We start from the raw sequence: 57,671 nt of genomic DNA on the forward strand, positions 1-57,671 counted from the left end.
CCCTCGGTTCAGCGGTCCGTGTCCGAGGCCGCGTCCCGGTCGGCCGCGGCGGCGGCAGACTCGGCCGCGTCGACCTTCTGCTGCATCTGCGAGTAGCCCGACGGCGTGGCGGCGGGCGCCTTCGGCGTTGCCCCGTCGTGACCGGAGCAGCCGGCAGTTAGGGCGGCCAGGAGGGCGATCAATACCGCAGAGGCCTTTGCGCGCGTCAACTCGCTGCCCTGCCGCCGTTGTTGTCCTGGCACCACGTCCTGACGTCGGCGAGGTCCTTCTGCCGCTGCTTGAGCGTCGGCACCAGCGCCTTACGGGTCTTCAGCCGGTCCTCCAGAAACGTGGCGATCTCGGTGTGGCCCGCCTTCTTGGCGTTGTCCACGCGTCGCTCCAGCCGCGCCACCGAACCCCGGGTACCGGCCCCGGTGTCCAGCCGCTTCAGCGCCCGCTCGATCCGCCGGTCGATCTTCGGCACCCGCTTGCACAGCGCTTTCGCCCCGTCGCCGGTCGGTGCCGGTGCGGTGGAGCTGTCGGCCGCGGCCGCGCCGGTGCCGGTCGCGAGGAGTGCGGCCGTGGCCAGTCCTGCCAGCAGGGTGCGGCGCCTTCGCCGGATGTCCATCACATGCCTCCGTTCCCGGACGGACCGTTCGGGCCGCCCGTCCCGCGGCAGGCTAGGAGCGCTCTTTGGGGAAACTCTGTGACCGGTATGTCCCGGCTGTTCCGATCAACCAGTCACGGCGGTCGGGCAGTTCACCCGCCGCGGCCGGCAGCCGCACCTCGAAGCGCGCCCCCGTTCCACCCGGTGCGTCGCTGACGGTGACGCTGCCCCGGTGCAGCGCGGTCTGCTGGGCCACCAGCGTGAGGCCGAGCCCGGAACCGGCGCTGGCCGGGCCGCGCCGGAACCGTTCGAAGATCCGCTCCCGGTCCGGCTCCGGCACCCCGGGACCGCCGTCGTCCACCGTGAGCACGATCCACTCCCCCGCACGCCGCATTCCGACCGTCACGCTCACCCGCCCTTGCGCGTCGGCTCCGTGTGCCACGGCGTTGGCCAGCAGGTTGTCCAGCAGCAGCCGCAGTCCGGGTTCCCAGCCGCGCACGGTGATGCCCGCCGGTGCGTCCAGCTCGAGCCGCGCGCCGGGCGCCCGGCGGCCGGCGTCGGCGACGGCCGCCTCCGCGATCTCCGTCAGGTCGGCGGTGCGGAACGCCTCCGCCTCCACCAGATCCCCGCGCCCGAGGTCACGCAACATCACCAGCAGGCCCAGCAGGCGGCCGTGCTCACGGCGTAGGTCCGCGACGACTTCCGTGCGGTCCGCCTCGGGCAGCTCGGGGTGGTCGGCCAGGATGTCCAGGTTGGTGCCCATGCTCATCAGCGGAGTGCGCAGTTCGTGGGCGGCGGCCGACGAGAAGGAGCGGGCCGTGTCCAGCGCCTCGCCGGTACGGGCGGCCTGCTCGTCGTAGCGGGCCAGCACGGTACGCACGGTGGCGGCCAGCTCGTCGACCTCGGCGACTCCGGACCGCTCCAGTGGCGGCCGGGCACGGTCGGTACGCGGGTCCAGTCCCGCGGTGCTGCGGGTCAGCCTCCGTAGCGGCGCGGCGGCACTCGCGGACACGCCCCAGGCCAGCAGGCCGGACAGGGGTGCCGCGAGCAGAGTGGTGACCAGCACCCGGCGCCGGACCAGCCGCTGCTGGGCCCGGTCGGCGGTGTCCGGTGCGAACACCCACAGCGTGCCGGAGGCGAGCGGCGTACGTACCCGGCGGGCCAGCACCCGCCAGCTGTCGCCGTCGGCGCGCACGGTGACCGGTGTGCCGGTGCGCGCGGGCAGCCGTACGCCGGGCGCGGGCTGCGGTCCGCCGTTGAAGGTGGCGTCCGGTCCCACCACCCGCACGCCCACGTCGAGCGCCGCGCTGTAGAGGGCACGTTCACGGGTGTCCGCCGCCCTGGGCCGGTCGGCCGCCCCGGCCCGCAGCAGCGCCTTGGCGTCGGGCACCACGGCCGCCGCCCGCTCCCGTAGATGATCGTCCTCGGCGCGGTGCAGATCGCGGGCGACGAGCTGGAGCAGCAGCCACCCGGAGGCCAGCACCAGCAACGGCACCGTGCAGCCCACCGCGAGTCCGATCCGGGCCGACAGCCTCACGACTCCTCCCGCAGCACGAAGCCGACCCCGCGCACGGTCTGGATCAGCCGCGGTGCGCCGTCGGCCTCCAGCTTGCGCCGCAGATAGCTGACGAAGGTGTCGACGGCATCGCTGCGCACGTCGAAGTCGTAACCCCACACCCGCTCCAGCAGTTGGTCACGGGTGAGGACGAGCCCGGTGTTGCGGGCCAGCACCTCCAGCAGCTCGAATTCGCGCCGTGTGAGGTCCAGCGGCCGTCCGCCCCGGCGTACGGTGCGGGCGGCGGGGTCGATCAGCAGGTCCGCCACCCGCAACACCTGTTCCGGGACGGCGGGCGGCCGTCGGCGCAGCAGCGCACGCAGCCGCAGCACCAGTTCCTGCAGGGCGAACGGCTTGACCAGGTAGTCGTCACCCCCGGCCTGCAGCCCGGCTATCCGGTCGGCGGTCTCGTCGAGCGCGGAGAGCATGAGCACCGGCAGATCCCGGCCGTCGGCGCGCAGCCGCGCGCACACCTCGATGCCGCTCATGCCCGGCATCGACACATCGAGGACCAGCACGTCGGGCGGACCGTCCGCGACGGCGGCGAGCGCGCCGAGCCCGTCGGGTGCGGTGCGCACGGCAAAGCCGCTCAGCCTCAGCCCGCGCTCCAGCGACCGCCGGATGGCCGCGTCGTCGTCCACGACCAGGACAGTCCCCGGGGGTGTCGCCCCGCCCATGCGCGCCTCCCTCGCCCGCAGTCAGCGCCCGCCCGGCGAGGCTTCTCCCGTTCGCCGACAGCGCGGGGTCAGCGTACGGCGCTTCTTCTGTACGTCGGCAGCCTCGGCCTACCCACAGCTGACGAAGAGCGTTTCGCGAACCGATCCCGATCGATTCACGCCGACCAGGTGGGTGGGCGAGAGCAGATCACCGACGGGGTGCGGCGGAGTCCCTGATTGCGAGAGCACCCATCGCCTGCCCACTCGCGCGGTGAGGCAGTCGAGACGGACGTCCCAGCAGCCGCCTCGCCGCGTGAGGGAGATCGCGGACAGGGGCGGCACAGCGAGATACCAGAAGGCTCGCGCCGGTATGGCCAGGGCATGGATGAGGGCGGCCCGGACGACGGCTGCTTCGGTGACGGCCACAGCACGGTCCGTGCCCGGCGCCACGCCGCTCAGCCAGTTCGCTGTACGGCGACAGAGCTGTTGCACGGACTCACCGCCGTGTGGTGCGGCATCCGGGTCCGTGAACCAGGCGGTCAAACCGTGCGGGTCGGTTGCGGCGATGTCGTCGACGGTACGGCCGCCCCACTTGCCGAGGTCGACGTCGCGCAGTGCCGGCTCGGACGCTGCCGTCAGGCCGAGGGCGTCGGCGGTCTGCAAGCAGCGCAGCGAGGGCCCTCGCAGGGCCGGCCCGTGGGGAGGGAGTGCTGCTCGGGCCGCGCCTGCCTCACGCAGGCCGCGCTCATCCAGGGGAGCGTCACCGAGAAGTGCATCCAGGGTGGCGTCACCGCCGGGCGCACACAGAAACGTCAGGCGGATCGTCATAGGACGGACCTCCTCATTGGCCCGGCACGGTCGGTCCAGGACGATCAGAGCGTGTCCCAGGACCGACCACTCATGAGCTCCAGGGTCGGGGGAAAGGGGCCCGGCGCAACATCCGGCGGGTGTCCGGAACCGACCCGCCAACCGGCTGGCACTCCCCCGCCAACCGGCCGGACTCGGCCGGCACACGCCACCGGATTTGCCTGGATCACCGGTTCGGCTTCACCGCACAGTAACCGTGCGTCGCACACTTATCACCTCAGGGTGACGTGCATACCGCCTCGGGTCAGGGCATCGAGGGTCTCGGTGAACAGGTCGTAGGGCCGGCCGTCGGGCGTCAGGATTCGGGAGAGGTGCTTGCGCGCGGTCGCGGCGTGGCGCCAGAGCAGGGCCCCGGGGGCTGTGTAGCCGAAGGTGCCACGCAGGCAGTCGTCGACAGCGGCCGGACAGCCGCCGAAGTAGCCGCCCGGGCCGTTCACCGCCTCACCGAGTGCCAGGTAGAGGGCGGGGACATCGGTGATGTGCCGGCCGTCGAGCTCGTAGCGGTGGCCGGACGGCCGGTCGCGGTGCGCGCGCCGGCAGGCCGTGTCCCGGACGAGGTCGAGCCAGGCGCCGCGCCGCCGGGTGTCGAGCCAGGCCCAGGTGCCGGTGGCGTCCGGCGGCCCGGAGAACCACCGTTCCCACAGGGGCCGTACATATTCCGGGACAGGCGTGAAGAGCTTTCCGTCCAGCTCGAGGTCGATCAGGTCCGTTCCCGGATCCGTCCCGTAGTCCGAGGGACGCCAGGCGCTGACTCTGGTCCACAGCAGCGTTTCGGTGAGCGGCTCACCCCGGTCGTCCCGTATCTCCAGGGCTGCCTGCTCCAGGTCCAATGCCCGCCGGGTGCCCTTCGACAGTGCCTGCCGCAGCCGTTCATCCGGTGCGAGCCCCCGCAGGACGAGCGGGGGCGCGTCCCGCTCGGGCGGCAGGACGCGGGCGAACTCCCGGCACGAGCCCAGCCACCGGTACTCGTCGTGCACCCGGACCACGCCCCGGTGGCCCTCGGGCGGGCCTTCGTAGTCGTCCAGGCCGGTCAGGACGAGGCCGTCCGTGCCGGGGTGACGCCCGAGGCTCTCCGCGTCTTCGAGGAGCCAGGGCTCGGATTCGCCGTCCTCCGGCACCAGCCACACCCGGCTGCCGACCCAGCCACGCACCTCGGCATCTTCCGGTTCCGGAACCCAGCCGAACAGTTCGTACGTCCCCCGCCGCGGGGACCCGAACAGTCCGTGCGCTTCGGCGCACACGCCCCAGACGTGTCCGTTCTCGGTGTCCGTCAGTGTGTATCGCGCCCGTCCGCGATGGTCCCGGTCCTCATGCACGGTGGGAATCATGCCTGGAGCGGGAATCGACGGCGAAGCTCTTTTCTCGCAGTACTCGCAGTGCTCGCGGTGCAGGCCGGCGAGCCGGTCGCGGCCCGGGCGGTGCGGGCGGCGACCGGCGGCGGCTCAGAACTGTTCGACGAAGTAGGGCTCGACGGTCATCCAGCCGTTGCCGGCAGCCCCGTTGAGACGGCCGGAGGAGTTCTTGGACAGGGTGTACCACGACTCCACATAGTCGGGGTCGTCGGTGAACCAGGAGTCGGGCATCGCCGCCAGTACGGCGTTCACCAGCGGGATGTAGGTGCCCTGGTCGGTGATGGTGAGCAGGGCCGTGGTGAGGGCCTGGGCGAGCGACTTGTAGTTGGTGCCGTCGTCGTCCTCCATCATGACGACGTCCGCCAGGTTGTACTTGTAGTTCGACCAGTTGACCAGGATCTGGTTCGGGTAATACACGTTGCCGTCGTAGTCCAGGTACGGCATGTCGACCGAGTCGACGCGCGCCTTGCCGTCCTGCCCGAAGCCGGTCACGAGCGAGAACATCTCAGCCGCACCCTTGAACCAGGGCTCCTGATCGTCGTTCACCTCGACCGCGGTGACCTTGGTGGCCCACCAGCCCGCCGCTGCGGCCGCGTTCGCGCGCCCGGCCTGCGGCGCGCTGAGGCCGTTGTCGGCGAGTGCCTTCGAGAGCACCCGCAGCCCGGCCCGGTGCGCCTTGGCGGCGTCGATGTCCACGACGTACAGGGGGAATTCGGGTACGTGTGTCGCGTCCACGGAATGACGACGGCCCAGGCTGTCGTAGGCCGTGATCACCCTGGCGTGGTCGTCGGAGCCGGCGACGGCGACCCAGGGGGTGACGTCAGCGCTCAGACGTGCGCGCATGGAGGGCGCACCCAGGCGTATGCGGAGCAGCGAACCGATCGACGTGGGAAGCCCCTTGAGGCCGGCGACATGCCGGTTCGCGCCGGACACCGACGACTGCAGCCGCGCTCCAACGGGGCTGCAGGCCTGGTCGGTCAGCGCCTGCAGATCCACCTCATCCGTGCTCAGGGCGGCCGCACGCACCTGTGCGCGCCATGCGGAGTGCGACAGCGAGGACGCGAGCGAACGTGCGATCGCCTCCTCGGCGCCACGGACCGAGGACTGCGGGGCGGATGCGGGTCGGGGCCCGCGCTCTGCCGTTGCGGAGGCGACCGCGGGTTGGGCGGTTCCCATGACGACGGCGGACAACATCACGCCGATCAGTGCGTTGCGTCTCCTGCGTGCTCTGCGCATCGTGATCTCCCTTCACCGGGGATGCAATGTTTTGCACATGACAACTCAGATCAGCGGCGGATCAGTGGGTGAGTGGCTCAGCCACAGCGGCATCAGTGAAGCAGTCGCACGAACGGCCCGTCAATCCTCCATCCACAGACTGCAGTTGGGCGTCCAACGGGGGCGGACACGCGGCTTCGGACCGGCTCCACGACGAAGATCATGACGACGCTGGGGTCAGTCGAACGCGACGACCAGGCGCACGCCGTCATCACCGAAGCGGCCTGCCAGAGCCTTCATCACGGCGAAGACATGTGGCCAGTGGGTTTCAGGTCCCAGGACAGCGCCGACGGTCAGCGGTTCGTACGTGCACATCACTTCGTCGGTGGTCCACTCCACGCGTTCCGTCGCGCTGCGCAAGTCCGCGGGCGGCACGCCCACCACGGACAGAGTCTCCGACGGCCAGGAATCGGACACGAGCTGCTGATGCAGTGTCGATGGCAGCGATGTCGGGCGCCAGGTCAGCCGGCCGATGAACCGATCGGGCGCGGTCGCGAGATCCATCGAATCGAGCTCCGCCCAGCTGACCCAACTCGCGCCGTACAGGGTGCCCGCGGCAACCCAGGACCCCAGCTTCGCACGCATGCCGCCCGACAGATCGACGGGAAGGCCGCGGTCCGGTGCGAGCGGTTGGAAGCCCGCGTAGTTGCGCACTCCACGATGCGGCACCGTAACGCATCGGATCCCTTCCAGGACGCGGGGTCCGCGCCGTTTCACGTACCGTCACCGTTGGGTAACAACAGGGCGCAACGAATCACAGGCGAGTCCGGGGTTGGGCCAGTCTGGGTCGACGGGCCCGGACCGGTCGCGGTCGAGTAGAGATTGAGACGGCGTAACGGCTCCGCAAAATCAATATCGGGGGGCTTATGAACAGCGGATGGTGGGGCAAGGCGCTTCGTGGACTATTATCTCTCTTCACCGTAGCCTTTGCCACGGGCGCCTATTACTATGGAACGTTGGCAGGAAACTCCAAATCCAATTCCGATCAATCGTTCTACATCGGCGTCGGTGTCACTTTTACCGCAGGTGCCGCTATTCTGCAGCTCATTTCCGAACGATCCAGGAGGATTGCGGTCCGGGTGGCCGAAGATGCCACAGCTCAGCTCACCCGAGCACTTCAAACCGGCCTGAATCCCGTATCCAGGCACATGGGTGAATTGATCGACGCAGGCGTGCGGGCGCACGATGCCGACAAGAACCGTGCGAAGGGTCAGATACTGACCTCCACCCTGGAGGCCGCGGTCATGGGTATCGGTGCCGACTCGCGATGCGTCTACTACGAGCTGGATGCCGCATCAAATAAACTCAAGATGCTGGACTACCGGGGTCGCCCCAATCCGCCGCGGAGCAAATTTGATTACGACCCGAGCAAGCCGGGGAATGTCGCCCTGATCGACCTCGTAAAGGTCGGCGGTGAGTGTCCACCCACGAACGTCAAGGATGACCCCGACATCAAGCCCACGCCTGGAAGTGGGTATCAAACGCTCGCTGCGGTTTCGGTCAAGGTGGCTGGCACGCCCAAAGGGGTTCTCATCGTCGATGCTCCGAAAGCCGGCAGTCTGGATGCCTCCCACCAGAACCTCCTGCGGGTTCTGGCGAACCTATTGGGGGCCTCAATTGAGCACCCTTAGCATTCGCCTATTCAATAGCTGGAGGGGTTAGATGCAAGGCAGGTTCAGGCGTGGAGAACCGCGTCCAGACGACGAACTGGAACTGCTTGAGGTTCTGCTTTCCAATCCGGAGTACGCCGATGAGATCTTGTCGCGCTACAGCGGTGAAGCGCGCCGTGATCTTTGGGAGCGCTCGGCCGCGTTGCAGGCGCGTCGCGTCGTGGCGCAGCGAATGGCCGTGGCCTCGCAAGGCGGTCCGGGAGACAAGACGGCCCTTCTCGCCGCATCAATCACCGCGGCTGTGGTGGCTGCATTTGTCGGGGCACGGCAGGGAGTGTGGGCTCTGGTACCCGGAGCGATCGTTCTGATTGCCGTTGGGGCACTTATCGAGACGTTTCGGCGTGAGGCCCGGGAGCGCCTCCGTAGTTCTGGACGGTAGCCTCCGGCTGGAGGTGCGCAAAGGTTCCGCAACACGGCTGACCGTCCGGACCGCCGGCCCCGGCACGCCATTGTGCGAAGAGCGCCTATCGGCCGAGGGACTTGGATCCCTTGAGGTAGGTCAGCCGCGCTCGGTCGCGCTCAGTCGTCAGGTCGAGGGCTGCCACGGGGTGGTCGGTCCACACAGGTGAACCGCCGATCCACGGTACGAGCACGGTGACCGGACGAAGCAGGCCGTGGACGTCCGCGACACCCGCCGGCGGGAGGCCTCTTGCATCCTTCTTCTCGGCGAGCCGTAGAAGCATGGGCAAAGTATCGTCCGGATCGCCCTCGGCCGGGTAAAGCACCAAGTAGGCATCTCCCGCCTCCGGTTCACGCAGAAGCAGCCAGCGCATCGGGCGTACGTGCTCGCTGACGGCCACCCGGGCGACAGCCCGGGCGAGCCGCGCCTTCCATACGAACGCCACCAGGCCGCAGACCGAGCCCGCGAGGAAGAGGTACCCACGGTCGGTGGTCCCACCAAAGAAGTGCAGTACGCCGCCGAACCCGAAAAGCGCCACGACGACGGTCCAGGCAGCTATGAGGGGAAGGCCGAAGGCAGTGAGCAAGCTGCGGTTGCGCCACCAGACCAACCGTGACCGGCCGCCGGTCACGGATGCGGGCGACCGCGGATCTACAGCCTCGGCCGCGGAGCACACCGCAGCCTCGCGGAGATTCTCATAGGCGAGCTCCGCGGCAGGGAGGGGCACCTGCCGGGAACGTCGGGCGGCGGTCCTGCGACGCCGTTCCCTCCTCGACTCGGGCTCCAGGCGACGTATCGCACCGACCCACGCCGTGACGCCGATCAGCAGACCGCCGAAGAACATCATGAGCCAGGCGAAGGCACCGGCCTCCGTGTCGTCCTGAAACCCCTCGAAATAGCCCACCGCCACACCTGGGGCCGCCATGAGGAGGCCCACGAACCCGACGCGCAGCAACCACTTCTCGGGCGCGGCGCCCGGACCTACAGGAGGAAGGTCCCAGCGATCGGCCATGCCCCTCCTCAGCTCGTGCGTTGCCGATCAGACACACGAGTGCGCGGAACGGTTGTACTGCCTCAGTTCACCGCCTTCTTCACCAGCTCGCCGATCCTCGCCTCGTCCGCGGCGGTCAGCTCCTTCAGGGCGTAGGAGGCCGGCCACATGGCGCCTTCGTCGAGGTTCGCCTTGTCGCTGAAGCCGAACGTCGCGTACCTCGCGTTGAACTTCTCAGCGCTCTGGAAGAAGCAGACGACCTTGCCCTCCTTGGCGTACGCGGGCATCCCGTACCAGAGCTTCGGCGCGAGTTCCGGCGCGCTCGCCTTGACGACGGCGTGGATCCGTTCGGCCATGGCCCGGTCCGAATCCTGCATCTCTGCGATCTTCGCGAGCACCGCGGCCTCCTCCTCGGCCGCCTTGTCCGCACGCGATCCGCGGCGCGCGGATGCCTTCAGCTCCTTGGCCCGCTCCTTCATCGCCGCCCGTTCCTCGTCCGTGAATCGCTCTGACGACCTGTCGGCAGCGACGGCGGTGCTCTTCTTCTGTACGTCCTTCACAGCGGTTTCCTCACGTTGAGCGGATTGAATGGGTACATCTTCATGCCGGAGGGGTGCCGCGGCCGCGGCCCAGGTCATCCCCACGCGCCGGCGATCTGACGGGTCGTGGCGTTGAGCCGGTTGAACAGGTTGGTGACGCCGATCATCAGGACGATCGCGGCCAGCTGCTTCTCGTCGAAGTAGGTGGCGGCCGTGTCCCAGACCTCGTCGCTCACCGGGTCGGGACGGTCGGCAAGCCGGGTCGCGGCCTCGGCCAGCGCGAGGGCCGCCCGCTCCTCCTCGGTGAAGTACGGGGCCTCCCGCCAAGCGGCGACCGTGGCCAGCCGCTCATCGCTCACTCCGGCCTTGCGGGCCGCCCTGGCGCCGCCGTCGACGCAGGCGCTGCAGCCGTTGATCTGGCTGACACGCAGATGGACCAGCTCCAGCGTCTGCCCGTCCACTCCACCGGAGTGCGCGGCCTTGAGGATCTCCTGGATGGGCTGCATCGCACCGGACAGTACGACGGCGGGGTTCTCCATACGGGACTGCATCTCGGTCTGCTCCTCTTCCGGGTCGGCGCCCCGTTGCCCCGGGGCGTGATTCCATGACAGCCGAGTCCGTCTGTCACGACCACGGCGGTGGGACACCGTGGGACAGCTGAAACGGCCTTGACCAGCGGCGAGTCGGCTGGCAAGACTTCTGCCGCAACGGGACGGAAAGGCGGGGGACAAGGGTGGACGCGCAGGAAGGGACGGCGAAGGCCGATCCGCAGGACGAGTTGGCGGCCCGGCTGCGCCTGCTCCAGGAACTGTCCGGGCTCGGCGTACGGGCTCTGGCGCGGGACGCCGGCCTCAGCTCCTCGTCCCTGTCGCGCTACCTCAACGGGCAGACCGTGCCGCCCTGGCCCGCGGTCGTCGCCCTCTGCCGCCTCGTGAAGCGCGACCCCCGCCCGCTGCGTCCGCTGTGGGAACGGACCTCGAACCCCTTGCCGGCGCCTCCGAAGAGCAGCCGCCAGGTCCGGACGGTGCCCCGCAACGATCTGCCGCGCGACGTACCGGACTTCACCGGACGCGAGGAGCGGCTCGCCGCCGTGTTCGCCGCGATCGAGAGCCATCGGGCGGTCTCCGTCGACGGCATGGCGGGCGTCGGCAAGACCTGTCTGGCGGTGCACGCAGCACACCGGCTTGCCGCCGACTTCCCGGACGCCCAGCTCTATGTGGATCTGCACGGGTTCACCGAGGGCCGGCCCCCGCTCGATCCCGACTCCGCGCTGCGGATGCTGCTCGGCGCACTCGACGTCCCGTCAGAGAGAGTCCCGCAGGAGGGCATCGAGCAACTGGCCGCCTGCTGGCGGTCGGAACTGGCCCGTCGGCGGGTCGTCGTGGTTCTCGACAACGCCGCGGACGCCGACCAGGTCCGCCCGCTGCTGCCCGGCGCCGGCGACTCCGTCGCCGTCATCACCAGCCGAAACCGGCTCCTCGGCCTGGACGAGGTGCCCCCGGTCTCACTCGACGTGCTGACCCCGCAGGAGAGCGCGCAGCTGCTGGTTCGCGCCAGCGGCGATCCGGGCGGCCCCGAGGGCAGGCTGGCCCGCGATCCGGAGTCCGCCGCCGAGGTCCTGCGGCTGTGCGGGCATCTGCCGCTGGCCCTACGGCTGGCCGCGGCACGGCTGCGGCACCGGCCGGGCTGGACCGTGGGCATCCTCGTCGAGCGGATGGCCGAGGGCGCGAGCGAGTTCGACACCGCGCTCGCCATGTCGGTACGGCAGCTGAACCGGTCCCAGGCTCGTCTCTTCCGGATGCTGGGCCTGATCCCCGGCGAGTCCTTCGACGAGTACGTGGCTGCGGCACTGGCGGACGTGCCGCTGCGCAGCGCCCGGGCCATGCTGGAGGACCTGCTCGACGCACACCTCGTCCAGCAGCCGACGGCGGGCCGCTATCGGCTGCACGACCTGGTGCACCAGCACGCGCGCCGGGCCGCTGCCGAACAGGACTCGGCGGCCGAGCGGGAACGGGCGTTGGGCCGCGTGCTCGACTACTACGTGCACGCGGCGGCCGCCGCCGATGCCGCGATGCCGTTCCTGTCGCCCGGTCGCACGGTCTCCGCGGGCCAACCTCCCGCCGAGTTGCCGCACTTCACGGACAAGAACGCGGCCTTCGCCTGGCTCGTGACGGAGTACGGCAACCTGATGGCCGCGTTCGAGACGGCAGCCGCCGTCGGGGCCGACGTGCACGTGTGTGAGCTGCCGCGCTTCTTGCGGACGTACTTCGCGCGACGCTGCGGCACGACCCATCTCAACGTGCTCTTCGAGCGGTCGCTTGCCGCCGCCGAGCGCCTGGGCGATCCGCTGCAACTGGCCGAGGCACACAGCGATCTGGGGTTCGCGCGGTACAACGCGGGCCGCATGGCGGAGGCCGCGTCGGCGTACGAGGCGGCCGGACTCCGGGTGGCCCAGACGGGGAACGAGCGGGCGGAGGCCGAACTGGCCGTACGACGCGGCTATCTGAACTGGGACGCGGGGCACGTCGAGGAGCCGCTCGAACTCTTCCGGCTGGCGGCCAAGCTGTACGAGAAGGCCGGTTGCCCGACCGAGGCCGCCCACGCGGCCGCCTCGGAGGCCTGGGCGATGCTGCAGCTGGGACACCGTGAGGAGGCGGCTCGGCGGGCCGGCAAGGTGCTGGGCATCCCCCACACCGACCCCGCGTGGCCGCCCGCTCTGACGGCCCGGATCACGCTCGGCGTCGCCATCGCCCGCGAGAATCCCGACGAGGCGGCGGAGCACCTGCACCGGGCGCTGGCGCTGTCCCGCGACGACGGGCATCTGCACAACCAGGCGTGGTGCCTCAACTGCCTGGGTGTCGCGCTGCGGCAGATGGGCCGGTACGAGGAGGCTCTCGCCAGCCATCGCGAGGCGTTCGCGCTGCTGGACGAGTTGTTCGAGGAACACTGGAAGATCCATTTCCTCAACGGCTACGGCGAGACCTGCCGACTGGCGGGCCTGCCCGAAGAGGCACTACGGCTGCACCGACAGGCACTGGAGCTGGCCCCCGAGCTGGGAAACCGGTACGCGGAAGCGCTGGCCCACGAAGGCATCGCGATCGTGCTCGACGAGACGGATCCGGCTGGGGCCGCCGAGCACCGTGCCGCGGGGCAGGCCGTCTTGGAGCAGCTCGACACTGAAACATCCGCGAAGTGAACGGTATCTCCGGCTCAGAGGGCAGGAGGCTCGGCCGTCCTGCTGCCGCAGACTGGTCAGTTCTGCTTCTGACAGCAAGGCCGCCGCTCCAGTTGAAGGCGGCCGGGAAGCTCGCGCAGCAGCGTGTTGCGTGCGTCCGGCCCCTCCAGGAACAGGATGGTGCAGATTTCGTCCCCGCCGCCGAGGACGTCCACCCAGACCGTGTCGGGGCGGCGGGCCAGGGCGGCGGCGATGACGCTGATCCGATTGAGCCGCTCCATGTCCTACATCTGTGCCTCAGCGGCGGTCAATGGTGAGCTCGAAGTCCCGATGAGTCTTGGCGCCTGGAGTCAGTGGCAGGCGGATTCGCCCGTCCGCGACCATGCGCCGTACCTCAGTACGACTGAGACCGAGCCCGAGCATCAGCAGTCGTTCGACGCGGACCGGCGCGGGCAGCTCGAAGCTGATCAGAACCTTGAGCGGTGTCGGGTCGTGGAGTGCGGAGAAGGGCGTGTCGGTCTCCAGTTCCCACGTACCGGTCCAGTCGAGGCGGTATCCGTTCTTCGCGGCGAGCGACGCGCTCATCGCGAGCTCCCGCACCGCGGCCGGGTCGTTGGTCTCGTACCCCACCCGGCGGGCGGGTTCCAGCGACGACACGTGGACGCGTTCGTGGACGGGCACCTTCGAGGTTCGGGCGCACACCGCGCAGTGCAGGAGCAGCCAGACGTCGAGGAGCTTGCCGTTCGCGTTGACGCGGATCTTGCCCGACGGATGGTGACGCGTCCCCGAGCAGTTCAGGCAGGGTCGCACGACCATGGGCAGGGCGGACTGACGCACGGCCCACAGGGCCTTGCGGTCGATATTCATGGATGTGGTTGATTTCTGGCTCAGCAGGAGCTCTCGCGGGCCAAGCCGCGGCTCCCGGGCGGGATCTGGTGGTTGCACACGAGGGCGCGGTACCGCCTCGGGGGCCGAGTCGTCAGGCTCCGAGGTCGATCGCGCTACAGGTTGACTGTGGGTACGTGGCAGTCGTTACAGATCCATGCGGGCGATCATGGGCGAGGATGCCGCCCGCAGGCAACTCCTTTTCTGCCGGCCCGCCGCCGGGCCCTGGCAGCGCCTCACCATCCATCACTGTCACAGTCCCGTTGCCCTGGGTGTGAGGGCGGCGCAATTGAATCTCCCACGCGGCCTTACAGGTCGGAAACCGGCTGCTACGGCGGTCGGACTAGCTTCGTGAACATGAAGGTGTGCACGCCGTTACAGTCGGCGCTCGGCAGGCTTGGCGCCGCTGGCAAGGGCGCTTTGGGCAAGGGCAGTTCAGGGCGCCGCCGGACTGCCGGAACGTCTCAGGGCCGGCGGCCGATGCCTGGCTGGCGGAGTATCCGGGGTCGTGTGGCAGTGGTCATCACGGTCCCGATCTGTCTGCTGCTGGCGGTGGCCGGGCTCGCCGTGCAGGGTCGCGCCGAGGCCCTCGGCGATGCCCGGGCGACCCGTTCCGAGGTCGGCCTCAGCCTGCGCATCCAGGCCCTTGTACATCAGCTGCAACGCGAACGCGGCCTGAGCAACGGTCTGCTGGGAGGGGAGAGGGAGTTTCGCCCCGCGCTCGCCGCCACCCGTAAGCGCGTTGACACGGCGCTTCGTGGAATGCACAGCGACGGCGCCGTCGAGGCAGTCGTCCAGCGGCACTTGCAGCGCCTCGACGGCATCCGGGCAGCCGTCGACAGGGGCAGTCCGGAGACGAACACCAAGAAGACGGACACCGCGGAGACGGACCCCGCGGACCGGGCCGCGACCCTGGCCTTCTACACCGACGCCGTCGACGCCCTCAACTCCGTCGACCCGGTGGCAGAGACCGCCACCGGTTCCGATCGTCAACTGCGCGACGCACTGGCGGCGATGCGGGAACTCGCCGCTGCCAAGGAGTCGGTCGCTCTCGAACGCGGCTTCCTCAACGGCGTGTTCGCCGCTCGTGGCTTTCACGGCCGCGAGTACCTCACCTTCACCGAGATACGGGCCACCCGCGTCGCCGCCCTCGCCCGCTTCCGGCAGTACGCCACCGCACCACAGCGCGCGGCTCTGAACAAGGCCTTCGCCACCGCGGAGGCCCAACGCGCCACCGCCTACGAGAGCCGGGCAGAAGGCGCCGCCGACAGCTCGACACTGCGCGCGGACGCCGGCGCCTGGTGGGATGCGATGACCGTACTCGTCGACGATCTGTACGCCGTCCAGCAGTCGATCGGGGACGACGCAAGTCACCGGGCCGAACGGCTCAGTCACAACGCCGAGATCGGTCTCGCCGTCTGCCTCCTCGCGGGCGCGTTCATCGCCGCCCTGCTCGCGGGCCTGGCCGCATTCGCCTCTCGTTCCCTCACGCGCCCACTCGGCGCCCTCGCCGAGGCCGCCCACGACGTGGCGCGGCACCGGCTGCCCGCGACCGTCGCCCGCATCCAGCGAGCCCCGCAGGACCATGGTGAGTTGCTCCCGACAGCCGACGCGCCGGACGAGACCGACGCACGGTTGCTGGGCGGGGCGGCGGAGATCGCCGAGGTCGCAACATCCCTGCACCAGGTGGAACACACCGCCCTCCAACTGGCCGCCCAGCAGGCCGGCCTGCGCCGCAACACCACCGAATCGCTCGCCAATCTCGGCCGCCGCAACCAGAACCTCGTACGTCGTCAGCTCAGCCTCATCACCCGGCTGGAGCGGCAGGAACTGGACCCGGACGCGCTCGCCGAACTCTTCGAGCTCGATCACCTCGCCACCCGTATGCGGCGCAACGCCGAAAGCCTCCTGGTCCTGGCCGGGCAGAATCCGCCGCGGCCCACGGCCGCGCCCGCCGACGGCCTGGAAGTCGTCCAGTCCGCCGTCGCCGAGGTGGAGCACTACCGGCGGGTCCTGATCGCGCCCGTGGAGCCGGTGCGGGTGCGCGGGCACGCCGTCGCCGATGTCGCCCACCTCCTTGCCGAACTCATCGAGAACGGGCTGACCTTCTCGCCGCCGAACGAACCGGTCGAGGTGCACGGCTGGTACGACACCGAGGACGACACCTACTGCTTCGCCGTCGTCGACCACGGCATCGGGATGTCCGAAGCCGACAAGGAACGTGCCAACGCCCGCCTCGGCGACGCCGGCGAGGAAGCCCTCCTCACCACACCCACCCGGTTCCTCGGCCACCTCGTCGTCGGCCGACTCGCCCACCGCCTCGGTGAAGGCGTCCAGGTCCACCTCTTCGACACCACCGGGGGCGGCCTGTCCGCCCTCCTTGCCCTTCCCCGGCGCCTGCTCGCCCCCGCGGAGGGCTCCTCCACCACATCACCCCCCGCCAGGCCCGCTGTCTCCTCCCTGCTCAACGGCTTTCGAGCAGGCGTCGCCCGTGCCGAGGCCCGAAGTACACAAGGAGCGTCATCGTGACCACCGCCGTCCAGAATTTCGGGTGGCTCATCTCGGAATTCGTACGCACCGCCGACGGCGTCACGGCAGCCGTCGCCGTCTCCTCCGACGGGCTGCTCATGGCCGCCTCGGAGAGCCTCGGCCGAGACAGCGCCGATCACCTGGCCGCCGTTGTCTCCGGCATCACCAGCCTCGCCCAGAACGCGGCGACGGCACACGGCTTCCACGGTATGAAACTCGTCATGATCGAAATGCTCGGAGGCTTCCTCATGGTCGGTCGCATCCGCGACGGCAGCTGCCTCGGCGTCCTCGCCGCGGAGGGGTGTGACGTCGGCCTGGTCGGCTACGAGATGGCCGTCCTCGCCGGCCGCGTCGGCGAACTGCTCACCCCGCAGTTGGTACGCGAACTCAACGCCGCTCCCCTGGCCCCGGGACACCTGCAGCACGCACCGCACGTGTGACCGGCAACTGTCGGACGGGTAACTGACCGGTAACCGCACGCGGCGGTGAATTTGTTACGACAACATCTTGACGTGTCACATCATTCACCGCTTGGCTAACGGCCACTCGGGACGCGACGTTGCTCCCTGGTCCGGAAGGCACCCCCTGACGTGAATACTCGTACCATCCGCGGGACCGCTGTTCGCCGTACTGCCACAGCCCTGACCGCTTTCTCTTCCGCACTTTCACTTTCCGCGTGCGGAGCCATCGGTGGGAGCGGCGGGGGCGGCGGCTCCGCAGCCCCGGCGCGCGATGACATCACCGTGGGGCTGCTCCTGCCCGACCGGGACACGGCACGCTTCGAGAAGTTCGACTACCCCATCATCAAGAAGGAAGTCGCATCGCTCACGCACGACAAGGGGAAGGTCCTCTACGCCAACGCCGGGGCGAGCGTGGCCAAGCAGAGTCAGCAGTTCCAGCACATGGTGGATGAGAAGGTCGACGTCATCCTGGTGGATGCCGTGGATGCCAAGCGCATCGCACCGGACGTGCAGAAGTCGAAGAACGCAGGCATACCCGTCATCGCGTACGACCGTCTGGCGCAGGGTCCGATCGACGCGTATGTCTCCCATGACAACGAACTCGTCGGCCAGGTACAGGGCCGCGCGATCACCGAGGCACTCGCCTCGAAGGGGGCGAACAGCAAGGTCGTCATGATGAACGGCGATCCCGCCGACCCGAACACCGCGCAGTTCGAGAAGGGCGCGCTCGGCGAACTCCAGGGCAAGGTCGACATCGTCGAGCGGTACGACACCGACAAGTGGTCGCCCGCGGTCGCCAAGGCGCACATGAAGCAGGCGATCAAGTCGGTGGGCCTGGACCACATCGCCGCCGTCTACTCGGCGAACGACGGCATGGCCGCCGCCGTCATCGACGCGTTGAAGGAATCGGGCGCGACCAACATCCCGCCGGTGACCGGGCAGGACGCGAACCTGGACGCGGTGCAGCGGATCGTCGCCGGTGAGCAGTACATGACCGTGTACAAGCCGTTCCTGGACGAGGCCAACTATGCCGCGGAGATGGCGGTGAACAAGGTCCAGGGCCGTGACATCGCCTTCGACGCGCTGACTCGCGACACGGTCGACAGCCCGACGAAGAAGCACATCCCCGCGATGCTCGTGCCGGTGGTCTCCCTCACGAAGGACAAGATCAAGGAGACGGTGATCGCGGACAACGTCTACACCGTCCGGCAGATCTGCACGGCCCCCTACGCGGCGGATTGCGCGGCCATCGGGTTGAAGTAGCCGCGAAGGGTGACTCAGTGACGTCCCGTCAGTTCAGTCGCGTTCACGATTCGGTCGGCCAGCGCCGACACGGCCGTGAGGAGGGCTTCCGGGGGCTGCGCGAGGTCCATGCTGTGGGCGGTGACCGTTATTCCGGCGCGGCGGATGACATGGGCCGTCGCCGTCTTCCGGGGTGTCGTCGCAGCCTCTGCCGTCGCCGCGTAGACGAGGTGGCCGTGCGGGAGGCCCAGGGCGGTGCAGTAGCCGAGCAGTTGGTAGAGGTGTTCGGTGGGCGGTGCGGGGCGGTGGCGGAAGGCGTACTTGGCGTCGACGACGGAGACGGTGCGGCCCGCTCGGTACAGCACCAGGTCCGGGCGGAGGCGGACGTGACCGGCCAGGTCCAGACGGTGGTGCTGTTCCTGTGCGGCGCACCGCACCCCGTGACGGGCGAGGGCGCCGCCCAGCGCCGAGGTGACGAACTGCTCGAAGACGGTCGGCATGTCGAGTACGAAACCGTCGGCCGTGACGGCTTCGCCGCCCTCGGGCTGGACGGAACGGCCCGACAGCAGCAGCTCCGCCAGGCGGAGGGCCGGTGTGTAGCGGGCGTTGAGTCGGTTCGGTGTCCAGCGGGGCAGCGGTTCGCCGGGGCGCAGTGCGTGCACGCCGTGCAGGTGGTCGGCGAGGTGGCGCAACGCGACACCGGTGCGGGTGGGCACGCCGGGCAGCCGGGCGGCTAGGTGCAGGGCCGCGAGCAGGATCCGGTTCTCGTCGATGTCCGGGGTGTGGTCGTCGTAGCGAACGGCGACCGGCAGGGGCAGGCCCACGCGCCGTAGTTGGTCCTCGGTGCGGATACGGCCCCGGATCAGGGGCAGTTCCTCCTCGACCGTCCGGTAGCCGTGCAGGACCCCGGCCTCCAGGGTGCGGCGGGTGACGCGGGCGAGCAGGTCCGCCACGGCGGGCAGCAGGTCGTCGGCGCCGGCGGCCGTGACCGTCTCCGGGAGCCAGGGGTCGGCAGTCGTGTGGGAGAGCAGGAACAGCACGTTCCTGACCGGGAGTTTGGGGCGCAGCAGAAGCTGGATCGCTCCGCCGGAGGGGGTGCGCAGTCGCACCAGGCCCGCCTTCTGATTGCCGGTCACACGCCATCGGCCGCCGGTTGCCGGACTGAGTCGTACCAGTCCCGGCACCGTCAGCAGGCCGGCGATCTGGTCGCCCGTCAGCTCCCGCAGGGTGCCGGGCCCGGTCTCATCGACGGCGAGGTGCAGAGCGTCGGAGCCGGGTCTCACGCCTCCTCCACCGCGGCACGCAGGGAGGCGAGCCCGTATTCCTCCTCGACGTCGATGCCGGTTCCGTACAACTGGTCCTCTAGCAGGGGCAGGATCTGGGTGCGCCACACGAGTTCGAGGCCCTCCGGACGGGCCGCGGCCGGTTTCATCAGGTACGACGGCCCGATGGCGCGGTCGGCGTCGCCGAGGCGGGCGTTGAGGGCGTCCAGTAGCCGGGCCGGGGTGTCCGGCAGGCCGCGGGTGCGCAGCCAGCGCTCCAGGAGTCCGTCGACCGGTGGCTTCCCGGGCGACAGGCGGCGGAAGGCGAATCGGCGGCGCATCGCCGCGTCGACGAGCGCGATCGACCGGTCGGCGGTGTTCATCGTGCCGATGACGAACAGGTTGCCGGGCAGATGGAAGGGGTCGTGCGGGCTGTACTGGGTGGTGACCGGCTCCTCGCGATACTCCAGCAGGAAGTACAGCTCGCCGAAGACCTTGGCCAGGTTGGCCCGGTTGATCTCGTCGATGATCAGGACGTACGGGTTCGCCGGGTCCTTCCTGGCCCGCTCGGCCAGCAGTTTCAGCGGGCCCGGCAGGACGTCGAAGACCACCGAGCCGTCCTCGCCCCGGACCGGGCGGAAGCCCTCGAAGAAGTCCTCGTAGGTGTAGGAAGGATGGAACTGCACGAGCTCCACCCGGTCAGGTCCGGCCAGGTGCCGGGCCAGGGCCCGGGCCAGATAGGTCTTGCCGGTGCCGGGCGGGCCGTGGAAGACGAGCTGGCGCTGCTCCTGGAGTTGCTCGGCGGTCTCCCTCAACCACTCCTGCGGCATCAGCAGCTGCGCGGCCAACTCCTCGGTGACGGGCGGCAGTTCCAGCGGCTTGGTGACGTCGGCCTCCAACAGGGGCTCGGCGACGACATCTTCGAGGCCCGCTCGTTCCGCGAGTTCGGCGGTCACGCTGCTGATGTCGTACACCGTCGGCGGCCGCGTCAGCCGGGCCTGCACCGCCTCGGGCAGCTCCGAGCGGGACAGGGGACGACCGGTGGTGGCCCACTGGACGGGGCGGCGGCGGGCGTTGTGCAGGCCCTGCGAGGCGTCGTACCACGGCGGACCCTGGATCGTGCCGACGTGCACCTCGTCGGGGGTGACGGTGACGACGAGGTCGCCGGGCTGCATGACGGTGAGGAAGACATGGAGCTGGTACACCGACTGGCCGCGCGCCTGGACACTGGCGTCGGGCATCGCCTCCGCGACGGCCCGCTGGATCTCGGGCTTGCCGGCGCCCGCGGGGATCTCGGGTACTTCCAGCCAGGAGACCGCGCAGTATCCCTGTTCGAGCCAGTCGGGGACGAAGTTGTGGCCGTCCACGTTGGATCCGCGCACCAGCCAGCCCCGCTGTCCGTGCTCGACGGTGCCGCGCCGCCATCTGCCCACCCACGGTTCTTCGTAGAAGTGGACCTCCTCCCCAGTGCCGGCCTGCAGAATCCGGGAGAGTTGCAGGAGGTCCCGGTCGTCGTCGCCGGACAGCTCCGGGAGTTCGTCCGCGAACGCCTTGAGGATCGCCTGCTTGTGCATGACGCTGGCGATGGGCTGGAAGTCGTCGGGGAAGAGAAGGTGCAGTAGTACGTGGATCTGCGCGCGCCCCTTCTTGTGCCCCTCCGCCTCCTGCACGGCGAAGCACTCTGCGCGGAACCGCCACGGGTCGCTGAGCACGCTCTCGCGCTCCTGGCTCGGCATCCCCGCGAGCCGTTCCACGAGCAGGACCAGGATCTGGAACTGGGCCCACCGGTAGTTCAGGAACCCCTGGCCCCCATGTATGAAGCCCTTCAGCCCCGGCTCCAGGTCGGCCGGGATCGTCAGGGGTCGTTCGGCCCAGGAGAGCACCTCGCCCAGGATCTCCCGTTTCTTGGGTATCCCGATCTGCTCGGGCACCAGCGGTGCCATGTTCACGAACAGCAGCTCGGCGGCGAGCGCGATGGTCTCGTCCGGCGCGGCGTCCAACTGGCGGCGCAGCTTGACCAAAAACGTGTCCGACGACTCGTCCGGGCGGTCGACGAAGCGGGCGCGGAGGTCGGAGGCCGTCCGCTCGGTCCACGCCTCCAGCTCCCGTGCGAACGCGGACTTCCCGCTGAGCAGCCCGTCCCGGAAGACACGCTGCACCGCGGCCGCGACGTCGGCGCCGGCGGACCCTTCTGCCACCATTTCCACCCCCAGTGCTCGAAGTGCTCACATTAGACGCTCGCGGTCCCGCCGGAGAACGGGACCGCGAGGCGCCGGGTGGTGTGCGGACACCCGGGTGTCGGGGGGATGTCAGGCCGGTGGGAGGGTCCACCTCTGCGCGGCGGTCCCGTTGCAGGTGTAGATCTGCAGTCGTGTGCCCTCCGTGGTCGAGGAGTTGGGATCGTCGAGGCAGAGGCCGGAATTGGGGTTCGTCAGGGAGCCGTCGGTGCCGATCGTCCACTTCTGGGCGCCGGTGCCGTTGCAGGTGTAGAGCTGGACGAGCGTGCCGTTGGTCGTCCCGCTGTTGGACACGTCGAGGCACTTGCCGAGGGTGCGCAGGGTGCCGTCGGCCGCGATCGTCCAGTCCTGGGCGTAGGTGCCGTTGCAGGTCCACAGACGGATCGCGGTGTGGTCGCCGGTGCCGGAGTTGGCGTCGTCGATGCACTGCGCGGAGTTCACGCCGGACTTGACGGGACCCACCCGTGGTTTCGGCGGGGCGGCCGTGTCGCCGGGGTAGGAGGGCGGGGCCGCCGACGGGGCCGAGGCCCAGGCGGTGTTCGGGCCGGTGCCGAGCGTGTAGTTGAGCGTTCCGCCGGAGGTGATCGCGCTCGGGGGTGCGTAGGCGTTGTTCCACGCGGACCCGTTGAACGTCGCGGACTGCACATACGGTGCGTTGTCCGCGGCGCCGTCGCCGTTGATCGTCAGGGTCTTGCCGGAGGGCAGGGTGATCACGGCCTGGGGGAACAGGGGCGAGCCGAGTGCGAGGTCCGACGTTCCGGGCGTCATGGGGAACATGCCCAGCGCGGACCAGACGTACCAGGCACTCATCGCGCCGAGGTCGTCGTTGCCGTCGGCGAGTCCGGCGGGGGTGTTCGACCAGATCTGGTCCTGGATCGAGCGCACCGTCGCCTGGGTCTTGTACGGCTGGCCGATGTAGTCGTACTCCCAGGGCAGTTCGATGCTCGGCTCGTTGCCGACCCATGCGTAGCCGTTGGCGCCGGTGTAGCTGCGCAGCACGGTGTCGAGGTAGTCACCCATCGCCTTGTTGCCGCCCTTGGCGGTGGCGAGTCCGCCGACATTGAAGGGCACCATGCCCGAGTAGATCCACGAGTCGGCCTCGACCATGTCCGTGCCGCTGGTGGGGTCGAAGCCGCCCGTCCAGGAGCCGTTGGCGTTGCGGGGCTGGACGAAGCCGGACGCCGGGTTCAGCACATTGCGCCAGTCCTGCGCGCGATGGGCGTACGTCTGCCGGCTCCGGGTGTCGCCGAGGGCGCCGGCGAAGGCGGAGAGGGCGAAGTCCGCGGTGTTGTACTCCAGGGTGGTGGCCACCGGGCCGTAGAAGTTGCAGCAGCCGTAACTGCCGTCGTGCGGTTCGTAACCCGGGTTGTCCAGGTAGTTGAGACCCGGTCGGTCGTTGTTCGCGGTGCTCGCCTGTTTCAGCAGGCCGGCGAGTGCCTTCGCGGTGTCGAAGTTCCGCGCGCCGAAGGCGTGGTAGTCGGCGATGATCGCCGCCGCCGGGTCGCCGACCATGACGTAGGACTCCCCGTTGTTCTCCGACCACTTGGGGAAGATGCCGGTCTGGGCGTAGTCGTCGGTCATCGACTGGGCGGTGTCGGAGGCGACCTGAGGACTCACCAGTGCTTCGAGCTGGGCCTGGGAGCGGTAGATGTCCCAGCCGGAGTAGTTGGCGTACGCGGCGTCGTGTCCGGCGTCGACCTGGTGCGTCCTGCCGTCGAAGCCGTAGTACTGGCCGTTGGTGTCGCTGATGACGTTCGGGTGGAGCAGTGAGTGGTAGAGCGCCGTGTAGAAGATCTTCTGCTGGTCCGCGGTGCCGCCGCCGATCTGCACCTTGCCCAGTGCCGTGTCCCAGGCCTTGTGCGCCGCGGAGCGGACACTGTCGAAGTTCCAGCCGGTGTTCTCGGCGTTTCGATTGGCGGCCGCGTTCGCCACCGAGACGTAGGAGACGCCGACCTTCGCCTGGACGACCTGGTTCGCGCTCGTGTTGAACGTGACATGCGCGTTGGAGGCGGCGGCGCCCGGGGTCGCGTCGTGGGGCACCGCGTCGTGGGCGCGGGGTTTCGGCATGGAGCCGTGCAGGCGCGGCTTGTTGGGCGTCTCCGGGGCGTTCTTGTCGGCCCGCTCGGCGGAGGGCCCGGACGGTTTCGTCCGGGGGGCGAGCGTGCTGCCGCTGGAGGTGAACGGCTGGTCGAAGACCATGTCGAAGTAGACGGTGTAGGTGTTTCCCGCGCCGCAGAATCTCCCGCTGGTGACCTGGCCGCTGACCTCGGTGTCGGAGACGACGTCGAACTGTGTCGAGGTGCCGCCGTTCTGACTGCTGGTCAGCTTGAAGATCAGGTTGGCCTGGGAGGTCGCGGGGAAGGTGAAACGCGCCATGCCGCTGCGTGTGGTGGAGGTGAGTTCGGTGGTCACCTTGTTGTCGAGGGCCACCTTGTAGAAGCCGGGTGTGGCGGACTCGTCGGCGTGCGAGAAGGAGTCCGTGGCCGCGTTGTTGACGGTGCCCACCGTGGGCAGTACCGGTATGTCACCCGCGGCACCGCATCCCGGTCCCGCGATGTGGGTGAGGCTGAATCCGGTGATCGAGGAGTCCTTGTACTCGTACCCGCCGCCCGGTGGCCGTGACGGAGTGTCAGGACTCCACTGGACCATGCCGAAGGGCACGTCCGCGCCCGGGAAGTCGTTGGCGTCGTTCGTCGTTCCGATGAAGGGGTTGACCAGGTCCGCCGGGGACGACACGAGCTTCGGCGAGCTCGCCGGCGCCGCCCGGGCGACGGGGGCGGGCAGCGCGTACGCGCCGAGGAGTGCCGCGCCGGCGGCGGCGCCCAGGACCGTGCGGATCGGGCGGCCGCGGCACGGCCGTCTGCGCGCACCAGGCCGGCGGCCACCGGCCGGAGTCGATAACATCGCGATCTGCCTCCTGAGGGGATGCGTTCGGGAGCACACCGAGCCGGACGGACGACGAAAGACCCAGCGGGGGCGACCAGTTGGGGTGGTGGAGAGGGAAGCGGCGGAGTCCGGTAGGTGACAACGTTGTCTCCTGACAACGTTGTCTCACTCCTGACCGGCCGACTCGGAGCACTGTCGCAACGTAGCCACTGGACGTGCACACGTCAATAGTGACGACGCATCAGATCCTCGGCGCACAGGCCGTCGGGGTTGGGTTCAGCCACGTTGCAGCCAGCCGTCAACATGCCCTACATAAAAGGGAGTTGCACTCTACGACTCGTGGTCCCGCCCAAGCCGCCGCCGCTGAGTGGTCACCACATGGGCCGGGTCCTCGGCGGACGCGATGCCTGCCGCGAAGATGCCGAACCGGTTGCACAGTCCGGCTGCCAGGTACGACCCTCCGGCCAGGAGCCGGGCCGTTCGGCGACCGGCGAGAAGCGACAACCCGGCTCCGGCCGCGGTCAGTGCCTTGCTCAGGGTCAGCAGCCGACCCGGCCGGTCCATCAGGTAGGGCTCACCGGCCGGTCCGAGCCGTCGCTCGATGCGGCGCATCGCGGCGAGTTCCATGCCCACGCCGAAGAGGCTCATCCGGATCGGCGGCCTGTGGTCCGCGCCGGGGGCGCAGAGCAGTGCGGCACCCGCGGCGCTGGTCAGCGCGCTGCCCGCGAACACATACGGCAGTTCCGGATACGCCTCGTGCCACGCCGGCACCGCGGTGTCGGAGAGCAGCACCGCGGTGTACGTGCACATCGCAGGCCCCAGCACCCCGGCACCGAGTGCGGCGAGCCGGCCGAGCCTCGGCAGCCGTCCGGTCGCCAGCGAGGCGGCCGAAGCGGTGGCGAGCGTGGAGAACGGCGCGAGGATCCAGGAGCCCACCGACAGTGGCGAGGTGGGCTTGAGGACGCGCAGCATATGGGTGAACCGTTCGGGTCGGCCGAGGTCATGGACCAGTGCCGTGACACTGGCCACCGACGCGGCGGCGGCGACCCACCGGCCTGTTCCGGCCAGTTCCCGGCGGCCGGTCAGTTCGGCCACCGCAGCCATGGTCGCCGAGGCACCGGCCGTTCCTCCGAGGAACAGATAGGCCGGCACGTCCGGCACCTTCCACGTGGGACGCTTGAGGATCGGCCGGCCGTAGTACGACCGGAACTCCGCGCGCGGAACCATAAGGCGCTCCCGCTCACCGCTCCCCGTCACGGCTTCCTCCTCTCCACGGTCCCCCGCCCCAGGAAGGACAGCGCCACGCTCACGGCCACGCCCACGGCGGCCGTGGCCGCGTGCCGCCACATCGACGGCAGGTCGCGGGTGGTGACCACCGGGTCCGGCGGGAGCCCGTACACCTCGGGCTCGTCCAGCAGCAGGAAGAACGCGCCGTCACCGCCGACGCCGTCGTTCGGATCCCGGCCGTACAACCGTGCCTGGTCCACGCCGCGCTCGTGCAGCTCGGCCACGCGCCGGTCGGCCCGCTCGCGCAGTTCCTCCAGCGGGCCGAACTGGATGGAGTCGGTCGGGCACGCCTGGGCGCAGGCCGGTTCCCGGCCCGCTCCCAACCGGTCGTAGCACAGCGTGCACTTGAAGGCCCGGCCGTCGCCGGGACGGATGTCGATCACGCCGTACGGGCAGGCCGGCACGCAGTAGCCGCAGCCGTTACAGATGTCCGCCTGCACCACCACGGTCCCGAACTCCGTGCGGAACAACGACCCGGTCGGGCAGACGTCCAGGCAGGCGGCGTGGGTGCAGTGCTTGCACACATCGCTGGACATCAGCCAGCGCACCTGGCCGTCGCCGGTTTCCGCGTCGGGAACGGGCGGGCCGACGGTCGGCATGCCCAGATCGACCGGGGGCCGCTCCGGCGTCACCTTCTGCTCGATGAACGCCACGTGCCGCCAGTTGTTGGCGTCCAGCGCGCCCGTGTTGTCGAACGACTGCCCCAGCAGGTCGAGTTCCTCGGTCTCCGCCGGGACCAGGTTCCACTCCTTGCACGCCACCTGGCAGGCCTTGCAGCCGATGCAGACGGAGGTGTCCGTGAAGAACCCCATCCGGGGCGGGTGGGTGTCCGGGTAACCGGCGTCCGCGGCGGGGTCGGCGAGCGGGCCGGACAGCCTGTTGCGGTCCGCGGTCATGGCTGCCCCTCTCCTGGGCCCGGCGGGGTGTCGTCGCCCGGCGGGGTGTCGTCGCGGAGGCCGGCGCGCAGCCGGTAGGCCGCCACGTGGGCGACCAGCGCCGGGCCCCGTGGACGCCTGCCCGGCCGGATGTCGCAGGTCGCCGCCTTGGACTCCTGGATGCGTACGTTCGGGTCGAGCACCACGGACAACAGGTCGTTGGCCGAGTCACCCGTGGAGAGCCCGTCCGGGCCCCAGTGGTAGGGGATCCCCACCTGGTGGATGGTGCGGCCGCGGATCCGCAGGGGTTTGATCCGGTCGGTCACCAGGACTCTCGCCTCGACCGCCGTGCGGGCCGTGGTGATGGTCGCCCAGCCCAGGTGCTTCAGGCCTCGCTCCGTGGCGAGTTCCGGGGAGACTTCGCAGAAGAACTCCGGCTGCAGCTCGGACAGATAGGGCAGCGTACGGCTCATGCCGCCGGCGGTGTGGTGCTCGGTGAGCCGGTAGGTGGTGAACACGTACGGATACACCTCACTGCCCGCCGGGTGGTACCGGTTGGCCGGGTGGTCGTAGGCCTGGAGCGTGGGGTTCGTCTGCCGGCCGTACAGCGGGTTGTCCACCGGCGACTCGTACGGCTCGTAGTGTGCGGGCAGCGGGCCGTCGGCCAGTCCGGCCGGTGCGAACAGCCAGGCGCGGCCGTCGCTCTGCATGATGAACGGGTCGGTGCCGGCCAGGGCGTCCTGGGCCCTCGCGTCCGGTGGCGGCCGGTAGTCGGGCGGCTTGTCCGCCTCGAAGTCCGGGACGTCGTCCCCGGTCCACCGGCCTTGTCCGGCGTCCCACCACACGTACCGCTTGCGCTCGCTCCACGGTCGTCCCTCGGGGTCGGCCGACGCCCGGTTGTAGAGGATGCGGCGGTTGGCCGGCCAGGCCCAGCCCCAGTCGGGGGCGACCCGGCTCTGTTCGTCGCGCGGTCGGCGGTTCGCCGCGTGGTTGTGCCCGTCGGCGTGGACCCCGCAGTAGATCCAGACTCCGCAGGAGGTGGAGCCGTCGTCGCGCAGCTGCGTGAACGTCGACAGCGGCTGCCCGTCCGGCCCGTACCCGTTGATCTCGGCCAGCACGGCGTCGGCGCTCGGTTCGGCCGACGGGCCCGACGTCGGGTAGTCCCAGGTGAGGTCGAGCAGGGGGCGGTCGCGTGGGTCGGTGGATCCGGCGAGCTTCTCCCTGATGATCCGTCCGAGGTGGTGGTAGAACCACAGGTCGCTGCGGGCGTCGCCGGGCGGCTCGACTGCCGCGTGGTGCCACTGCAGCAGCCGCTGGGTGTTGGTGAAGCTGCCGTCCTTCTCCGTGTGCGCCGCGGCCGGCAGGAAGAACACCTCCGTCGGGATCTCCTCGGTGCGCAGCTCACCGGTCTCGGTCTCCGGGCCGTCCTTCCAGAAGGTCGCGCTCTCGATCAGCCGCAGGTCACGGACCACGAGCCAGTCCAGGTTCGCCAGGCCGAGGCGCTGGAGCTTGCTGTTGGCCGAGCCGACCGCCGGGTTCTCGCCGACGAGGAAGTACCCCTTGCACTCCCCCGAGAGCTGGTTGAGCACGGTCTGGTAGGTGCCGTGGTCGCCGGTCAGGCGGGGCAGCCAGTCGAAGCGGTAGTCGTTCGCCTCGGTGGCCGCCTCTCCCCACCACGCCTTGAGCAGACTCACCGTGTACGCGCGCATGTTGCCCCAGAAGCCGGTGGTGCCGGCGTCCGCGGCCACGAACGCGTCCAGGTCCTGGTGCTGGTGGGCGTGCGGCATGGGGATGTAGCCGGGCAGCAGGTCGAACAGCGTCGGTACGTCCGTGGAGCCCTGGATGCTGGCGTGTCCGCGCAGCGCCAGGATGCCGCCGCCCGGCCGCCCGATGTTGCCCAGCAGCGTCTGCAGGATGGACGCGGTCCGGATGTACTGCACCCCGACGGTGTGCTGGGTCCAGCCGACGGAGTAGCACAGTGCCGTGGTGCGCTCGCGTCCCGAGTTGGCGGTGATGGCGTCGGCCACGCGCGCGAACAGCTCGCGGGGAACGCCGCAGACGTCCTCGACCAACTCCGGCGTGTAGCGGGCGAAATGGCGCTTGAGCACCTGGTACACACAGCGCGGGTGGCGCAACGTCGGGTCCATGGCCGGCTTCCCGCGCAGGGCGGGGCCGCCGGAGCCGTACGACTGCGCGCGGGAGCTCTCGTGCGCCTCCCTGCCTCCGTGCTGCTGTCCGGCAGCCGTGCCCCGCTCGCCCTCGTCCCCCGATGCCCGCCACTGGTCCCGCTCCCCGGCCGCGGCCGCGACCCGCGCGCCCTCGTACATCCAGCTGGTGCTCTCGTAGTGGTGGCTGTCCGGGTCGTAGCCGGAGAACAGCCCGTCCAGGTCCTCGGTGTCGGCGAAGTCCTCGCGCAGGATCGCCGGGGCGTTGGTGTAGGCGACCACGTACTCGCGGAAGTCCTTGTCGTTGCTCAGCACATGGTTGATCAGGGCGCCGAGGAAGGCGATGTCGGTTCCGGCCCGGAGCGGTACATGGACGTCCGCGAGCGCGCTGGTGCGGGTGAAGCGGGGGTCGACGTGGATGATCGTGGCACCCCGTTCCTTGGCCTCCATCACCCACTGGAAGCCGACCGGATGGCACTCGGCCATGTTCGAGCCCTGGATGACGATGCAGTCGGCCTCGGCCAGATCCTGCTGGAACGTCGTGGCTCCGCCACGGCCGAACGAGGTCCCCAGACCGGGGACGGTGGCGGAGTGTCAAATCCGCGCCTGGTTCTCGATCTGGATCGCGCCCAGTGCCGTGTACAGCTTCTTCATCAGGTAGTTCTCTTCGTTGTCCAGCGTCGCTCCGCCGAGAGAGGCGATGCCGAGCGTGCGCCGGACCGGAACACCGTGGTGCGTGTCCTGCCAGGTCTGCCGACGGGTCTCGAGGACCCGGTCGGCGATCATGTCCATCGCCCGGTCGAGCGGGATCCGCTCCCATCCCGCGCCGTGCGGGGGCCGGTGCAGGACGGTGCTGATCCGGCCGGGGCCGGTCACCAGCTGTTTGCTGGCCGAGCCCTTGGGGCACAGCCGGCCGCGTGAGATCGGGGAGTCCGGGTCGCCCTCGATCTGGGTGAGCTTCCCGTCCTTGACGTAGACCTTCTGGCCGCAGCCCACGGCGCAGTACGGGCACACGGACCGTACGACCCTGTCGGCCTGCTCGGTGCGCGCTGACAGCTGCTCGGTGCCGCGCGAGCGGGCCGCGCTTCCCCTGCCCAGCACGTCGTCACCGGTGATCTGCCGGTACACCGGCCAGCCGTCGATCCACTGCCGCAGGCCCATGGCGAGCTCCCGCCTCGTGCCTTCCGCTGTCGCAGCCAACGTAACGCCGAGACTTGCGGGAGTCACATCGAGCACGCCTACCCTTGAGACATGACCATCGGCCGACCTAGGGTTTTGTGCCCTGTGCGGGAAGGCGGTGGCGTTCCGTGCCGTACGTGGCGGTGAGTGCGCTGAGCCATCCCGGGCTGCTGCGCTCCCGGAACGAGGACAGTCTCGTCATCGGACCGTGGACGCTGTGCGCCACGGTGACCGAGAGCCCGCAGACCCTGTACTTCCCGCTCGCGACGCCTCTCGTCGTCGCCGTCGCCGACGGGCTCGGCGGGCATCCCGGAGGCGAGGTGGCCAGCGCCCTGGTGGTCCGCCGGATCGCGTCGATCGGTCCCGCCCTGAGCAGCGAGGAAGCCGTCCGCGACGCGCTGAACGACTGCAACCGCGCCGTGTACCTGGCCTCCGGCGGTGACGAGGGAAGCGAACTCACCACCATGGGGACGACGATCGCCGGCGTCGTCGTACTGCCCGACTCGCTGCTGGTGTTCAACGTGGGCGACAGCCGGGTCCTCGCGGCCTCCAGCCGCGGGCTGCTCCAGGTCAGCGTCGACGACAGTCCTCCGCTCGAACCCGGGCGGCGCACCACCTCACTCGTGACGCAGTGCCTGGGCGGCACCGACACGTACCGCGCCGTCCAGCCCCATGTGGCAGCCGTCTCCCTGTCGCTCGGTGACCGCTACCTCATCTGCACCGACGGTCTGACCGATCCGGTGCCGCCTGACGTGATCGACGACGTGATGAGGGAGCACGACGACGGCCGTGCGGCGGTCGGGCTGTGGAAGGCCGCCATCGAGGCGGGCGGCCCCGACAACATCACGCTGGCGGTCGTGCGCGTCGCGGACGCGTAGGGAACTCCGCATCGCCCGGCAAAAAGGCGTATTGCCCCTGCAGTCGCACGAAGCACGCCCCGGTCACCATCCGCAACTGCTCCAGCCCCGATGAGGTGCGCTCGAAGCACACCACCTGCTCGTGCCCGCCGGGACCGATCGGCTGCACCAGTCGGCCGCGCGGCCGTACCTGAGCGACCAGGGGCGCGGGCACGTCCGGGTACGCGGCGGACACGAGGACGGCGTCGTAGGGAGCGCGGTCGGGCACGCCGCCGCTGCCGTCGCCGATCCGCAACTCCACGTTCCGTACGCCCTGCCGTGCGAGATTCTCCCGCGCCTGGTGGGCGATGCCCGGCCGCGTCTCGATGCTGACCACGTCGGCGGCCAGCCGGGCGAGCAGCGCGGTCTGGAAGCCGAGGCCGGTACCGATTTCAAGGACGTGCTCGCTGCCGTCCAGACCGAGGCTCTCGATCATCATGGCGGACAGCGACGGCTGAGTGGTGACCTGTCCCTGCCCGATCGCTATGGGTACGTCGCGGTAGGCGTCGGCCACGTATCCGGCCGGGACGAATGCGGCCCGGGGTGTCGTTCGCACGACTTCGAGCAGCCGCTCGTCCCTGATCCCGGCGGCTCTGAGGGCTCGTACGAGATCTGCCGGCTCCTTGGGCATGGTCTTCACGGGAGGGTCACCACACACCAGGCTAGGACTCGCTCGGCCGCGACGGTTCCGGCTGAGCAGGTCAGGGGTCACGCGGCGGTGTTATGAAGGTTGTATGGGACCTTTCGGGCCTTTTCGGAGCCCGTCGCGTCATCCCCTCATCCGGCGGCTGCGTGACCGGGATTCCCTGCTGAACCCACGCAGCGCGGCCGGACAGGGGTTCCTCCTCCAGATCATGATCGTGGTGCTGCTCGTCGTGGCGGCGGTGGTGGCTCTGGTGATCCAGGCGGATCGGGACGCCCTGCGGCAGGGACGTCGCGAGTCGGTCGTCGCGGCGCAGGCGTTCGCGAACGCCCCCGGCGTGGACGAAGCGCTGCTCAGCCGGGATCCGAGCGCGGTACTGCAGCCGCGAGCCGAGGCAGCACGCAAGAGGACGGGTGTCGATTTCGTCGTCGCCATGAGCACCGACGGGATTCGCTATACGTATCCCTACCCCGAGGAGATCGGGAAGAAGTTCGTCGGCACCATCAAGCCGGCGCTCGAAGGCCGCACCGTCATCGAGCAGGCCGGCGGTCCGCCCCTGCCCGCGGGCAAGGGGATTGCCGTGCAGGCCGTGGTCCCGGTGACCGACTCGCACGGAAAGGTCGTCGGGCTGGTCTCGGCCGGGATCACGGTCACGAACGTGACGCAACGCTGGATGCCACAACTGCCGATCATCCTCGTCTCCGGCGCCTTCGCGCTGGCGCTTGCGACGACCGGCACCACGCTGATCTCCCGGCGCCTGCGGCGTCAGACGCACGGTCTGGCGCCCGCGGAACTGGCGCGGATGTACGAGCACCACGACGCGGTCCTGCACTCGGTGCGGGAAGGAGTACTGATCGTCGACGCCGACGGGCGTCTGGTGCTGGCCAACGACGAGGCGCAGCGGCTCCTTGGCCTGCGCTCCGACGCGCTGGGGCGCCCGGTACGGGAGCTGGGACTTCCGGAGCAGCTCACGCAGGTGCTCACGTCACCGGAGATGGTGACCGACGAGGTGCATCTCGCGGACGACCGGTTGCTCGCGGTGAGCAAGCGGTCCACGCTCCGGGACACGAACCGGCGGAGCAACGTGGTGACCCTGAGGGACACCACGGAGCTGGTCGCGGTCTCCGGGCGGGCCGAGGTGGCGCGGGAGCGGCTGACGCTGCTGTACGAGGCGGGTATGCGGATCGGGACGACGCTGGATGTCCGGCGTACGGCCCGGGAGCTGGGCGATGTCGCGGTGCCGCGGTTCGCCGATCTCGTCACCGTGGATCTGCTGGACGCGGTGCTTCGCGGGCTGGAACCGACGGCGGAGGGATGGCGGCATCTGCACCGTGCGGCGCTGAGCGGTGAACAGTCGAGGATGCCGGTGTATCCACTCGGCGAAGTGATCACCTTCTCGCCGGACACCCCGCAGATGCGGACGCTGCAGGAGGGGCGGGGTGTGCTGGAGGCGGACCTGCGGCAGGCCCACGCTTGGCAGCGGCAGGATCCGGAGCGCACCGAGAAGGCCCTGGAGCGCGGGCTGCATTCCCTGGTGACCGTGCCGCTGCTGGCCAGGGGCGTGCCGCTGGGCGTGGTGAACTTCTATCGGACGGTGGATTCCCCGGCGTACGAGCAGGATGATCTGTCCGTCGCTGAGGAGTTGGGCGCGCGGGCCGCGGTGGCGATCGACAACGCCCGTAGGTTCGCCCGGGAGCACGCGACGGCGGTGACACTGCAGCGCAGTCTCCTGCCCCGGGGACAGCCGGAACAGGACGCGCTCGAGGTGGCCTGGCGGTATGTGCCCGCGGAGGCCGGAGTGGGCGGGGACTGGTTCGACGTCATCCCGCTGCCGGGCGCCCGGGTGGCACTGGTGATGGGCGATGTCGTCGGGCACGGGCTGCACGCGGCGGCGACGATGGGCCGGCTGCGCACCGCGGTGCACAATTTCTCCACGCTGGACCTGCCGGTCGACGAGGTGCTCGGGTACCTGGACGACCTGGTCGTACGCATGGACGAGGAGGAGGACACCGACGAACTCGCCGAAGGCCACGAGGGTGAGGGGGTGACGGGAGCGACGATCCTGTACGCGGTCTACGACCCGGTTTCGGGGGCGTGCACGATGGCCCGCGCGGGGCACCCCGAACCGGTGGTGGTGGGCCCGGACGGAACCGTCACCTGTCCCGGCGTGCCGGCCTCGGCCCCGCTGGGTCTGGGCGGCTACCCCTTCGAAACCGCCGAGCTGCACCTCACCGAGGGTTCCCAACTGGTGCTCTACACCGACGGTCTGGTGGAGGACCGTACCCGCGACATCGACGTGGGTCTGGAGAGGCTGCGCCGGGTGTTGGGCGGGGCCGGGGGCCGCACCGCGGAGGAGACCTGCGGCATGGTGATGGATGCCCTGAAGCCCAAGCACCCCGGCGACGACATCGCGCTGCTGACGGCGCGGACCCGGCTGTTCCCGCCCTCGCGCGTGGCCGAGTGGGACGTACCGTCGAACCCGGCGGTGGTGCCGTCCATCCGGGCCGAGTGCAGGGAGAAGCTGCGGGAGTGGGGGCTGGAGGAGGTCGCCTTCACCACGGAACTGATTCTCAGCGAGCTGACCACGAACGCCATCCGGTACGGATCACCACCGGTCAAGCTGCGGCTGCTGAACGGGCGCTATCTGACCTCCGAGGTGTCGGACGGCAGCAGCACCTCGCCCCGGCTGCGGCGGGCGGCGACCACGGACGAGGGCGGCCGGGGGCTGTTCCTCGTGGCACAGTTCGCGCAGCGGTGGGGCACGCGGTACAACCGTGGCGGCAAGGTCATCTGGGCGGAACAAGTCCTCCACGACGGCGCTTCCGCCACCGCCGCCTACACACCGGTCGACGTTCTCCTCGAACAGTTCGGCGATCCCACCCTGTGACCTCGCCAGGCAGACCCCGCCCGTGAGTCGGCGCATGCGAAGGGGGGGACGCGCCCGCGATGGGCGCGCCCCCTCGTGTCCGCGGCGACCACCGCTACAGCACGATGATCACGAAGGATCCGTTGTCGAAGAAGCGGTGATCGAAGCGGTGATCGAAGTGGTCGAAGCGATCAAAGCGGTCGAAGCGGTTGCCGAAGCAGAACCCGGGCCGGTCGAAGCAGAACCGGCTGTGGTCGAAGCAGCGGAAGTCGCTGCGGCCGAAGCACATGTTGGTGGTCACCTGGGGGTGCACGGCGGGGGCTGCCGCCGCGGCCGTGCCTGCTGCGCCGATCGAAGCGCCACCGGCCATCAGAATGCTGACCGCGGACGCCGCGACGAGACGCCTCGCGCGGTGTGCTCGCATGACGGATGCACTCTTCCTTCCATCGTCTCGCGCGACTCTCAGCGTCACGAGAGGGATGGCCGCAGCCGCAAGGGGCTGCGGTTGCGGCCCTACTTTCAGTACGTCGGCGGAGCCGTTTGGGATTGCGCTTCGAAGCGCCTGCGTCAAGTCCCGAGCTGTCGGAACATGACCCTGTCGTCCTGCGTGCGCATGATGCCGGACATAGGGTTTTGGCGTGAGTGGGCGGTAGGGGCAGGTGACGAGTAATGCGCGAGACGTTCGATCTGGTGGGGACGCAGATTGCCGGATACGAGGTGCTGCGTGAGATCGGGCACGGGGGAATGGCGGTGGTGTACTGCGCCAGGGATCTGCGCCTCGATCGGACGGTGGCGTTGAAGCTGCTCACTCCGGAAATGGCCCGCAATGACACGTTCCGCAAGCGTTTTGTGCACGAGTCGCGGGTGGCTGCCGCGATCGACCATCCTCATATCGTGCCGATTTTCGAGGCCGGCGAGAAGGACGGCGTGCTGTACATCGCCATGCGTTATGTGTCGGGGTGCGATCTACGGGCCTTGATCGACCGGGAGGGCGTGCTGAGCGTCGACGCCGCACTGCGCATCGCGGGTCAGGTCGCGTCGGCGCTCGATGCGGCCCATGAACACGATCTGGTGCACCGGGACGTCAAACCGGGCAATGTCCTGGTGGCACAGGGCACGGACAGCGAGCATCCCGAGCATGTTTATCTCACGGATTTCGGACTGACGAAGAAGTCCTTGTCGCTGTCGGGATTCACGACGGTGGGGGAATTCGTCGGAACGCTGGACTATGTGGCGCCGGAGCAGATTTCGGGTCGCCCGGTGGATGGCCGATGTGACCTTTACAGCCTTGCCTGCGTCGTCTACGAGATACTCGCGGGCAGGCCTCCTTTCCGTCAGGAAGATGACATTGCGCTGCTCTGGGCCCATCAGTACGACAGTCCGCCTCCCCTGAGTGAGATGCGGTCGGAGTTGCCGCCGGAGCTGGACGGTGTGATCGCGAAGGCGCTCGCCAAGGTTCCCGAGGACCGTTACGAGTCGTGCCTGGAGTTCGTGGGCGCATTGCGGGCTGCCACCGGCGGTTCCCGTACAAGGTCGCCCGCACCGACTCGCGGCGGTCGCCGGACGGTCACGGCCGTGCCGCATTCCGATCCGATCCCCGGCCCGCCGGCCTGGGCACAACCGGTCTTCGACGCGTCTCCCAGTTCTTGGTCGCCCGGTTCTTGAGCGTGTTTCAGGCCTCGCTGAGGAACTGCTCGGCCCAGACGGTCTTGCCCGCCGAGGTGGGGCGAGCCCCCCAGCGTTGCGAGAGCTGCCCGACCAGCAGGAGGCCGCGTCCTCCCTCGTCGAAGGTGCGAGCCCGCCGCATATGGGGCGCGGTGTTGCTGGAGTCGAACACTTCGCAGGTCAGGGTGTGGTTGTCGTGGATGAGGCGGAGCCGGATGGGGGGTCGGCCGTAGCGGATCGCGTTGGTGACCAGCTCGCTCACCACTAGTTCGGTGATGAACGCGGCCTCGTCCAGGTGCCAGGCGGAGAGCTGGTCGGTGGCGAGCTGACGCGCGTCGGCGACCGTGGCAGGGTCGAAGGGCAGGTCCCAGGTGGCGACCCGGTCGGCGTCCAGGGCCTTCGTACGGGCGATGAGCAGGGCGATGTCGTCGTCGGGGCGGTGGGTGAGCATCGAGGTGAGGACCCTGTCGCACACCGCGTCGAGGCTCTGGGCGGGGTGGGCGAGGGCGGCGAACATGGTGTCCAGGGAGTCGTCGATGTCATGGTCGCGGGGTTCCAGCAGGCCGTTCGTGTAGAAGGCGATCAGGCTGCCCTCGGGCAGTTCGGTCTCGATGGCTTCGAAGGGCAGACCGCCCAGGCCCAGCGGGGGACCCGCGGGAACGTCGAGGAAGCGGACGGCGCCGCCGGGCGTGACCACGGCGGGCGGGGGGTGGCCGGCCCGGGCGAGGGTGCAGTGGCGGGAGACGGGGTCGTAGACGGCGTACAGACAGGTGGTACCGACGCCACCGGCGGTTTCGGAGGCGTTGTCGGTGCCTCCCTCCTCGGCGGACAGATGGATGACGAGGTCGTCGATGTGGCTGAGCAGTTCGTCGGGCGGCAGGTCGACGTCGGCCAGCGTGCGGACCGCGGTGCGGACCCGGCCCATCGTGGCGGAGGCGCGGATCCCATGGCCGACGACGTCGCCCACGACGAGGGCGACCCGGGTGCCGGACAGCGGGATCACATCGAACCAGTCGCCGCCCACGCCGGCCTGGCTGACGGAGGGCAGGTAGCGGGTGGCGATGTCCATGGCCCCCTGCTCGGGCAGTGACTGCGGAAGCAAGCTGCGCTGCAGGGCCATGGTGGAGGTGTGCTGCCGCTCGGGGCGGCTGGCGCTGTGGATGCTGGTGGCCGCCTTCGCGGCCAGTTGCTCGGCCAGCCACAGATCGTCCGCGTCGAAGGGGTCCGGGCGCTGATGCCGCCCGAACAGGGCCACACCGAACGAGCTGTCGCCGGCCCGGATCGGCACCACCATCAGCGAGTGTGTGCGGCTGTCACGGATCCACGCGGCCTGCGGGTCCTCCTGAGCCCAGTGGATGACGGCGTCCTCGCCGCCCGAGTGCACCGCGGCCCGGCCCTCGGCCAGGCACCGGGCGAGCGGCGACCCGGCCGCGCAGCGTCGCGGTCGGTCCATGGGCCGGGGCGCGGGGTACTGCTCGGTCACAGCCTGCACCGCGACGCGGCTGAGAGTGAGGCCCACAGCCGACCAGGAGGGGGGCGGCTGGCCGCGCCGAGGGGTGTCCAGCAGGTCGACGGTGCAGGTGTCGGCGAGTCGCGGGACTGCGACGTCGGCGAGCTCCTGCGCGGTGCGATGCGTGTCGGGGCTGGTACCGATGCGCCGTCCCGCGTCGCTCAGCAGGCGCATCCGCTGCTGGATGAGCTGCTCGGGCGGATGGGAGTGTGCCGTCAGGGATACGGCTCGTACCTGGCCGGCGGAGTCGACCAGCGGCGCGAGACCGCCCTGCCAGGTGCGCTGCGGGTCGACGGGGTCCAGGCAGAGGGGGAGGTCCTGCGACTCACCGCCGTCGAGGATCCGTCGCATGCTCGTCTCGGCCTCGTGACTGGCCGGGTGCGGGACGATGTCGGGCAGACGCAGCCCGCGCATCGTGTCCTCGGTCAGGGACAGCGCCCGCTCCATTCCGGCGCTGGCCCGCACCAGTCGCAGATCCTGGCCGAAGACCGCGAGAAGGCAGGGAGAGCGGTCGAAGGCCCACTCCCCCAGTGCTCTGTCGCTGTCGGGATGCGACGGGCTGGTCACCGCGGACACGATCAGCCACTCCGCGCCCGTGCCCCCCGGTACGGGGCGACGGTGCGCCAGTACGTGGCGCTCCACCCGGTAGCCGTCCCGGTGGCGCAGTACGACGGCGCCGCCCCACCGCCGACGTGCGGCTGCCTCCCGCCACGCCCGGCCGACGGCCTCGCCCGGAACGTCGGCGAGCAGACGTGCGGCCTCGTGTCCCACGACCTCCGCGGGCCGGTAACCCAGCAGCAGCCTGGCACCGTCGCTCCATCCCGTCACGATGCCCTGCACATCGACGGTGGCCGTAGCGGAGTAGGCCCGAGGAGGCACAGCGTGTGCGTGAGCCTGCGCCTGCTTCCTGGGAGGGGTGGGAAGTCGCTCCATCGCCGCTCATCCTTCGACGAACCTGCCCGGCCGAGGCCCTCTAACCAGCATGATCCCGACGGCCACGGAGCACCAGTCCGCCGCCGGACGGCCTCGGGCGTCGGTACGAACCCCTGGCCACCGCCCCCCGGGGGCCCTGTGACACGCCTGTGACAGTCGGCGGACACCGTGATGACGTCGGCCGATCAAAGTATTTGGAAACGGACAAATTGCAGTTTTCGGGCATGTGTCCTGCTTCCGTCGACGTGAGCAGCGATGACCGAGCCGATCTGTCAGAGGAAACCTCATGAGCCTCACCGCTACTACGCAGCACGACGAAGACACCGTGCCCGCGCTGGCCCCGCGTGAGCGAGAGACCCTGCAGCACATCGCCGCGGGTCACACCTACCTGCAGACGGCTCGTCACATGGGACTGTCCAAGCACACGGTCGACGCCTATCTCCGCCGCATCCGCGCCAAGCTGAACATCAACAGCACCGCGGAACTCACCCGGCTGGCCATCTCCCTGGGCCTGTGACAGCCGGCGGGCAACTGTATGACTTCGACCCTCATACGGGTGAGTTGACGCAGGGTCGCCCGGGGCAGCCGCCTTCCGGACCGCTACGAAGATCACACGTAGCCGATGGCTCTGTCTCGCGCTAAGGAGAAGCCCGTGGCTGACGCGCCGCCTGCCCCGCCCCCACCTGCACGGTCCGGGCCGGAGGCGGTACTCCGGGGCGAGATCGCCCGCTGCGTCCGCCCGTGCGGAGCCGGAGTCCCGGTGCTCACAGAAGCATGCGCGGCCGCGCTCGACCCGCCGGGCAAGCTGCTGCGGCCCCTGCTGCTGGTGTACAGCGCCCTGGCCGTCGGCGGGGTGCTGGAGCAGGTGGTGCCCGCGGCGGCGGGGCTGGAGTGCGCCCATGCGGGGAGTCTCGTCCACGACGACCTCATCGACCGCGACGCGGTACGCCGGGGCCGGGCCGCCGTCCACGCGCGGTTCGGTCCCGGGACCGCGGTGGTGGCCGGTAACTCGCTGTTCTTCGCCTGGTTCGACGCCCTCGCCGAATGCGCCGACCGTGGCGTACCGGCCTCCCGCATCGTCGCGGCGATGCGGGTCCAGGCCCGCGCCGGGCGCGAGGCGTGCGAGGGCGCGGCCCGGGAGCTCGTACAGACCGGGGATCTCGGCATCCAGGTCGAGGAGTATCTGGAGATGGCGCGGCTGAAGACGGCGGTACTGTTCTCGGCGGCCTGCCGCATCGGTGCCGCCCTCGCGGGCGCCGGTGAGGGCGAGGCCGCGGCGCTGACCGGCTACGGCGAGGCACTCGGCATCGCCTATCAGATCCGTGACGACCTGCTCCCGTACACCGGCGGCCTGCCGGGCAAGCCGTCCGACAGCGACCTGCGCAACCAGCGGCCCACCCTCCCCGTTCTGCTCGCCCGTGACCATGCCGGCCCGGCACAACGCGAACAGCTCGCCCGTGCCTTCACCACCGCGCCGGACGAGCGGACCGGGAAACGGATCCGGGAACTGGTCACCACGACCGGTGGCCTCCACGCCGCGGCAGAGCTGGCGCAGCAGCACATCCGCCGGGCCCTCGCCCACCTCGACGCTCTGCCCGACACCACCGCCCGTGACCGCCTCTCCGCGTTCGCCGTCGACGGCACGGCCCGGACCCGCTCCGGCATCGAAGGCATCAAAGGCATCGAGGCCCCCGCAAGCGAGACCCGTACATGACGACGGCCACCGCCCGGGTGGTGCGGTGCGCGACGTTCGACGTGCTGCACGGCCGACGGCTGCAGCAGGACGGTCACGCGCAGTCCGCACACGTCGACGCGGCGCGGGATCCCCTCTCCGAAGCCGTCGCCTCGCTCGACGCCGACGTTCTCGCGTTGCCGGGGGCTGGGTCCTCGACCCGGCCGAGCCCGGGCTACGGGTGTACGGTCCCGGACACGGGAGTGCCGGGCACCACACCCCCTCGCACGTGATCGGCACGATTCCCGGGGCGGTGCTCAATGCCGCCGAGTTGGTGGAGCGATGGCGTACGGCTTCACCTGTGGCCGCGCCCGCGTTGCGCGGCTGGCGTGGAGCGCGCACACCTCGGACGGCGATCTCGGACCATCGGCCCTTGTTGGTCGAACTGACCCTGTGAACATCGGGACAACCCCAAGTACCGCCCGTAACAATGGGCATACACGCGGCAGTGTGACGACGGGGGCGTGCCATGGAAGGCGTGGTGGATGTCGGGAACAGTCCGGTCATGCAGAGCTCCGAGTGGCACGCCAGGATCGAGTGCGCGGGTCAGGTGGTCGGTGCGGGTTTCCTGGTGACCCCTGACAAGGTTCTGACCTGTGCTCATGTCGTGCACGGCAGTGCCGAGTCGGCGGTGGCCGTGTCCTTCCCGCAGCTCCCCGCCTCCCCTCCCGTTCCGGCGCGCGTCGTCGTGCACGGCGGCTGGTCCGGCGGCGTCACCGATGCCGGGGACATCGCCGTCCTCGAACTGGACCGCCCGGTGTCACTCGCCCCGGCCGCCTTCGCGCCTCCCGGGGCCGAGCGCGGAAGTCCCTCACCCGAACTGGTCGCGTACGGCTTCCCGGAGGGGTCCGACGAGGGCGTACTCGCCTCCTACCGTGCCGTGCCCGGCCCGCTGATCCTCGACGAGTGGGTCCAGTTGGAGGCGTTCACGGCGCACGGCCAGCCACTGGCGGCGGGGTTCAGCGGCGCGGCGGTGGCACTCGCCGACGGCACGGTGGTCGGCATGGTCTCGGCCATCACGACCGCCCCGGGCGTTCTGGTCGGCCGGATGCTGCCCACCCGGGTCCTGCAGCGCTACTGGCGCGACCTGCGCAGCCTGGTCCCGGAGTCGCCGCGCGCGGCCGCCGACCGGGCACGGCTGCGCGAGCTGGTCGAGAAGGCGGTCCGCGCGGGCCTGGAGTGCGATCCGGTGCGGCTCTACAACGCCGCCGCGGGCGACTACGACCCGCCCGCACCGCAGGACGGGTTCGACTCGCTCCGGTCGGCGGCGCTGTTCGTCCTGTGTGAACTCGACGGACGTGAGGCCAAGGACACCGTGACCCGGTTCGCCGACCGGCTGGCGGCCCTGCTCGGTGCCGGTGGTCCGCAGGAGTCCGGGCCCGACTGGTCGCCCATTCTCGTCGAGTTGGGGCCCAGTGGTGAGGGCGAGGGCCAAGTGCGCGTCGAGGTCTCGGCGTTCAGCGAAGGCCGTCGGCACCCTGTCGCCTCGGACACCGTGCCCCGTGCCGGGCTGAGTGCATACGTCCAGGACCGCATCGAGGCAGCCATCCTTCATCTCACGCCCGGGGCGGATGAGTTGATCACATTTTCCCTGCCCCGCGACTGGCTCCACTGGCCCGTCGACACCTGGGAGAGGGACCCCGACGACGAGCGTCCTCTCGGCTGCGTCCATCCCCTCGTCGTCACCGACCACGCGCGCCGCAAACCGACGGCCCGGAACGACCTCACCAAGGCGTGGAACCGGCTCGACTCCGCCACCGGCTGCCGGATGGAGCGCGTCGAGTGCGGGGGATCCGTCGGCCCCAAGCAACTCCTGAACAGGCTCTGGCAGGCGGACGCATGCCTCGCGGGCTTCGCCACGACTCCCCAGACGACCCGCACCCGCAGTCACTTCAACAAGTCGGTCACCGCACCGGCCCCGGTCATCGCCTGGTCGCGCAACGGCTGCGGCACCGGGGAGTTGGGAGAAGGGGACGCGTGCGCGGGCAACTGCGCCGGAACGGCGTTCCTGGACCGGCTCGACGACCGGGTCGCCGGCGTGCCGCCCGCCGAACTCCCGCTCCACATCCGCGAACTGCGCCGTGCCGCCTACACCACGGACGACCCGGCCGGACACTGGGCCGAGGGCATCCAGCTGCTGTGGGACGACCCACGCCGTTTCACCGACCCGCACGCCACCGCCGCCCACTCCCGCTCACCCGTCGCCTGAACCCAGCCCCGGAGAACCGAACCGGAGACCGCCCATGCCGCACTGGTCCGTCTACACCGGCAACAGCGAGCCGCACGACGGCATCGAGCAGTTGCCGGCCCCGCCGCCCTGGCGGGCGTTCGACGGCGGCCCGACGCTGCCGCCGCCCCGCGACAACGACGACGGAGCGGCCGTCTCACCCGACCGGGTGCACCGCGCCCGCACCTACGTCGCCACTGCGCAGAGCGTCCAGCTCGTCAACGCGGCGCTCTGTCTGCGCCGCCCGCTGCTGGTCACCGGACCACCCGGCACCGGCAAGTCCTCGCTGGTGTACGCGGTGGCGCGCGAGCTGTGTCTCGGCCCGGTCCTGCGCTGGAACATCACCAGCCGCAGCACGCTCGCCGACGGCCTCTACCAGTACGACCCGCTGTCCCGGCTCTACGCCGCCCGTCCCGGCGCCGGCCCCGACGCACCGCCCCATGGCGCGGGCGGCATCGAGAACCATCTGCGCCTGGGGCCCCTCGGCACCGCGCTGCTCCCCCACGACCGCCCCCGCGCGCTGCTCATCGACGAGATCGACAAGAGTGACCTCGACCTGCCCAACGACCTGCTGAACGTCCTGGAGGAGGGGCAGTACGAGATCCCGGAGCTGGTCCGTTCCGCGCGCTACGCCGGCGACGGCGACACGGCCGAGGTCCTGGCGGACGGCACGGACCGCCCGGTCACGATCAGCCGCGGCCTTGTCCGCTGTCGCGCCTTTCCCTTCGTCGTGCTGACCAGCAACGGCGAACGCGAGTTCCCGCCCGCCTTCCTGCGCCGCTGCGTCCGGCTGAAGCTGCTCCGCCCCGGCCGGGAGCAGCTCACCGAGATCGTCCGCGCCCATCTCGGCGACCCGGACGACCGGGCGGAGTCCCTCATCCGGGCGTTCCTGACCCGCGCCGGCAGCGGGGAGCTCGCCACCGACCAACTGTTGAACGCCATCTACCTCACCGGAGTCGCCGGCCTGGACACCGAGTCCCGCGAGGATCTCGCCGCGCAGCTGATGCCGTATCTCAGTGCGGCCGCGGACGGCGATGGCTTCTGACTCCAGGGGCGCCGCTGTGCCGGGAGACGCATCACTGGTCCCCCGGCTCGCCGCCGTGCTCGCAGCCGCCGCGGAAGCGACGGAGGCAGCCCACGCATCGGCGCCCGGCGACGGACCGACGCCTCGGGAGCTGGCCGAACTGCTTTGGTTGGCACAGCAGTTGGGGCCCGTCGAGGCACCAGCGGTGGCACGGGCGACGGCACCTGCCGCGGCACCACCCGTCGACCCCGTGCGGGACACGGAGACCGAGGTCCCGACGGAACAGGGTGCCACCGACGTCGTACCACCGAAGCCCCGCGCGCCACAGCCGGACCCCTCACCCGCCGCGCCTCGGGACGACCGAGTCCCCCTGCACATGCCCGCACCCCCCTCGGTCCAGCCCGAGCGTGCCGCCGACGGCCCCTCGCTGCTGGCCCCCGCACCCCCGATGCTGAAGCGACCTCTGGCGCTCCAGCGGGCCCTGCGTCCCCTCAAGCGCAGGGTGCCGTCCCCACATGCCCGCGTCCTGGACGAGCGCGCGACGGCCGATCGCATCGCCCGGCTCGGGGCTCATCCCGACGCATGGCTTCCCGTCCTGCGCCCGGCCCCCGACCGCTGGCTACGGCTGAGCCTGGTGCACGACACGGGCCCCACGATGCCCGTCTGGCGCCCCCTGGTGCGCGAACTGCACACCGCCCTGGCCCAGTCGGGCTTCTTCCGTACTGTCACCCTGCATCCGGCCACCCCCGACGGCCGGGCCCGGCACGTCCCCGACCTCGCCGACGGCCGCACCGTCACACTCGTCGTCAGCGACTGCATGGGTCCGCAATGGCGGCCGGGCCCGGCGGGCCGACGCTGGTACGAGACCCTGCGCCGCTGGGCGCTCCGCATGCCCCTGGCCGTCGTACAGCCGCTGCCCGAACGCCTGTGGCCGACCACGACCCTGCCCGCCGAGCCCGGTCTGCTCACGGCGCCGGCGACGGCCGCCGCAACCGCCGCACTCGCCTTCGCGCCGTACGACGCGGACGCCCCGCCTCCGCGCGCCGGCGCCGTCCTCCTCCCCGTCCTGGAACCGGGCCCGAAGTGGCTCGCGCACTGGGCCGGCCTGATCGCCGACCCGGGCGGCGGCCGGACGCCCGGCGCGGCGGCCTGGCTCCCGCCCGCACCCACCTCTGACACCGAACCGGCCCCGGACATCGCGTCGTTGCCGCCCGACGACCTGTTCCGCCACTTCCGCGCCACCGCCACCCCGGAAGCCTTCCGGCTCGCCGGACACCTCGCACTGGCCGTCCCCTCGGTGCCCGTGATGCGCCTCGTGCAGCACACCCTGCTCCGCGACCCGCGCCCTCAACACCTGGCCGAGGTCATCCTCAGCGGCATGCTGACCGCCGTCCCCGGTCCGCCGGGTTCGTACGACTTCCGTCCCGGGGTCCGCGATCTGCTGATGCGCACGCTGCCGCGTACGGCCCGGGAACGTGCACGCGAATTCCTGGCCCGGGTCGGCGGGTTGATCGACGAGCGCGCGGGGTTCGCGGCCGGGGAATTCCGTGCGCACACGGGAAACGACGGGGACGCGGACACGCCTTTCGCGACGGTGAGCGAGGAGACCGTACAGCGTCTGGGTGGAGGAGAGGACCAGGCGCGCGAAGGCACGGAGCAGGGGCTGCTCGGTGGACGGTACCGGCCGGTGGAGCGGCGGGGGCCGGGGCAGCGGATGTGGACGGCCGTGGATGTGGCCACGGACCAGCTCGTCGCCTTGCACCTGTATCGGGAGCAAACTGCGCCTCAGGACCGGTTCCTGCGCGAGGCACAAGCGTTGGCCGCGATCGACGATCCGCATGTGGTGCGGGTCCTGAGCTATGGGGTGGAGGGCGAAGTCCCCTATCTGGTCACCGAGTTCGTCGACGGGGTGACGCTGGCGGAGCTGCAGCGGGGCAGCGGTCCGGGGGTGGCCTTCGGGCTGTTCGCTCGTCTCGCTTCCCAGGTGGGCTCCGGGTTGCACGCCCTGCACGAGCGTGGTCTGGTGCACGGGCCCATGGGCACGGCCGGCCTGCTGCTGCGCCCTGACGGCACCGTCGTGATCAGCCGGTTCGCCCTGGGCGACGAGTCCCTGGGCAAGGACGCGACGTCGGACTTCCACGAACTCAACGCACTTCTACGGGACTTGGTGCCGCTCGTGACGGCACCCGGGGAGTACAGGGAGCTGCTGGCCGAGATCGGCAACGGCCGGCTGACGGCCGAGGCGGCGGCCTCGCGACTGGCCAGGGCGCAGGACCCCGACTCCTGGAGCTTCGGGATGCTCGGCCCACTGCGGATCACCCTCCCCGACGAGCCGGTCATCACAGTGCCGATCTCCGAGGCCCAGGCCATGCTGTGCATGCTGGTTCTCCGGCACGGGCGGCGCATCACCTACCCGGAGCTGGCCCAGGGCATGTGGGAGCAGCCGCCCACGGGCCCCGAGGCGGTCCGCCGTATCGATCTGCTGGCCAGCGAGGTACTGGGACGCCTGGGCCCGGGCACCGTCGCCGCCCTCCCGGACGGCTACGCGCTGCATGTGCCGGGTGCGTTCGTCGACGTACTGCACTGCGAGGACCTGCTCAGTGGCGCACCCGGCGAGCAGGACGCCCGTACCCGCCGCGCCGAAATCCGCCGGGCCCTCGATCTCTGGTACGGCCCTCCCCTCGACGGCATTCCCGGTCCGGCCGCCGAAGCGACCCGCGCCCGCGTGAACGCGCTGCGCCTGTCGCTGCGCGCGGCCGGTGCCGAACTGGACCTGGAGCTGGGTCACTTGGCCAGCGCGACGACCGATCTGGAGGTCCTCGTCCGAGACCATCCCGACCAAGTGCACCTCCGCCGCCTGCACATGCTGGCGCTCAGGGGCCAGGGACGCATTGCCGAGGCCGTCGCGTCGTACGAGTCGTATGCGGAGCTCCGGGAGCGGGACGGCGACCCGATCGATGCCGCCCTCGAAGTGCTGTACCGAGAGCTGCTCAGTGCGCCGAGCGCATCGCGTGGCTCCGACGACGACGCCCTCACTTCACTGCGCGAACTCGTCGAGGCGGCGACGGTTCGTGTTCATCACCCGGCCTCCGGGGACGACTTGGACGAGCCCGCCACATTCATCGCCAGCGGCTTCTTCGCCGCCCCCAACTGGGTGGTGACCAGCGCTCACGTGGCTTCCCGAGCGGTGGGGAACGACGTGACGGTGGTCTACGAAAGCGCACCGGACCGGAGCACGTCCGCCGTCCCCGGCCGCGTGGCGGCGATACTCCCGGAACTGGCACTCGTACGGCTGACAGAGCCCGTCCAGCACGAGTGCGCCTATCTCTCCGAACGCCCCACGGCGTTGCACCCCGGCGACTGGATGCTCTACGCGGGCTGGGCCGAGACGGACGGCCAGGTGCATCGCCAGGACGGCTCGCTCGCCGTGCAGGGCAGCATCGCCGGCCGGTCCGGTGCCGCCCGGATGCACCTGGCTCACGACGACCTCCCCCACGGCCTCTCCGGCGGACCCGTGATCGACCCCGTCCGCGGCGAGGTCGTCGGCGTGCTGACGACGCGACCGGATCACGTGCGCGGCGGAACCTGCGTGGGGATCTCCGAGCTGCGCGCCCTGCCGGTGTCCGCGGTGAACAGCGAGCACGCCGACCTCTATCAAGCGGTGTTCCACGCCCACGACCGATACCACCGCGACCGCCAGCGCCAACCGGACATCACCCGCCCCACCTGGGCCGAGCTGCAGGACCAACTCGGCGCACGGCCCGGCCGGATGCTGACGACGTACGAGCGCACCGAGTTGCTCGGTCTGCTCGCCGACCTTCCGCCGCCGGTCAGCACCCGCAGCCTGGTCGACATCCTGGCCTCCGTGCAGGAGCGCCGTACGCCCACTCCCCTGCCCGCGCCGCGCGGCTGGCGGGACGGCCTCGGCGTCCTGTACGAGAGCACGAGGAGACGAGAGCCCGTGCTCGAGTTCGCGATGCAGGCCCTGTCGACGGACCGGGCGGCCGGGGACGGGCCGCGGACTTCCGGTGCCGAGGAAGCACTCTGGCAGTGGGTGATGCAAGCCGCGCAGCCCCTCGGCACGGCCTACCGCCAACGCCTCGCCCATCAGCGGATCGAACGGCTCCAGTCGGCGCGGTCCAAAGAGGCGTCGCGGCCGGGTCCGGACTACCGGACGGGCTCCGGACCACAGCAGCCGACCCGCTCCGAGGCCCGCCCCTCGGGCACGATCCTGCTGGAACTCACGGAGCGGGGCTTCGAACCCGGCCGCGTCGACTGGCGGATCGCTCTGCTCGACACAACGCGGGATGAAGTACTGCCGCTCGCGGAAGGCTTCCGCACTTCGCTGGAAGCACTTGCTCCCACTCTGGTGACCCCGCTCGCAGAGGCGTTCCGCCGCTTCGACGAGCCCGGCCACCCCGCGACACTGGAGGTCGCCACCCCGGCACGGCTCCTGGACCTGCCTGTCGATGCCTGGCGCCTGGTGCCCAGTGATGACCGCCCCCTGGGAGCCACGCGCCCGATCGTCACGCGTTGGGCAGACCTCCTGCCCGACGAGGACTCCGAACTCGCGGTGGAGCGTCTCGCACGCTGGCGCGCCCTGCACACCCGTGTACCCGCCCCGGAATTGCTGGGCTGTCCGGACGGCATCGCGATGCCCCGGGGCGGGGTGGAGTCGTTGCGTGCCCTTCCCCCGACCACGATCCCCGTCCTGTGCGGCATGAGCCATGTCTACGCCGCGGAGACGGATGCGCTCAGCCGCCTCCTCCTTGCGGGCTTCCCCATCGTGCTGTGGCGCCGGCACCGCAGGACCGCCGGCGCAGGCTGCGGGGAGTACCACTGGGGCATCCACCAGACGTTGGCTTCCACCCGCGGGGTCGCCGAGCTGCCCCAAGCGCTCCTCGATGTGCGCGCTCGCACGGCGGCAGGCGATCCGGACGTCCACTGGTCCGACGGACTGATGCTGATGTACGACGACCCGACCCGGCCGTTGCCAGGGGCGGGCGATCTCCTGGAAGCACCCTGAGCCGCGGCCGCGACGGAAACCGGCTTGCGAGCCGTCAGTACGATTTCGTAATATCCGAAACCATGAAGTCCGAATCCGTGCCACCTGGCCGGTCGGTGCTGCTGACCTTGCAGCGCGCGACCCACGCCACCCTGCAGCTGATCACCACTGAACTCGTCGACCTCGACCTCACCGCCTCGGAGATCAACGCGCTGGCCAATCTCGCCGACGGCCGAGGCCGCACCGTGTCCCAGCTGGGCGCCGCCGTGGGCATCCGGCCCACCACGCTCACCAGCGTGCTGGACCGGTTGGAACGCCGCGGTCACATCACCCGCGGCACACGGGCAGGCGACCGCCGCTCGGTACTGATCGAACTCACCGAGTCCGGTCACGCCGCGGCGGCCTTGATCGAGCAGACGCTGGCCGACATCGAGGGCCGTGCGCTGGAGGGCCTGCCTGCCGAGGCGATCGCCGGTTTCCACGCCGTTCTGGACGCTCTGGTCGGGGGGGGGATGTGACCACGAGCGGCCACGACGTGGATGAGCAGTCCTCGCCGTTCACGGAACTCATGGCAGAGGTGATGGCCACCGCCGAGCGGTTCGGGCACCGCCAGCACGTCCACCTCACATGGCTGGCCGTCCGGCGCTACGGCACCGAAGCGGCGGTGGACCTGGTCAGCGACGGCATCCGGCGCACCGCCCGCTACGCAGGCGCACCGCAGAAGTACAACGCCACCGTCAGCCGCGCCTGGGTCGAACTGGTGGGCCACCACGCGACCCAGCCGGACACGACCGACTTCGACGCCTTCGCCGACCAGCACCCCGCACTGCTCGACAAGAAGCTGCTCACTCGCTTCTACCAACCCTCGACGCTGGCCGGCGCCCGGGCCAGGACGAGCTGGGTCGAGCCCGACCGGGCACCCTTCCCCTGGCAGCACACTGCCGCGTGAGGCACGCCAGGCAGCTGTACGCCGCGCTTCTGATTCGTTCATCGTTCACACGACACTCACCCATCGTAGGGAGCCCGTTCGGTCCGTGTCGGAAGGGTCCCGGCGGCCTGTCAGAACGATCCCAGGACGGACTTCGTGATCGAATCACGTGTTCCCCGGTGGCGCCGTAGCCTCCGTCTTCTCCTCACCGCAGTCGTCGGCCCGACGCTGGTCGTCGGCGCCCTGACGGCGTCGCCGGCCCACGCGGCCCCCGCCGACGACAGCAACGACAGCGGCCACGCACGGCGCAGGGGCACCATCACCTGCTGAATCCACCGCACGACCGCGGCCCGGGCCGACCTCTCGCCGGGGCCGCGGTCCCTTCCACGCGCCATCTCTTAATGAGTGGTTCGGCCGCCGCGCGGATGCGAGGGTTGTCGCAACCTGGGGAGGCACAGTGGGGCTGGGAACGTTGGCGGTCACGGGCGCGGCGGGGAACATCGGTTCCGTGGTGCGCGAGGCGTTGCGGGGCGAGGCGGCGCGTCTGGTCCTGGTCGACCGGGTGCCCTTGACGCCGCAGGCCGAGAACGAGACCGTCCACACCGTCGATCTGAGGGACGCGGCCGCCGTGGAGTCGGCGCTCGCCGGGGCCGACCGCGTGCTCCACCTGGGCGGTGTTCCGGACGAGGCGCCGCTTGCCGATCTGCTCGGAGCCAACGTGCTCGGCACCCACCACGTCCTGGAGGCGGCGCGGCGTACGGGGATCGGGCGGGTGGTGCTGGCCGGCAGCAACCGCGTCACCGGCTTCTACCCGGTGGGACATCACACCGGTCCGCGAGAGCCGGTACGCCCCGACGGCCTCTACGGGGTGAGCAAGGTGGCCGTCGAGGCCCTCGGGCAGTTGTACGCCGACAAGTTCGGCCTGTCCGTGATCTGCCTGCGTATCGGCAGCTTCGAGCACAAGCCCAGCGAGCCCCGGCATCTCGCGACCTGGCTGAGCGCACGCGACGCCGTCGGCTATCTGCGCGCCGCGCTGACCGCCCCGTCGACCACCCGTTTCGCCACGGTCTACGCCGTCTCCGCCAACACGCGCCGCTTCTGGGAGCTCCCCGATCCGGCCGTACTGGACTACACCCCCGTCGACGACGCCGAACTCCACGCTGCGGACGTTCCCGGAGCGGACCTCCCTGCCGACCCGGCCGCGCCCCAGGCCGGTCCCTATGCGCGGCCCGAGTTCACCCTCAGACACCTCAAGGCCTGATCCACTCGCCCCTCACAGGGGTGCGGACGCATGAAACGCTGCTCGTGGGCGATGCAACCGTATGGCCCGCTCGCATGTCTCCCCTGGTGAAATCGCTGTCCCCTTGCGAGAAAGATCGGGGGCGTCATGCACCGCCATCCACGCCGTACGGCCATCGCGGCCGGAATTCTTCTCATCGCTGCCTTCGGCGCCACGGTTCCCGCCTCCGCCGCCCCGCAGTCCCGGCAGGCTCCCGCGACCGCGCTGGTGGTCAACGCCCGTTGGGGCGGGCACTGCACCTACGACCGGCTCGTCATCGACGTCCGGGGCACCATGCCCCCGGTCACCGTGAAACCGGTCAAGGAGCTCCGCTACGACGCCTCCGGGAAGAAGGTCCCGCTCGCCGGGAGGTACTTCCTGGAGATCAAGCTCTCCCCCGCCGCCGCGCACAACGAGGCGGGCCAGTCCGTCTACCGAGGGCCCCAGCTGGTGAAGATCCACCTGCCGGCGCTCAAGGGCCTCGCCCTCACCGGTGACTTCGAGGGTGCGGTCACCTTCGGATCCGCTTTCCACACCAAGCCCGCCTACACGACGCTCAAGCTCCACTCCCCGGAGCGCTTCGTCCTCGACGTCAGGCACGCCAACCGCTGTGCCTGACCCTGCCTCCTGGCCCTGCCGTCACTGAACGGCAGGGCCTTTCTGCTTGACGGACGGTCCGCCGCTCTGTACGTACATGACAGAGAACTTGGTATGGACCAATCCTGCGCAGCCTCGCGCGCCCCCCGGCGCCCAACCCCCCAGTGGAGGCAGCATGCGAAGACCGTCAGCACTCATCGCCCTGTTCATCGGGGCGCTCCTCCTGTTCGTGGCCCCGCCCGCCGACGCCGCGGGATCGGCTACGGCCGCCTTCTCCAAGTCCGCTTCCTGGGACAGTGGTTATCAGGGCGCGTACACCGTCACCAACGGCGGCAGCACCGCACTGTCCGGCTGGACGGTCGAGTTCGACCTGCCCTCCGGCACCACGGTCGGCTCGTACTGGGACGCTCTGCTCACCCAGAGCGGCAACCACTACACCTTCAAGAACCGTGAGTACAACGGCACGTTGGCGCCGGGCGCCTCCACCACGTTCGGCTGGGTGTCCACCGGCACCGGCACACCCATCAACTGCCGGCTCAACGGCGGCTCCTGCACGGGTAGTTCGGGCGGTGGCGACACCACACCGCCCAGCGTGCCGACGGGAGTGACCGTCGGCTCGGCGACCGGCTCGTCGCTCACCGTGCGGTGGACCGCCGCCACCGACGACTCGGGATCGGTCGCGGGCTACGAGGTCTCACGCGACGGCGGCGCACCCGTCACCGTCACGGGAACCTCGTACACCGCCACCGGACTGACGGCGGGCACGAGCTACTCCTTCCGCGTCCGGGCCAAGGACGCGGCGGGCAACGTCTCCGCCTACAGCGCGGCGGTCAGCGGCACCACCACGTCCGGCGGCACCCCGCCGGGCGGTGGCGTACACACCGCGCCCTACATCGACATGGGCGCCTGGCCCACCCCGAGCATGCCCGAGATGGCCTCCGCGAGCGGGGTCACGAGCTACACCATGGCATTCATCACCGCCTCGGGCTGCAAGGCGATGTGGTTCAACGCCTATGACCCGCGCGACGGCTGGGCCAAGGACCAGATCGACGCGATCCGGGCCGGCGGAGGGGACGTCAAGGTCTCCTTCGGCGGTGCATCCGGGATCGAACTGGCCCAGGCCTGCGGCTCGGTGGACTCGCTCTACGCCGAGTACAACGCCGTCGTGAACGCCTACGGCCTGACGTACGTGGACTTCGACATCGAGGGCGCGGCCACCGCCGACCCGGCCTCCGTCACCCGCCGTTCCCAGGCCCTGGCACGTCTGCAGCAGGCCCATCCGGGACTGAGGATCTCACTCACCCTCCCGGTGCTCCCCGAGGGCCTCACCGCCGACGGACTGAACGTGGTCACGTCCGCCCGCGACGCCGGGGTCGACCTCGACGTCGTCAACGTCATGGCCATGGACTACTACCGCAGTGTCGACTACGGCGATGCCGCGCTCCAGGCCGCGCAGAGCACCTTCACCCAGCTCAAGTCCCTCTACCCGGGCAAGTCGGACGCCCAGGTGTGGGCGATGGTCGGGGTGACGCCGATGCTCGGCCAGAACGACGACGGCCACGTGTACGACCAGGCCGACGCCCGCCAGTTGGTCGCCTTCGCCCAGAGCAAGCATCTCGGCGAGCTCGCCTTCTGGGAGGCGACCCGCGACCGCAACGCGTGCACGGGTGCCCTGTACCGGTGCACGAACATCACTCAGTCGCCGTACGAGTTCGCGAAGATCTTCGCGGCGTACCGAGGTTGACGCCCCGTCGACAGGCCGGGAGGGACACCCCTGCCACGCCAGGCGTCCAGCCGTCCGGTGTGACAAGAGCCCCTCCCGGCCTGTCGGCGCTGCCGTATGCCGGAGTGGTCTGCTCGGGTTGGCCGACCGGTGGGGTACCGACGCGCCGATCGCCGATGCGATGATCGCGGCGATGCCGCTCGCGTCCGGGAGGATGTTGTCGTCGACCTCCTGGTCGCTCCGAGCACACCGCCCACCCACTACGGCAGGAGCCCAGCATGAGCACTGTCCACCATGACGTCACCGAGCTGCCCCCGCCGCGGGTCGAGGAGGTCAGTGACGGGGTGTTCGCCTACATACAGCCCGACGGCAGCTGGTGGATCAACAACACCGGCTTCATCGTGGGCGAGCGCGGGGTGATCAGTGTGGATTCCTGCTCGACGGTGCGTCGTACCCGCGCCTATCTGGACGCCATTTCCTCCATCACCCCACAGCCTGTACGGACTCTGATCAACACTCACCACCACGGCGACCACACCTTCGGCAACCATCTCTTCGACGGCGCCACGATCGTCGGACACGAGGCCACCCGGGCGAACGTACTGGAGTGGGGCGACCCGAAGGCAATAGCTCCGTTCTGGACCGAGGTCGACTGGGGTGACATCGTCCCCGAGCCCCCGTTCCTCACCTACACCGATGCGGTGACGGTCTGGTCCGACGAGCTGCGCGCGGACGTGCGCCACGTCGGTGTGGCCGCCCACACGACGAACGACTCGATCGTCTGGCTGCCGGAGCGGAAGCTGCTCTTCAGCGGTGACGTGCTGTTCAATGGCGGCACGCCGTTCCTCGTCCAGGGATCCGTGGCCGGTGCCATCCAGGTCCTGGAGGAAGTGATCAGGCCCCTGGGAGCGACGACCATCGTTCCCGGGCACGGCGGTGTCGCCGGCCCCGACCTCATCGACGACGTGCTCGGCTATCTGCGGTTCGTGCAGACCACCGCCCGCTCCGGCCGTGAGGCCGGGCTCACGCCGCTGGAGACCGCCCGCGAAGTGGACCTGGGCCCGTACGCCGACCTGCTCGACCGCGAGCGTATCGTCGGCAACCTCCACCGGGCCTACGCCGAGTTGGAGGACGGCCCCCTCGGCCGACCCATCGACGTCGCCGCGGCGATCGCCGACATGATCGCCTACAACGGCGGCCGTCCCCTCACCTGCCTCGCCTGACCCCGCACCCCGATCTCCAAGGACGTGGGTCGTCTCGCCCCTCGTCGCCGCGTCCACGGACGGCCCCCGGCGACGCGGGGCGGACCCGGGATCCGGACGGAACGGGCCGGCGGCCCGGGCCACTTCGACCAGACAGGGAGCCCTCCTGGTGGGACACACCACGCCCGGCGAGTGGGACACGTACTACGCGAGCGGCAAGAGCTTCCGTCCCCTCGGCGACGCCGAGCGCCGGCTGCTCGCCGAGCATGCCCCGGCCACCCCGGACGGCCTCGCCCTCGATATCGGCTGCGGGCTGGGCGAACTGGCCCGCCACCTCGCCACCGGCGGCTACCAGGTCGACGCCATCGACTACGCCCCCGCCGCACTCACCCAGGCCGAAGCCCGGAACACCGCCGCCACGGCGGTCACCTACCGGCTCGCCGACATCGAGCGGGACGGCCTCGACGATCTGCCCCACCCCGCCTACGACCTCATCACCTTCCGCCTCAGCTGGGCCTTCGTCCGGGACCGCACCCGCATCGTCAACCGGCTGCGCGAACGCCTGCGCCCGGGCGGCACGCTCTGCGTCATCACACCCGTCAGCGAGGCCGTGCCGGACAGCCGCCAGGACATCGCCCTCGACGAGAAGGAGATCGGCCTGCTCCAGGAAGGCTGGACGTTCGCCGAACGACACGACGCGGACGGGCTCGCCTTCGTCGTCCTGCGTGACCCCGCCCCCACGCGGGTCACCTGCGCCGACAGGGGGCGGCCTGCCGCGCACGCCCTCACCGGGGCCGGTGTCGTCGTGACCGACTCCGCGGGGCGGATCCTGCTGGGCTGGTCTACCCGGCGCGGTGTGTGGGAGCTGCCCGGCGGCAAGAACGACGGCGACGAGGACTTCCTCGACGCCGCCGTCCGGGAGCTGGTAGAGGAGACCGGGCTGCGGGCCGACCGCGCCGACGCACGTCTGCCGGCCCTCCTGATGGACTCCGTGCACGGCATCCCGCGGGTGACGGCAGCCGTGCGGGTCACCGCCTACAGTGGCGAACCGGCCGTGACCGAACCGCACTTGCTGAGCCGCTGGGAGTGGCACGAGCTCACCGACCTGCCAGCGCTCGCTCAACCGCTGTTCACGCCGAGCGCGCATGTCATCGACACCGTCTGGCCCGGTCTGCTGCCCGATCTGCCGCCCGTCCACCGCTACCCGATCGCGCCTGCCGAAGTACCCGAGCCCGCCCAACAGGCTCTGGAGGCTGCTCCCTTGCGGCAGGCGATGGCCGACCGGCTGCTGGCCGACGGCCGGATGGACGCCGGCGGCACGATCGAGGCTGCCGTTCGGCGCGTGCCACGTCACCGCTTCCTGCCCGGCGTCGCGCTCGACGAGGCCCATGACGCGTATCGGGCCCCGGTCACCAAGCGCACCGTGCGCGGGGCGCCCACCAGCAGCGTGTCGGCGCCCTGGCTGCAGGCCGAGATGATCCGCGACGCCGCCCTCCGCCCCGGCGACACCGTGGTGGAGATCGGCTCCGGCGGCTACAACGCCGCCCTCGTCCAGGAGGTCGTCGGCCCCCATGGAACCGTGATCAGCATCGACATCGACCCATGGGTCACCGAGCGCGCCCGCCGCTTCCTCACCGAGACCGGCTACCACCGGGTCCGCGTCCACCTCGGCGACGGCGAGCAGGCCCCGGCCCACCTCGTGCCGGCCGGGAGCGTGGACGCCCTCATCGTGACCGTCGAGGCCCGCGACATTCCGCCCGCCTGGGTCGACTGCCTCGCCGAGGGCGGCCGTCTCGTCGTCCCGTTGCGCATCCACGGCAACACGTGGTCCATCCCCTTCACCAAACGCGCCGGAGTGCTGATCGCGGACACGTACACCGTGTGCGGGTTCGTGCCCCTCCAGGGTCCCGGCTACCGCGGCGACGTCGTCACCCGGCTCCGCGGCGGCGAGATCACCGTACGGTTCGCCGACGGCACCCCTGCCGACACCAGCCGTCTCGATGCCGCCCTCGACATGCCCCGCACCGAACGCTGGACCGGCGTGACCATTCCCGGCGACGTGCCCTTCGACATGCTCCTGCTGTGGCTGGCGAACCATCTGGGTGACGGCTTCGCCCGCCTCGCCGTCGACGCCGACCTCGACACCGGCCTCCTCCACCGCTCCGGCGGCTGGGACACCGCCGCCCTGATCCGCGACGACTCCCTCGCCCACCTCCTCACCCGCAAACTCACGACCGACGGCTCCGGCCCCAGCGTGGCGGAGTTCGGCATCCATGCCCACGGCCCGCACGCCGACGCCCTCGCCGACGCGATGGCCGACCTGGTCGTCGCGTGGGACCGCGACGCCCGCGGCACCAGCCCACGACTGCAGGTGCACCCCGCAGGCAACCCCGACGGGGAGCTGCCTCACGGCCACCTCCTGAACAAGCCGCACAGTCGGCTCCTCTTCACCTGGGCGTCCAAGACGCGCCGAAGTGGCGCATCGGACCTACGGTGAATCCGAGAGGGGGCAAGCCGAACGCGTACTACGAAGGAAGCCGCCATGCAGGAGCACTACGTCTGGGTGACGACGCGCCGCATTCAGCAGGGCACGCTGGAGGAGTTCGAGAGGGCGTGGCGCCCGGCCCCCGCCCCGGAAGGGCTGCGCCGCGCTTTCGCGTACTGGTCCGAGGACGGCCAGGAGATCACCGGGGTGTCGTTCTGGGAGTCCCAGGAGGCGTGCGATGCATGGCGGACCTCGGATTTTGAGGAGCAGCGACGGGCGGCCATGGCCCCCTACGTCGTCGAGGAGACCGAGGGCTTCTACCGCGGCCGTGAACTCACCCTCCCCGGCGCCGGACACGGGTGAACGCGGGTGAACGCGTTGCTCGGCGGCTCAGCCGCGAAAGAGCCTGGCGTGGACACATGAGCGAGATCGTCGTCGTGTACGAGCTCGACAAGCCGGTGTCGGGGCATACGGCCGCGGCCGGCTCGCCCGATGCAGAACGGTTCCCCCGTCGGGTGCACGCCGCGCCCGCCGCCCCTGGCAGGCCCGATGCCGCGGGACCGCGGACGCTCTGCGGCAAGGACACCTTCGCCATGGAGAAGGCCCATGGGCAGCCGTCCGAGCGCCCTGGGGCTCCCTGGTATCCCGCCGAGTACGCGTCCGTCGTCTGCCCCGACTGCGATGCCGTCATGGAGATCTGAACCTTCGCGTGTCTTCAGCGCGTCCTGCGCTCCGCGTACGCCCGGTACTCGTAGCCTGACCCGCTTCCCTCCGCGGCCACAGCCTTCTCCACCAGGTCGTGGTCCGGGGACAGGCGGCACGCCGGGTCGGTGCGGGTGGCGTCGCCCGTAAGCGCGAAGGCCTGGCAGCGGCAGCCGCCGA

47 protein-coding genes (1 of these 47 running past the window's edge) are annotated in these 57,671 nt (G+C 70.4%); 24 read left to right on the forward strand and 23 right to left on the reverse strand.

Annotated features, from left to right (window positions below; genetic code table 11):
• Positions 1–8 precede the first annotated feature (8 nt).
• The 8 genes from ACFY1J_RS21805 to ACFY1J_RS21840 all read right to left on the reverse strand — a co-directional run bounded on the left by ACFY1J_RS21805 (position 9) and on the right by ACFY1J_RS21840 (position 6,945).
• A complete protein-coding gene (locus ACFY1J_RS21805; RefSeq protein WP_390708024.1) occupies positions 9–209 on the reverse strand; it encodes a hypothetical protein in 201 nt (66 codons plus the stop codon).
• Entirely contained in the window at positions 206–607 is a 402-nt protein-coding gene (locus tag ACFY1J_RS21810; RefSeq protein WP_390731708.1) for a hypothetical protein, read from the reverse strand. The genes ACFY1J_RS21805 and ACFY1J_RS21810 overlap by 4 nt, the downstream gene beginning before the upstream one ends.
• 52 nt (positions 608–659) lie before the next feature.
• Positions 660–2,123: an ATP-binding protein gene (locus ACFY1J_RS21815; RefSeq protein ID WP_390708026.1), complete on the reverse strand. Its 1,464-nt coding sequence runs from the start codon at positions 2,121–2,123 to the stop codon at positions 660–662.
• Entirely contained in the window at positions 2,120–2,818 is a 699-nt protein-coding gene (locus ACFY1J_RS21820; RefSeq protein ID WP_390708027.1) for a response regulator transcription factor, read from the reverse strand. The genes ACFY1J_RS21815 and ACFY1J_RS21820 overlap by 4 nt, the downstream gene beginning before the upstream one ends.
• 108 nt (positions 2,819–2,926) lie before the next feature.
• Positions 2,927–3,625 (reverse strand): histidine phosphatase family protein, encoded by a 699-nt coding sequence (locus tag ACFY1J_RS21825; RefSeq protein ID WP_390708028.1) that lies wholly within the window; start codon positions 3,623–3,625, stop codon positions 2,927–2,929.
• A gap of 251 nt (positions 3,626–3,876) precedes the next feature.
• The gene (locus ACFY1J_RS21830; protein ID WP_390731709.1) at positions 3,877–4,992 is read right to left on the reverse strand and encodes a hypothetical protein; all 1,116 of its coding nucleotides are present in this window, start codon (positions 4,990–4,992) and stop codon (positions 3,877–3,879) included.
• Between the two features lie 114 nt (positions 4,993–5,106).
• A complete protein-coding gene (locus ACFY1J_RS21835; RefSeq protein ID WP_390731710.1) occupies positions 5,107–6,252 on the reverse strand; it encodes a DUF3103 family protein in 1,146 nt (381 codons plus the stop codon).
• A gap of 216 nt (positions 6,253–6,468) precedes the next feature.
• A complete protein-coding gene (locus tag ACFY1J_RS21840) occupies positions 6,469–6,945 on the reverse strand; it encodes a hypothetical protein (RefSeq protein WP_390708031.1) in 477 nt (158 codons plus the stop codon).
• A gap of 212 nt (positions 6,946–7,157) precedes the next feature.
• Between ACFY1J_RS21840 and ACFY1J_RS21845 the strand changes: the two genes are divergently transcribed.
• Positions 7,158–7,922 (forward strand): GAF domain-containing protein, encoded by a 765-nt coding sequence (locus ACFY1J_RS21845; protein WP_390708032.1) that lies wholly within the window; start codon positions 7,158–7,160, stop codon positions 7,920–7,922.
• Between the two features lie 503 nt (positions 7,923–8,425).
• Here the strand turns inward: ACFY1J_RS21845 and ACFY1J_RS21850 are convergent.
• From ACFY1J_RS21850 to ACFY1J_RS21860, 3 genes are all read right to left on the reverse strand, one after another.
• Positions 8,426–9,373 carry a hypothetical protein gene (locus tag ACFY1J_RS21850; protein ID WP_390731711.1) on the reverse strand — a complete coding sequence of 316 codons (948 nt, stop codon included), beginning with the start codon at positions 9,371–9,373 and terminating at the stop codon, positions 8,426–8,428.
• 62 nt (positions 9,374–9,435) lie between these two features.
• The gene (locus ACFY1J_RS21855; RefSeq protein WP_390708102.1) at positions 9,436–9,831 is read right to left on the reverse strand and encodes an iron chaperone; all 396 of its coding nucleotides are present in this window, start codon (positions 9,829–9,831) and stop codon (positions 9,436–9,438) included.
• A 155-nt stretch (positions 9,832–9,986) separates the two neighbouring features.
• Positions 9,987–10,442, reverse strand: a complete 456-nt coding sequence (locus tag ACFY1J_RS21860) for a carboxymuconolactone decarboxylase family protein (protein WP_390731712.1) — start codon at positions 10,440–10,442, stop codon at positions 9,987–9,989.
• A 182-nt stretch (positions 10,443–10,624) separates the two neighbouring features.
• Here ACFY1J_RS21860 and ACFY1J_RS21865 point away from each other — a divergent pair, with 182 nt between their 5' ends.
• The gene (locus tag ACFY1J_RS21865; protein ID WP_390708035.1) at positions 10,625–13,087 is read left to right on the forward strand and encodes a tetratricopeptide repeat protein; all 2,463 of its coding nucleotides are present in this window, start codon (positions 10,625–10,627) and stop codon (positions 13,085–13,087) included.
• Positions 13,088–13,143: 56 nt separating this feature from the next.
• On the opposite strand, the gene ACFY1J_RS21870 is transcribed toward ACFY1J_RS21865, so the two are convergent.
• On the reverse strand, positions 13,144–13,347 hold the full coding sequence (locus ACFY1J_RS21870; RefSeq protein ID WP_390708036.1) for a hypothetical protein: 204 nt from the start codon (positions 13,345–13,347) through the stop codon (positions 13,144–13,146).
• A gap of 16 nt (positions 13,348–13,363) precedes the next feature.
• Positions 13,364–13,933, reverse strand: a complete 570-nt coding sequence (locus tag ACFY1J_RS21875) for a DUF1062 domain-containing protein (protein WP_390731713.1) — start codon at positions 13,931–13,933, stop codon at positions 13,364–13,366.
• A 528-nt stretch (positions 13,934–14,461) separates the two neighbouring features.
• Between ACFY1J_RS21875 and ACFY1J_RS21880 the strand changes: the two genes are divergently transcribed.
• From ACFY1J_RS21880 to ACFY1J_RS21890, 3 genes are all read left to right on the forward strand, one after another.
• Entirely contained in the window at positions 14,462–16,480 is a 2,019-nt protein-coding gene (locus tag ACFY1J_RS21880) for a nitrate- and nitrite sensing domain-containing protein (protein WP_390731714.1), read from the forward strand.
• Positions 16,477–16,920 (forward strand): roadblock/LC7 domain-containing protein, encoded by a 444-nt coding sequence (locus tag ACFY1J_RS21885; RefSeq protein ID WP_390708039.1) that lies wholly within the window; start codon positions 16,477–16,479, stop codon positions 16,918–16,920. Before ACFY1J_RS21880 ends, ACFY1J_RS21885 begins: the two co-directional genes overlap by 4 nt.
• A 165-nt stretch (positions 16,921–17,085) precedes the next feature.
• Entirely contained in the window at positions 17,086–18,204 is a 1,119-nt protein-coding gene (locus ACFY1J_RS21890) for a sugar ABC transporter substrate-binding protein (RefSeq protein WP_390708103.1), read from the forward strand.
• 14 nt (positions 18,205–18,218) lie between these two features.
• On the opposite strand, the gene ACFY1J_RS21895 is transcribed toward ACFY1J_RS21890, so the two are convergent.
• The 6 genes from ACFY1J_RS21895 to fdh all read right to left on the reverse strand — a co-directional run bounded on the left by ACFY1J_RS21895 (position 18,219) and on the right by fdh (position 30,056).
• Positions 18,219–19,466: an McrC family protein gene (locus ACFY1J_RS21895; protein WP_390708040.1), complete on the reverse strand. Its 1,248-nt coding sequence runs from the start codon at positions 19,464–19,466 to the stop codon at positions 18,219–18,221.
• Positions 19,463–21,646, reverse strand: coding sequence for an AAA family ATPase (locus ACFY1J_RS21900; protein WP_390708041.1), 2,184 nt, complete (start codon positions 21,644–21,646; stop codon positions 19,463–19,465). The genes ACFY1J_RS21895 and ACFY1J_RS21900 overlap by 4 nt, the downstream gene beginning before the upstream one ends.
• Before the next feature lie 108 nt (positions 21,647–21,754).
• Positions 21,755–24,586: a lectin gene (locus ACFY1J_RS21905; RefSeq protein ID WP_390708042.1), complete on the reverse strand. Its 2,832-nt coding sequence runs from the start codon at positions 24,584–24,586 to the stop codon at positions 21,755–21,757.
• A gap of 312 nt (positions 24,587–24,898) precedes the next feature.
• On the reverse strand, positions 24,899–25,795 hold the full coding sequence (gene nrfD / locus ACFY1J_RS21910) for an NrfD/PsrC family molybdoenzyme membrane anchor subunit (RefSeq protein WP_390708043.1): 897 nt from the start codon (positions 25,793–25,795) through the stop codon (positions 24,899–24,901).
• 26 nt (positions 25,796–25,821) lie between these two features.
• Entirely contained in the window at positions 25,822–26,751 is a 930-nt protein-coding gene (locus ACFY1J_RS21915; RefSeq protein ID WP_390731715.1) for a 4Fe-4S dicluster domain-containing protein, read from the reverse strand.
• Positions 26,748–30,056 (reverse strand): formate dehydrogenase, encoded by a 3,309-nt coding sequence (gene fdh / locus ACFY1J_RS21920; protein WP_390731716.1) that lies wholly within the window; start codon positions 30,054–30,056, stop codon positions 26,748–26,750. Before fdh ends, ACFY1J_RS21915 begins: the two co-directional genes overlap by 4 nt.
• Before the next feature lie 146 nt (positions 30,057–30,202).
• Here fdh and ACFY1J_RS21925 point away from each other — a divergent pair, with 146 nt between their 5' ends.
• A complete protein-coding gene (locus tag ACFY1J_RS21925) occupies positions 30,203–30,952 on the forward strand; it encodes a PP2C family protein-serine/threonine phosphatase (protein WP_390708046.1) in 750 nt (249 codons plus the stop codon).
• Here the strand turns inward: ACFY1J_RS21925 and ACFY1J_RS21930 are convergent.
• Entirely contained in the window at positions 30,918–31,601 is a 684-nt protein-coding gene (locus ACFY1J_RS21930) for a protein-L-isoaspartate(D-aspartate) O-methyltransferase (RefSeq protein WP_390708047.1), read from the reverse strand. The genes ACFY1J_RS21925 and ACFY1J_RS21930 overlap by 35 nt on opposite strands.
• Before the next feature lie 223 nt (positions 31,602–31,824).
• On the opposite strand from ACFY1J_RS21930, the gene ACFY1J_RS21935 reads away from it, so the two are divergent.
• The gene (locus ACFY1J_RS21935) at positions 31,825–34,500 is read left to right on the forward strand and encodes a SpoIIE family protein phosphatase (protein WP_390731717.1); all 2,676 of its coding nucleotides are present in this window, start codon (positions 31,825–31,827) and stop codon (positions 34,498–34,500) included.
• Positions 34,501–34,594: 94 nt separating this feature from the next.
• Here ACFY1J_RS21935 and ACFY1J_RS21940 read toward each other — a convergent pair whose 3' ends face one another.
• Positions 34,595–34,903 carry a hypothetical protein gene (locus ACFY1J_RS21940; protein WP_390708049.1) on the reverse strand — a complete coding sequence of 103 codons (309 nt, stop codon included), beginning with the start codon at positions 34,901–34,903 and terminating at the stop codon, positions 34,595–34,597.
• A gap of 245 nt (positions 34,904–35,148) precedes the next feature.
• Here ACFY1J_RS21940 and ACFY1J_RS21945 point away from each other — a divergent pair, with 245 nt between their 5' ends.
• The gene (locus ACFY1J_RS21945; RefSeq protein WP_390708050.1) at positions 35,149–36,144 is read left to right on the forward strand and encodes a serine/threonine-protein kinase; all 996 of its coding nucleotides are present in this window, start codon (positions 35,149–35,151) and stop codon (positions 36,142–36,144) included.
• A gap of 7 nt (positions 36,145–36,151) precedes the next feature.
• Here ACFY1J_RS21945 and ACFY1J_RS21950 read toward each other — a convergent pair whose 3' ends face one another.
• Positions 36,152–38,587 (reverse strand): SpoIIE family protein phosphatase, encoded by a 2,436-nt coding sequence (locus tag ACFY1J_RS21950; RefSeq protein ID WP_390708051.1) that lies wholly within the window; start codon positions 38,585–38,587, stop codon positions 36,152–36,154.
• A gap of 286 nt (positions 38,588–38,873) precedes the next feature.
• Here ACFY1J_RS21950 and ACFY1J_RS21955 point away from each other — a divergent pair, with 286 nt between their 5' ends.
• The 16 genes from ACFY1J_RS21955 to ACFY1J_RS22030 all read left to right on the forward strand — a co-directional run bounded on the left by ACFY1J_RS21955 (position 38,874) and on the right by ACFY1J_RS22030 (position 57,490).
• Positions 38,874–39,104 carry a response regulator transcription factor gene (locus ACFY1J_RS21955; protein ID WP_263215444.1) on the forward strand — a complete coding sequence of 77 codons (231 nt, stop codon included), beginning with the start codon at positions 38,874–38,876 and terminating at the stop codon, positions 39,102–39,104.
• 243 nt (positions 39,105–39,347) lie between these two features.
• Complete coding sequence (locus ACFY1J_RS21960) at positions 39,348–40,301, forward strand: polyprenyl synthetase family protein (RefSeq protein ID WP_390708052.1); 954 nt, start codon at positions 39,348–39,350, stop codon at positions 40,299–40,301.
• On the forward strand, positions 40,298–40,552 hold the full coding sequence (locus ACFY1J_RS21965; RefSeq protein WP_390731718.1) for a hypothetical protein: 255 nt from the start codon (positions 40,298–40,300) through the stop codon (positions 40,550–40,552). The genes ACFY1J_RS21960 and ACFY1J_RS21965 overlap by 4 nt, the downstream gene beginning before the upstream one ends.
• Positions 40,553–40,788: 236 nt before the next feature.
• Positions 40,789–42,528 (forward strand): trypsin-like peptidase domain-containing protein, encoded by a 1,740-nt coding sequence (locus ACFY1J_RS21970; protein ID WP_390708053.1) that lies wholly within the window; start codon positions 40,789–40,791, stop codon positions 42,526–42,528.
• 34 nt (positions 42,529–42,562) lie between these two features.
• Positions 42,563–43,591, forward strand: a complete 1,029-nt coding sequence (locus tag ACFY1J_RS21975; protein WP_390708054.1) for an AAA family ATPase — start codon at positions 42,563–42,565, stop codon at positions 43,589–43,591.
• A complete protein-coding gene (locus ACFY1J_RS21980; RefSeq protein ID WP_390731719.1) occupies positions 43,581–48,596 on the forward strand; it encodes an SAV_2336 N-terminal domain-related protein in 5,016 nt (1,671 codons plus the stop codon). The genes ACFY1J_RS21975 and ACFY1J_RS21980 overlap by 11 nt, the downstream gene beginning before the upstream one ends.
• 62 nt (positions 48,597–48,658) lie before the next feature.
• Complete coding sequence (locus tag ACFY1J_RS21985; protein ID WP_390731720.1) at positions 48,659–49,093, forward strand: MarR family winged helix-turn-helix transcriptional regulator; 435 nt, start codon at positions 48,659–48,661, stop codon at positions 49,091–49,093.
• Entirely contained in the window at positions 49,090–49,524 is a 435-nt protein-coding gene (locus tag ACFY1J_RS21990; RefSeq protein ID WP_390708057.1) for a hypothetical protein, read from the forward strand. The genes ACFY1J_RS21985 and ACFY1J_RS21990 overlap by 4 nt, the downstream gene beginning before the upstream one ends.
• A 135-nt stretch (positions 49,525–49,659) precedes the next feature.
• Positions 49,660–49,833: a hypothetical protein gene (locus ACFY1J_RS21995; protein ID WP_390708058.1), complete on the forward strand. Its 174-nt coding sequence runs from the start codon at positions 49,660–49,662 to the stop codon at positions 49,831–49,833.
• A 127-nt stretch (positions 49,834–49,960) separates the two neighbouring features.
• On the forward strand, positions 49,961–50,764 hold the full coding sequence (locus tag ACFY1J_RS22000; RefSeq protein WP_390708059.1) for an NAD-dependent epimerase/dehydratase family protein: 804 nt from the start codon (positions 49,961–49,963) through the stop codon (positions 50,762–50,764).
• Positions 50,765–50,890: 126 nt separating this feature from the next.
• Positions 50,891–51,400, forward strand: a complete 510-nt coding sequence (locus tag ACFY1J_RS22005; RefSeq protein WP_390708060.1) for a hypothetical protein — start codon at positions 50,891–50,893, stop codon at positions 51,398–51,400.
• Positions 51,401–51,554: 154 nt separating this feature from the next.
• Complete coding sequence (locus tag ACFY1J_RS22010; protein WP_390731721.1) at positions 51,555–53,123, forward strand: cellulose binding domain-containing protein; 1,569 nt, start codon at positions 51,555–51,557, stop codon at positions 53,121–53,123.
• A gap of 257 nt (positions 53,124–53,380) precedes the next feature.
• Positions 53,381–54,325 (forward strand): MBL fold metallo-hydrolase, encoded by a 945-nt coding sequence (locus tag ACFY1J_RS22015; protein ID WP_390708062.1) that lies wholly within the window; start codon positions 53,381–53,383, stop codon positions 54,323–54,325.
• 148 nt (positions 54,326–54,473) lie between these two features.
• Positions 54,474–56,801, forward strand: a complete 2,328-nt coding sequence (fxlM, locus tag ACFY1J_RS22020) for a methyltransferase, FxLD system (RefSeq protein ID WP_390708063.1) — start codon at positions 54,474–54,476, stop codon at positions 56,799–56,801.
• Positions 56,802–56,846: 45 nt separating this feature from the next.
• Entirely contained in the window at positions 56,847–57,152 is a 306-nt protein-coding gene (locus ACFY1J_RS22025; RefSeq protein ID WP_390708064.1) for a hypothetical protein, read from the forward strand.
• A 56-nt stretch (positions 57,153–57,208) separates the two neighbouring features.
• A complete protein-coding gene (locus ACFY1J_RS22030) occupies positions 57,209–57,490 on the forward strand; it encodes a hypothetical protein (RefSeq protein WP_390731722.1) in 282 nt (93 codons plus the stop codon).
• Positions 57,491–57,504: 14 nt separating this feature from the next.
• Here the strand turns inward: ACFY1J_RS22030 and pqqE are convergent, their stop codons facing one another.
• Positions 57,505–57,671, reverse strand: the end of a protein-coding gene (gene pqqE / locus ACFY1J_RS22035) for a pyrroloquinoline quinone biosynthesis protein PqqE (protein WP_390731723.1). The gene runs 790 nt beyond the window's last position; only the last 167 of its 957 coding nucleotides appear in the window; the start codon falls outside the window, past its right edge; it ends in the stop codon at positions 57,505–57,507.

Source organism: Streptomyces sp. NPDC001406, from assembly GCF_042895285.1.
GTDB lineage: Bacteria > Actinomycetota > Actinomycetes > Streptomycetales > Streptomycetaceae > Streptomyces.

Bases quoted from the DNA above. Each gene is read 5' to 3' on its own strand.
- ACFY1J_RS21945 (WP_390708050.1), top strand. From the start codon at position 35,149: ATGCGCGAGACGTTCGATCTGGTGGGGACGCAGATTGCCGGATACGAG.
- ACFY1J_RS22015 (WP_390708062.1), top strand. From the start codon at position 53,381: ATGAGCACTGTCCACCATGACGTCACCGAGCTGCCCCCGCCGCGGGTC.
- ACFY1J_RS21940 (WP_390708049.1), bottom strand. From the start codon at position 34,903: ATGCGAGCACACCGCGCGAGGCGTCTCGTCGCGGCGTCCGCGGTCAGC.
- ACFY1J_RS22025 (WP_390708064.1), top strand. From the start codon at position 56,847: ATGCAGGAGCACTACGTCTGGGTGACGACGCGCCGCATTCAGCAGGGC.
- ACFY1J_RS21855 (WP_390708102.1), bottom strand. From the start codon at position 9,831: ATGAAGGAGCGGGCCAAGGAGCTGAAGGCATCCGCGCGCCGCGGATCG.
- ACFY1J_RS21930 (WP_390708047.1), bottom strand. From the start codon at position 31,601: ATGCCCAAGGAGCCGGCAGATCTCGTACGAGCCCTCAGAGCCGCCGGG.
- ACFY1J_RS21870 (WP_390708036.1), bottom strand. From the start codon at position 13,347: ATGGAGCGGCTCAATCGGATCAGCGTCATCGCCGCCGCCCTGGCCCGC.
- ACFY1J_RS21830 (WP_390731709.1), bottom strand. From the start codon at position 4,992: ATGATTCCCACCGTGCATGAGGACCGGGACCATCGCGGACGGGCGCGA.
- ACFY1J_RS21845 (WP_390708032.1), top strand. From the start codon at position 7,158: ATGAACAGCGGATGGTGGGGCAAGGCGCTTCGTGGACTATTATCTCTC.
- ACFY1J_RS21875 (WP_390731713.1), bottom strand. From the start codon at position 13,933: ATGAATATCGACCGCAAGGCCCTGTGGGCCGTGCGTCAGTCCGCCCTG.
- ACFY1J_RS21850 (WP_390731711.1), bottom strand. From the start codon at position 9,373: ATGGCCGATCGCTGGGACCTTCCTCCTGTAGGTCCGGGCGCCGCGCCC.
- ACFY1J_RS21820 (WP_390708027.1), bottom strand. From the start codon at position 2,818: ATGGGCGGGGCGACACCCCCGGGGACTGTCCTGGTCGTGGACGACGAC.
- ACFY1J_RS21860 (WP_390731712.1), bottom strand. From the start codon at position 10,442: ATGCAGTCCCGTATGGAGAACCCCGCCGTCGTACTGTCCGGTGCGATG.
- ACFY1J_RS21905 (WP_390708042.1), bottom strand. From the start codon at position 24,586: ATGTTATCGACTCCGGCCGGTGGCCGCCGGCCTGGTGCGCGCAGACGG.
- ACFY1J_RS21835 (WP_390731710.1), bottom strand. From the start codon at position 6,252: ATGCGCAGAGCACGCAGGAGACGCAACGCACTGATCGGCGTGATGTTG.
- ACFY1J_RS21975 (WP_390708054.1), top strand. From the start codon at position 42,563: ATGCCGCACTGGTCCGTCTACACCGGCAACAGCGAGCCGCACGACGGC.
- ACFY1J_RS21825 (WP_390708028.1), bottom strand. From the start codon at position 3,625: ATGACGATCCGCCTGACGTTTCTGTGTGCGCCCGGCGGTGACGCCACC.
- ACFY1J_RS21970 (WP_390708053.1), top strand. From the start codon at position 40,789: ATGGAAGGCGTGGTGGATGTCGGGAACAGTCCGGTCATGCAGAGCTCC.
- ACFY1J_RS21955 (WP_263215444.1), top strand. From the start codon at position 38,874: ATGAGCCTCACCGCTACTACGCAGCACGACGAAGACACCGTGCCCGCG.
- ACFY1J_RS21810 (WP_390731708.1), bottom strand. From the start codon at position 607: ATGGACATCCGGCGAAGGCGCCGCACCCTGCTGGCAGGACTGGCCACG.
- ACFY1J_RS22010 (WP_390731721.1), top strand. From the start codon at position 51,555: ATGCGAAGACCGTCAGCACTCATCGCCCTGTTCATCGGGGCGCTCCTC.
- ACFY1J_RS22030 (WP_390731722.1), top strand. From the start codon at position 57,209: ATGAGCGAGATCGTCGTCGTGTACGAGCTCGACAAGCCGGTGTCGGGG.
- ACFY1J_RS21980 (WP_390731719.1), top strand. From the start codon at position 43,581: ATGGCTTCTGACTCCAGGGGCGCCGCTGTGCCGGGAGACGCATCACTG.
- ACFY1J_RS21900 (WP_390708041.1), bottom strand. From the start codon at position 21,646: ATGGTGGCAGAAGGGTCCGCCGGCGCCGACGTCGCGGCCGCGGTGCAG.
- ACFY1J_RS21950 (WP_390708051.1), bottom strand. From the start codon at position 38,587: ATGGAGCGACTTCCCACCCCTCCCAGGAAGCAGGCGCAGGCTCACGCA.
- ACFY1J_RS21915 (WP_390731715.1), bottom strand. From the start codon at position 26,751: ATGACCGCGGACCGCAACAGGCTGTCCGGCCCGCTCGCCGACCCCGCC.
- ACFY1J_RS21985 (WP_390731720.1), top strand. From the start codon at position 48,659: ATGAAGTCCGAATCCGTGCCACCTGGCCGGTCGGTGCTGCTGACCTTG.
- ACFY1J_RS21965 (WP_390731718.1), top strand. From the start codon at position 40,298: ATGACGACGGCCACCGCCCGGGTGGTGCGGTGCGCGACGTTCGACGTG.
- nrfD (WP_390708043.1), bottom strand. From the start codon at position 25,795: ATGGTTCCGCGCGCGGAGTTCCGGTCGTACTACGGCCGGCCGATCCTC.
- ACFY1J_RS22005 (WP_390708060.1), top strand. From the start codon at position 50,891: ATGCACCGCCATCCACGCCGTACGGCCATCGCGGCCGGAATTCTTCTC.
- ACFY1J_RS21935 (WP_390731717.1), top strand. From the start codon at position 31,825: ATGATCGTGGTGCTGCTCGTCGTGGCGGCGGTGGTGGCTCTGGTGATC.